Source organism: Paenibacillus sp. JCM 10914 (assembly GCF_001315105.1).
GTDB lineage: Bacteria > Bacillota > Bacilli > Paenibacillales > Paenibacillaceae > Paenibacillus_AQ.
In genome coordinates, this window is the sequence record NZ_BAZR01000008.1 from 1 (window position 1) to 57671 (window position 57671).

Here is a 57671-nt window from a genome sequence, read left to right on the forward strand (position 1 = left end):
GGATCATCCGGATGAATCGCCATCCGAATGCCGTTCTTCTCGGCGGCAGGAATGACTTTGCTCAGGAAATATTCGAGATTGTCCCACAGATCCTCCTCGGATACGTTGCGGTATGCGTCGAACAAGGAGGTCAGATGAGCCAGACGCTCGGGCTCCCAGCCAGGCATGGTCAACGCGCTGTTCTGGTTGATCGTTCTGACCAGCTCCAGCGGATCAATGCCGTGAATCTTCGATTTCTCGAAGAACAGTGCCGTGGAACCGTCGGGACCCAACTTGTGCAGATCGGTTCGTGCCCAATCGAATACCGGCATGAAATTGTAGCAGATGACTTTCACGCCAACCTTGCCCAATTTCTCAATCGTCCGGATGTAATTATCTATGTATCGATCGCGTGAGGGAAGACCGAGTTTAATATCCTCATGTACATTCACGCTCTCAACCACATCGATGTGAAGCCCGTACGCGCTGGCCTGATCGCGGATTTGTTCGATCCGTTCCATCGGCCATTCCTCTCCCACGGGAAGATCATGGAGAGCCCATACGATACCTTCAACACCGGGAATTTGTCTGATATGATCCAGCGATACCGTATCATTACCCTCGCCGAACCATCTGAATACCATGCGCATGATTACACCGCCTTTGACAAGTTTAGAGTTGTTCATTGAAGCGTACTTGCTAACAAGCCATTAGGTGGACCATCCATTATTTAAAATAGTCCGGATGCCGCTCCTTCAGCACGGTCAGATTCGAGATGATTAAACTAAGGTGCTCCTGCATGATCTGCTCCGCAAGGTCTGCGCGATGCTGCCGGATGGCGTTTACAATGGCCCGGTGCTGTTCGTACAGATTGCTCCAATCGGGATCGGCCGACAACCATAACATTCGGCTTCGATTCAGATGAGCATTCATCTGCTGCAGCACATTCCAGGTTCCCACTTTACGGCAGCCTTCGAACAATATGCGGTGAAACGACTCATCCAGCTCAAACATATGCTTCCCGTCGTGCTGCTCAATGCTCTCTTGCTGCCTCGCGAGATTCTCATCCAATTCTATGAGCTTATTGTCGGGGAACTCGTCGCAAGCAAGACGGACGACGGCCCGCTCGAGTTGCTCCCGCATGAAGCGTGCTTCTTCAACCAACTCCGAATCGATCAGGGATACACGCGTTCCGCGCTGGGGGAGTACGACGACCAGGTCTTCTTGTGCCAATCGAACAAAGCTCTCCCGGACAGGCGTCCGACTTACCTCGAAAGATAACGATACTTCCTTCTCGGACAGAGTCGTTCCCGGCGGTAATTCCAGACTGACGATTTGCTGCTTAAGCTGGTTGTAAACGTAATTTCCAGCGGACCCAGGCTGTAAACGCAGAAACTCGACCATTGCATCACCTCCTAATGTATTCCATACTACCATACTTGTATGGTAGTATGGAACTGAAATATCATCGGAAATTGGAGGTAGGGGAAAATGAGCCGTTTTGATACCGATCAATTGTTGTTGAACAGCAACAGTGCCAAGAAGCTTTACCAGGACTATGCACAGGGAATGCCAATCTTTGATTATCACAATCATTTGAACCCGCAGGATATTGCAAACAATCGCCAGTTCGAGAATCTGACCGAGCTTTGGCTTGAAGGAGATCACTACAAATGGAGGGCCATGCGCTGGCTTGGCGTGAATGAAGAGTTGATCACGGGCAGCGCATCGCCGGAAGAGAAGTTCAAAGCCTGGGCAGGGTGTGTTCCGCGCCTGGTGGGGAACCCCCTCTATCACTGGACGCATCTGGAGCTTAGCCGTTATTTCGGCATTCAAGAGCGCTTGACTGCCGAGAACGCTGCAAACATATGGAATGCCTGCAATGAGCAATTGCAGGAGCCGACCCTGCGTGCCGGCGGGATTCTGGAGAAGTTCCAGGTGAAGGTAGCCTGCACGACGGATGATCCCATTGACACGCTGCAGCATCATCGTCTCATTAAGGAGAAGGGCGAGCTTACAACCATCGTCGCTCCGGCATTCCGGCCCGATCGGGTGCTCGATGCTGGCCATGCAGAGTATGTATCTTATGTGAACCAGCTTGGGCAGACGGCAGGCCATGCGGTCGATACATACCAAGACCTGCTTGCTGCGCTTAAGAAACGGGTTGAATATTTCCATGAGCATGGCTGTCGATTATCGGACCATGGATTCTCGGCATTTCCATACGCAGCGGCGAACGAGCAGGAAGTGGCTGCTATCTATCAGAAGGCTAAGAACGGCGATAGCATTACATCACGGGAAGATCAGATCTTCCGTACACATACCTTACTGAAGCTGGGTGAGATGTATCACGCCAAGGGATGGACGATGCAGCTGCATATTGGAGCCATTCGGAACAACAATGCACGTATGTTTGCCAAGCTGGGCAAGGATAGCGGCTATGATTCGATCCTGGACTTTCACTTGGCCGAAAGTCTCAACGCGTTTCTCAGCCGTCTTGACCGGAACGACCAGTTGCCCAAGACGATAGTCTATAGTCTGTATTCCTCCCACTACGAGATGATTGCTACCACGATCGGTAACTTTCAAGCTGCGGGTGTTGAAGGCAAGCTCCAACTCGGTTCGGCTTGGTGGTTCCATGATCAGAAGGAAGGCATGCTGAAGCAGCTTACTGCGTTGTCCTCCATGGGGTTAATCAGCACCTTTGTCGGTATGCTGACGGATTCGCGCAGCTTCATGTCATTTCCGAGGCATGAGTATTTCCGGCGCGTGCTGTGTAGATTGTTCGGCGACTGGATTCGAGAAGGGGAGCTACCGGCGGACTATGAATTTATCGGCTCCATCATTCAGGATATCTGCTATTTGAATGCCGAGCGCTATTTTCAAATTCATTGACAATTCGATGTGAAACATAAACAATGGATTTACTAGATGAAAGCGTTTGCCAATGTGGGGCGCGTGCGAGGGAGGCTAATACCGTGTACTTGAACCGGGCGATATTGGTGGATGACGAAGTGTTTACGCGCAAAGGGCTGCTAAAGCTGATCGATTGGGAGGCTTGCGGCTTTCAAGTCATTGAAGAGGCAGACAACGGGGAAGACGCGCTTGAACGGATTGAGCGGCTCAAGCCGGATGTCGTCATCACCGATATCCGCATGCCGGTACTGGATGGTCTTGAGTTGATCGGACAAATTATGGCCAATGGCATCGTAAATCCATACTTCATCATCGTCAGCGGTTATGACGATTTCAACTATGCAAGGCAGGCGGTCCGTTACGGGGTCCACGATTTCATTCTGAAACCCATCGATGAAGTGGAGTTTAGCGACGCACTTGTCCGGCTAAGTGAGCGGCTTCAAGCAGACCGAGAGGCACAGCTAAGGAAGAACGTCTCATGTCAGGCGCATTAATGGAGTCGCTGATTATGGGTGGAGCCGATGAGGTGCTTCTTCAGGAGTGGGAGCGGCGCCTTGAAGTTCAGCCGGACGATCGGTTGTACTATGTGTTCGTTGAACTGAACGATGCCTCGGACATTCTGAGCATGGAGGAACCGGTGCCGGTATTTAAGGACCAAGTGGAAGCCGCCTTGCTTCAGCTCACGCATGGCGAACAGCCTTTTTATCTGCATGAACATCGCAAGCGGGTCGGCATCATCGTCCCAGAACGGATACTGCTTGATTATCCGGGCCGACAGCGGGAATTTGCCGCTTTGCTTCAGCAATTGCTCGGCCACAGGAGTGAGGGCCGAGTCTTTATCTACTTTGGAGAAGCGGTAACCCGGTTAGCGGATATCCAACAAGCGTATGAAAGCGCTAAGGAATCATTGTTATTTAAATACGTATTTGATGACGTGGGCTTGATCTTTTACGAAGAGGTATCCGGTCAAGATCTGCATCTGCAATACGTTGGTTTGGAAGATAAGTTATACAAGCAATTAGTGGAGCAAATTGAAGAACTGGATTTTGGCCAGCTCGAAGCATCAATTCACACTCTGTTCCACACGTTCCGGGTGAAGCTGTATGCCCCTGAGGCGGTCAAGCTCGCGATTAACCAGTTCGTCTTGGGTGTCCTGCGGGTGTTACAGGACATGGATGGCGATCAGGATAAGCTTGCGAGCCTGACGCCCATTACGGAGTGGCAGGATCATAATGTATCGCTGCGGGCCTTACAAGGGATTTTTACCGATTTCGCCGTAGAAAGCGCCTATTATATTGCGGAACTTCGCAAAGAGCAGCACAAGGGCGGCATTCAGAAGATCAAGGCCTATATCGAGTCCAATTATCATGACAATATCAGCCTGAAGAGCATTGCGGCGAAGTTTTACATGAACCCCGTTTATTTGGGGCAGTTGTTCAAGAAAGCCTACGGGGTGTACTTTAATGACTTCTTGCTCCAATTACGCGTAGGGGAAGCGAAGCGGCTGCTGCGGCAAACGGATCTGCGCATATATGAGGTAGCAGAACGAGTCGGTTTCGGCAATCCCGATTATTTTGTCACCCAATTCGAGAAGACGGAGCAGATGACGCCGAGTGAGTATCGCGGTCGTTTGATGAAGGAGGCAGCGTCCAAAGGGACGGATCGATGATACCAAGCTTAAATAACGTCCGCTTGCGGGACAAGATGCTGCTGTTATATTTTCTTGCTGTTTTTCTGCCGATCCTGATCACGAATTTGATCTTCTACAATGTGACCTCGAATAATGTGAAGGATCAGCGAATCAGTGATATTACCGTTGCCCTCGAACAGATGAAGAACGAATTCCGCCGGGAAGTGGAAGATGCGCTGGAGATTTCCTCGGTTTTCTACACGGATCATCAACTGAACGAGATTATGGAGACCGTCTACGATCATCCGGCAGATTATGTGGAAGCATATGATTCCTATCTGCGCCGGATTCTGAATTCCGGAAGCGCCGTTTATAATGCGGTAGGGGAGATTACGGTCTATGTGGACAACCCGACCCTGTTATATTCAGGGGGAATCAACTACATTGATGAGCAAGTAAAGCAGGAGGCCTGGTACCAGCAACTGTTGAACCATGAATCGAGCCAGCCTTTTGTTATGCGGACTGGTGCGAACGGTTATGGAGATACGTTCAGCGTGATTCGAAACATGAATTATTTCAACTCCCAGAACGATTATACCCAGTACCTCAAGATTGATATGCGTATGGCCGCCATCCGCCAGATCATGAGCAACCTGAACGTGCAGGGCAAGATTTACTTGCTGAACAGCAAAGGGGAGGTCGACTTTACGACAGACCCTGGGGTTCATATCATGAAGGACATTATACCTTACAGCCGTATCGAACATGACGATAAGTCCATGGAGTTTCAGACCGATACGTTCATCACCAACAATCTGAACGCCTGGACGATCAAAGCAATCGTGCCGCAGGATGTCGTCATGCGCGATGTACAGCAATCGCTGCAGTTCGTCATCGTGCTGACTTGCTTGAACTTTCTGTTGCCGACGCTCGTCATTATCTGGATCAGCCGTTCGCTTAGCGTTAGAATCGTGCGCATCCTGAAGCATATGAAGAAGGTGAAGAATCAGAATTACGATATTATCGAGGATGCCGAGACGCGGGATGAGATCGGGCAATTATCCGGCGAGTTCAACCGAATGACCCTCCAGCTTGAGCGCCTGATCAACGATGTCTATGTAGCGGATATTCAGAAGAAGAATCTGGAGCTGCAACGAAGGCATGCCCAATTGAACGCATTGCAGAGCCAGATCAACCCGCACTTCCTGTTCAATGCCTTGGAGACGATTCGCATGCGAAGCTGATGAAGGATGAGGACGAGACGGCGAGAATCATTCACAATATGGCGAAGATCTTCCGCAACTCGCTCGTGTGGAGAAAGGATATGGTCACGCTGAAGGAAGAAGTGGAATTCATCCATTGCTTCCTGGAGATTCAGAAGTACCGGTTCGGCGACAAGATCAGTTACTCCGTGCAATCGCCGGAAGGCGGGAGCTGGCAGATTCCAAAGATGGCGATTGTCACCTTCGTCGAGAACGCGAGCATTCATGGTATTGAGCCGCTCAAACACGGTGGTCACATTCAGGTGCATATTGCTTGCGAGGACCAGCAGCAGCTGGTTTGCCGGGTCGAAGATAACGGTGTCGGTATGTCGATGGAGCAAATTGAGAAGATATACCGATATCTGGATACGGAGGATGAGATGGGAGAGCGCATCGGCATCCAAAATGTAATTTATCGGCTCAAGCTGTATTACGGCAGCCGGTTCGGCTTTGAAATCGACAGTTCCCCCGGTGAGGGGACTCGGGTCACTTTACGTATTCCAATCCAATAAACGCTTATGAACAGATCCTGCACGGCGCCCCCGAACATGGGAGATGCCGAGTAGGGTCTGTTGTTTTTTTAGGCAATATGAACGCAAGCATTTCCGGTTACATTCACCATCTATAATTTACTAAGTATCACCTAAAGATTGACGGGTGAACATTCACAAACCACTCTCTTATAATGAAAGTGCTTACAAATAAACAAGACCGAAAGGGGTAGGTCAAGAGCATGAACAAGAAATTTTGGCTGAGTTTGTTAACGGTGGTCATGGTCACATCTCTCCTGGCAGCGTGTGGTGGCGGTAAGGAGAATAATTCCGCCGGCGGTACATCAGCAGCCGGAAACGAAGGTGGCAAAGAGGATAAAGTAACCTTCACCTATTTTAATGCAGCAGCAGGTAAAGACAAAAATACAAACGAAACAACGATCGGGAAAATTTTCGAAGAGCAGACGGGTGTGAACTTTAAGATGGAGCATCTGGTCGGCGACGAGAACACGAAGGTGGGAACCTTCATTGCCAGTAACGATTACCCGGACGTTATCGTACCCGGCAGCTCGATCGACAAGCTGGTCGGCGCGGGTTCATTCATACCGCTGAACGATCTGATCGATCAGTACGGTCCGAACATCAAGCGCGTATACGAGCCTTACTTCAATCTTATGAAGGCGGATGACGGCAATATCTACTTCCTGCCGCTGAGCGCCGTAACCGGTGAATATACTTCGGCTCCGAACATTGAGCAAGGCGCATTCTGGGTACAGCGTCGCGTGCTGAAAGAAGCGGGTTATCCGAAGATCAAAACGTTTGATGAATACCTCACATTGATCCGTGAATATGTGAAGAAGTATCCAGATGAAGGTCTGACTGGATATTTGTCTCTGACGACGGAAGACAAGTTCTTCGCCTTCACGAATGCGCCGATGCACTTGGCGGGCTATCCGAACGATGGCGGAATCATCATCGATATGGAGACCCACCAAGCCAACGACTATGCGGATGACGATATCACGAAGCGTTATTTGCAGGAACTGAACCAACTGAACGCGGAAGGGTTGTTCGATAAATCCTCCTTCGTGGACAACTATGATCAATACCTGGCGAAGCTGTCCTCCGGTAAAGTACTTGGATTCTTCGATTACAGATGGCAGGCAGGCCAAGCGATGAACAACCTGCGCGAAGCCTCCAACAAGTCTGGCAACGACGATCTGGAATACATGGCACTGCCGATCGTGTACGACGAGAACACCAAAGATCAATACCTGGATCCACCATCCTTCGTCAACAACCGGGGTGTAGGGATCTCCGTTAGCGCCAAAGATCCTGAGCGGATCGTCAAATTCTTCGATAACCTCCTGACCGACGAGAACCAGATTCTCTCGAACTGGGGCATCAAGGACGAGACGTATTCTGTAGACGAGAATGGCCGTTTCTATCGTACGGAAGAGCAAATTACCCAGACAAATACCGATGCATTCCGTGAATCCTTCGGGTTCAAATATTTTGAGTACAACTGGCCGCGTTACGGCAATGGTTCCACCTTGCCAGACGGTAACTCTGTTGGTGCGGGCCGTCAGCCTGAAGTAGCGCAGATGTCTTACTCCGAAGGGGATAAGAAGCTGCTTGAAGCGTATGATATTGCTTCCTTCTCGCAATTGTTCTCTGCTCCAGACGAGCGTCCATGGTATCCGGCTTGGAGCATCCCGATTGACCAAGGATCACCATCCCAAATCTTCACGCAGAAGAAGAGCGACTTGCAGCGCAAGTACTTCCCTAAGCTGGTTCTGGCAAGCCCATCCGACTTTGAGGGCGTATGGAACGAATACATCGGCGAGTTCAACAAGCTGGACGTGAAGCAATACGAAGAGCTGATTACGGATGAAGTAGCGAAGAAGATCGCTAACGTCAAAGGACAATAAGGATAAAGAAGTTAGGGCAGATGGCCGGATCACTCGCGAATGGGTGAGAACCGGCCCTCCCCTTCTATACACACAAGCGATTCTAACGGCTTGGATAGGAAGGAGAAGAAACCGTGGATAAGGTGAACCCAATTGGACCTGCAGAGACGCCGGCGCTGCCGAAGCAACGGGACTCGAAAGGTTTCTTCAAGAGAGAGAAGAATACGAATCCGAACCCCAAACGAAGCGAAGGCGCCGCCGGCTTCTTCAAAAGGCTGATGCAGCAGAAGACGCTGGTCTTCATGTCCATTCCTTTTTTGATTTGGTTGTTTATATTTAAATACCTCCCATTATGGGGCTGGACGATAGCGTTCCAGGATTTCAAACCGGCCAAGAAGATCCTTGATCAGGAATGGGTCGGCTGGAAGCACTTCACGTTCCTCTTCCAGGACGAGCACTTCCTGCGCGTGATGCGCAATACGCTTGCAATGAGTTTTATCAACCTTGTGTTAGGGTTCGTCACTGCCATCGTGCTTGCTATCTTGCTTAATGAGCTGCGCAACGTGATGTTTAAGCGGGTCGTGCAGACGATCAGTTACCTGCCTCACTTCATCTCCTGGGTGGTCGCGGCGAGCATCATCTCCACCGTGTTATCCGCGGATGGCGGTATTATCAATGAACTGCTGATGTGGTTCGGACTTATTAAAGAACCGATCTTGTGGCTCGGTCAAGGGGAATATTTCTGGGGAATACTCGGTGTTTCGGAAGTATGGAAGAATGTCGGCTGGAACACCATTATATATTTGGCAGCGATGACGATGATCGACCCTTCCCAGTACGAAGCCGCCGAGATCGACGGCGCGGGTCGCTTTCAGCGCATCTGGAACATCACGCTGCCTGGGCTAAAGCCGGTTGTCGTTATTCTGATGATCATGAACATCGGTAACCTGCTTGAGTCTGGATTTGAACCACAATACCTGCTCGGTAACGGGATGAACGTGGACTATTCAGAGAATCTGGATATTTTCGTGTTGAAATACGGGATTCAGATGGGTAACTTCTCGCTCTCGATTGCCGCGGGCATGTTCAAGACGATCGTCAGCTTTATCCTACTGTTCTCGGCCAACCATATTGCGAAGAGACTGGGTCAAGAAAGATTGTTCTAAGGAGGATTTCGAAAATGGCAAAGACAGCAGCACCACGAGCGCATGCCCGGTTCAAATCTCCTTCGGACCGGATCTTCGATACGCTCAATATCATCTTCATGATATGTCTCATGGTTGTAACGCTATATCCGTTCTTGAATACCCTTGCGGTATCACTGAACGATGCAAACGATTCGGTAAGAGGGGGCATCTACCTCTGGCCGCGCGAACTTACGCTGGAGAATTACAAGTATGTGTTTAACGAAGCAACGATATTCCATGCGACCTTCATCTCGGTGCTTCGTACCGTGATCGGGACATTAACTTCGGTCTTCTGTTGTGCGATGGTCGCTTATACGATCAGCCGTCCGGAGTACGTGCTGCGTAAATTCGTCTCACTCGCCTTTATCTTGACGATGTATTTCAGCGGGGGGTTGATTCCCAACTTCTTGTTGATTCGTGAGCTCGGCATGATCGGATCGTTCTCGGTCTATATCATTCCGGGACTAATCGGCGTCTTCAACGTGATCGTGATCCGCTCCTTCATCGAAGGATTGCCGGAGGGGATTCTGGAGTCGGCCCGTATCGACGGCGCCGGCGAGTTTACGACCTTCCTGCGGATCGTGCTTCCGCTGTGCGTACCCGTTCTGGCAACGGTGTCCTTATTCACGGCGGTGGCGCAATGGAACTCATGGTTCGACGTATTCTTGTATAACTCCTCATACAGTGAATTAAGCACTTTGCAGTATGAGTTGATGAAGATTCTTCAGAACTCGAACTCTTCCATGAACTCGGGCAACGACTACGCCAGCCAATTCGCGGGTTCTGAAGCGGGCGGGAATCAGGTAACGCCTACGTCCATTCGGGCAACGATGACGATTGTAGCAAGCGTGCCGATTATTCTGGTGTACCCGTTCTTGCAAAAATATTTCGTGCAAGGCATGACGCTCGGAGGCGTGAAGGGTTAATTCCCTTCGCCTCCTTTCGCGTTATCTTCAGATATGTAGAAGATTCAGCATTCTTTATATTAGGAGGAATTAGATATGTCTATGAACCGTCGAAGTGAACCTAGATTAAAGGATATGTTTGCACAGGATTTCTTGATCGGAGCGGCTGTTAATCCGCGCACGATCGTGACGCAGGAGGAATTGCTGTCCTATCACTTTAACAGTATCACCGCCGAGAACGAGATGAAGTTCGTTAGTGTCCACCCGTTAGAGGATACATACGCATTCGCCGAAGCGGACGCGTTGGCTGCGTTTGCGCGCAAGCATGGCATGAAGATGCGTGGACATACGCTCGTCTGGCACAACCAGACGACAGACTGGCTGTTTGAGGACAAGAACGGCCAGCTCGTGGATAAAGCTACTTTGTATGCCAGATTGAAATCGCATATCGACACCGTGGTCACGCGGTATCAAGACGACATCTACGCCTGGGACGTCGTGAACGAGGTCATTGCCGATGAAGGCGAAGAGCTGCTGCGTCCATCGAAGTGGCTGGAGATTGCAGGAACGGAGTTTATCTCGAAGGCATTTGAGTATGCGCATGAGGCGGACCCGAAGGCTCAATTATTCTATAACGACTATAATGAATCCCACCCGAATAAGCGCGATAAGATCTACAAGCTCGTTAAGTCGCTGCTGGAGCAAGGCACACCGATTCACGGCGTGGGCCTGCAAGCGCACTGGAACTTATATGATCCGCATTTGGATGATATCCGGGCTGCCATTGAGAAATATGCTTCCCTTGGCTTGCAACTGCAATTGACGGAGCTTGATGTCTCGATGTTTGCCTTCGACGACAAGCGCAAAGATCTAACGCAGCCTCCTGCGGAGCTGCTGGAGCAGCAGGCTGAGAGATATGAGAAGATGTTCGCCATTCTGAAGGAGTACCGCGAGCATATCACGGCGGTTACGTTCTGGGGCGCGGCCGACGATTATACATGGCTGGACCATTTCCCGGTGCGAGGACGGAAGAACTGGCCGTTCCTGTTCGATGAGTTGCATCAGCCGAAGCCTGCTTTCGAGCGCTTGGTGCAACGCAGCGCGAAGGCCTAAGCGAAACGGAGGGAACTGAGAGATGAAGAGCGCATTATATAAAGCCTGGCTTCAGTATGAACCTGTACAAGATCAGAAGCTTGCCGCCGCCTACAGCAGGCTGCTTCGTACGGTCGTAATCGATCAAGAGCTATTACGCACGACGCCCGTGACGGCAGCGGTTCAGGAACTGCAGCAAGCCTGCGAATCGATGCTCGGGTTTATGCCGCAGTTTCAGGCGGAGATAACATTAGACGAGTCTTATTTTGATATCCGCATCGATGTGTCGGCTCCGAATATCCTTTCCGAAGAAGGTTATACACTCGTACATGATCAGCAAGGCGGGCAGGAGAAATTGATTCTGACCGGTAGATCGGGAAAAGGCGTGTTGTACGGCGTATTTCATCTGCTCCGGTTGATGGCTGCGGAGTCGTCCCTGACCGGTCTGGATGTACGGGATGAGCCTGCGAACAGCTTGCGAATGATCAATCAATGGGATAATGCCGATGGCTCGGTGGAACGCGGATACTCAGGCCAATCGATTTTCTATGCGAATGGGGCGTTTACCAAGGACTTGGAACGCGTGAAGGATTACGCGCGTTTGCTGGCTTCTACCGGCGTGAACGCCATCTCGATCAATAACGTGAACGTGCACGAGATCGAAACGAAGTTCATCACGGCCGAGTATTTGCCAACGGTTGCCGGGTTGGCTGACATATTCCGTACCTATGGCATCACTTTGTATCTGAGCATTAATTTTGCGGCTCCACTTCATATAGGGGGAGTCCCTACTTCCGATCCGCTGGATAACGAGGTCAGGGCATGGTGGAGACAGACGGCGGACGAGATCTACCGCCACATCCCCGACTTTGGCGGATTCCTGGTGAAGGCGGATTCCGAGCATCGTCCAGGGCCGTTCGCTTACGGACGCGACCATGCGGATGGTGCCAATATGCTGGCTGAAGCACTGGAACCGTACGGCGGTCTGGTGATATGGCGCTGCTTCGTGTATAACTGCATGCAGGATTGGCGTGATCGCAGCACGGACCGGGCGCGGGCCGCTTATGATCATTTTACGCCGCTCGATGGGCGCTTCAAGGACAATGTGTTGCTGCAGATTAAGAACGGACCGATGGATTTCCAGGTACGCGAACCGGTATCGCCGCTGTTCGGCAGCATGAATGAGACGAATCAGGTGCTGGAATTCCAGGTGGCGCAGGAGTACACGGGTCAACAGCGGCATGTCTGCTATCTGGTTCCGCAATGGAAGGAAGTTTTGAACTTCGATACCCATGCCCAAGGGATGGGATCCGAGGTGAAGAAGATTGTGAACGGCTCCTTGCACGGTATGACACACAGTGGCATTGCAGCGGTATCGAATATCGGGAACGATGACAATTGGACCGGGCATACGCTGGCTCAGGCCAATCTGTACGGGTTCGGGCGCCTGATCTGGAATCCGGAACTATCTGCCGAGACGATCGCGGAAGAGTGGACGCGGCTTACCTTCGGCAATGACACGCGCGTGGTGAAGACGGTATGCGGCATATTGATGCAGTCCTGGCCGATTTATGAGAGCTACACCTCACCCCTCGGGGTGGGCTGGATGATTACGCCGCATACGCATTATGGACCGGATGTGGACGGGTATGAATATTCGCGGTGGGGCACGTACCATTTTGCCGATCGGGACGGCATGGGGGTAGACCGCACGGTGGCTACGGGTACCGGCTACAGCGCACAGTATTTCGAACCGAACGCTAGCCGATATGATTCGCGGGAAGCTTGCCCGGATGAGCTGCTGCTGTTCTTCCATCACGTGCCGTACGCGCACGTATTGCAGTCGGGCAAGCCGGTCATTCAGCACATCTATGATACTCATTTTGAAGGTGCCGATGCAGCGGCGGGACTGCTGGAGGCCTGGACCTCGCTTGAGGGCATGGTCGATCTGGGACGCTTCGCCCAGGTGACCGAGCGATTGGCTGATCAGGCCGAGCACGCCAAGCACTGGCGCGACGTCATCAATACGTACTTCTACCGCAAATCCGGCGTGCCGGATGAGCTGGGACGTACCATATATTGAAGTCAGATGAAAGAGGTCAACCCATCGTATTGGGTTGACCTCTTTATTTTATGAGGAATGAATTCTTATACGTAGTAGGGGATACCCCGGTGTATTCTTTAAACTTTACTGAGAAGTGAGTGCTGTCGTTATATCCTACCTCTAAGGCAATTTCGGTGATCGAAAGCTCTTCGTGCCGGAGTAAATGCTTAGCTTCATCTATTCGTAGTCTGTGCAGATAATGTAATGGTGATAGTCCTTGAATGGCTTTGAAACTGCGTTGTATATAGTAAGGGTTCTTTTGAAGAGCCTCTCCCAACAATGTTAAGGTTATTTTTTCTTTATAATGTTCCTGAATATAGTGCATCGTATCTTTCGCAATCTCTTCTTTATATCCTCTCCAATCCATCTGATTGGATTTGCATCTTGTACAAGGTCTGTAGCCTTCTTTGATCGCCGACTCTACATCGTTAAAAATAAGAACATGCTTCGGGTTTGGCGTTCTGGATGTGCAAGAAGGGCGACATACTGTTCTGGTTGTGGTGAGAGCATAATAGAAAAGACCGTCATAATGTTTATTGTTTTGGCTGATCGCATCCCATTGTTCCTTGTTCATGTTCATTCAACTCCCTCTTTCTAAATTCGGAGTCAATAATCCTAATGCTGCATTCCTTAACTTCAGGTACAGTTATAACTACAGGTACGTTGTGCACACCTGCCTCGATCAACATGAAGGGGTATAGTATGAATCTAATTGAAAAATCTCAATCCATCATTGTATTAATCTCTATAGGTATTGGACTGCTTTTAGGTCAGTTTCATTTTTTTGAGCAACATGCAGAGTCCTTTATTATTCCGTTTTTATTGCTGATGTTGTATGGCTTGTTTTTAACCATCCCATTAAAAAACCTAAAAGACGCTTTCAAGAACGTAAAATTCTTTAGTACAAGTACGGTGATTAACTTTATATGGACGCCACTTGTAGCATGGGGGTTGGGAGCGGTTTTCCTGTCCGAACATCCCGCTCTATGGCTCGGATTTATTCTGTTGCTCGTGACGCCGTGCACCGATTGGTATTTGATCTTCACCTCTATCGCAAAAGGGAATATACCGCTTTCGACGTCGGTACTCCCGGTAAACTTAATTCTGCAAGTTATATTATTACCTGTCTATTTGTTTATATTTGCAGGAACAATGGAGACGGTGGGATTACCGACGATTATAGAAAGCGTCGTATTGGTTCTATTCGTTCCTTTTTTGCTGGCTAGCGGTACACGATATTTATTTAAGAAGAAAGATTTTTTACAGAAAAAAGTCATTCCTTTTTTTGCATCGACGCAGATCGTATTCTTATGTTTAGCGATTATGGCCATGTTCGCATCGCAAGGTTCTTACCTATTGCATAACTTGGAAGTCATTGTACTTCTGCTAATTCCACTTCTGCTATTCTTTATTATAACTTTGTTGTCGCGCAAACGTTAGGTAAGGTTTTGAAGTTCAGTTATGAGGACACCGTGAGCCTCAACCTGACCATCATCGCAAGGAACTCACCCGTGGCGCTTGCCATAGTCGTAACCGCGTTTCCAGACCAGCCCTTGATCGCCCTCGCTCTCATTATTGGTCCTTTAATAGAATTGCCAGTATTGGCTATTGTGGCGCAAGCTTTATTGAGAATTGGAAAAAGACGGAGCAAGGAACTTTAACAAGTTCTTTGTTCCGTCTTTTGGTCACTTCGCTTTAAATAATAGTGATTTCAGTCATTGGTCATCACTAATTTGGTATGCAAGTCCATCGGGGGTCTAGATTAAGACGAGTATTTGGTCGGAGGTACCTTTCACCCTAATCAAAATAAATCAAGAATTTCGTTGACAATCCCTTCCTTTTTATATGCAAAGTTATTAATACTTGAGTAAAATAGCTTGTTCGTACTCTTAGGCAATATCATATCAGGCTGTTTGAACAGCAAGATGACATAAAGAGAACTACTTTCATCAAGCTTAATATTCTTTTCGTAGAGTCCCTTCCAAATCTGCTCAGCAAGTTCCGGCATAAATAGATCAGTGTATCTCTCCATGTAGGTTTTAATACCGTAATCAGACCACCACCATAAAGAGAAGGCGTTCCACACTTTGTCAGCCGTTTGCAATACTGGATCCCTTCTAAACAAGTCTCTGTAACAATCTTTAAACTGAGTAGTATTAAAAAGAATGCCCATGTTTTGTTGCTGTTCCATTTCTTTTACAATTGTGTCCCAACATGTAGGAAGGACTTCATGAAAGCTCTCAGCTTCAAGTAATTCTTGATCACTTGATATTAGATACGTACCCGGAAAAACCTCTTTTCCTCGATAATAGCACTCATAGATGTTTTCGATAAATAATAAAAAATTCAAATCCATCGGAAAGTGGTTACTAACGCGCAACTGTTTATGCTCTCGAGAAAGTGTCATGTTACGGTATAGTTATTCCTATTTCGTATGGCGGTAAAATTCAGCATCCCTATGGTGCCTCTCACCATTTTCATAAGCGCGCCCTCCATTCAGCTCGAATAGCCACCTGGCTTTACTATAATTAACACTTGGATTCAGGTAAGGTTACGCAATATAAGCAAAAAGAAATATCCAGCATCTGTCCTTTATAGGGTGGGGGGCTATGTGATATACTAAGAGCATAAGAATACGAAGTCGGTGATGGATTCCATCACGAACGAGGAGGAATGGAGATGTCAACGGAGAATCACGTACACGTTCATGAGCATGAGAACTGTGCAGTGCCTGGTGAGCGCAAGAGCCATCATTCCGATAAAACAAAGAGCAATCTGGTCAGCAGGCTGAACCGGATTGAGGGTCAGATTCGCGGCGTGAAGGGCTTGATTGAGAAGGATACCTACTGTGATGATGTGTTGAATCAGATCTCCTCCATTCAGTCGGCGTTGAACGGGGTCAGCAAGCTGCTGCTTGAACACCATATGAAGAGTTGCGTTATTGAACGTCTGCAAGAAGGTGACGAGGACGTCATTACCGAATTGCTGACAACGGTAAATAAGTTGATGAAATAATCATGATACATCGGTCTGCCATCCTTCAGGATGGCAGCATTTTTGTTTAAGAGAGCTTTGGGGCGGGGATTAATGAACATAATAAAGCGGGCACGGAGATGTTTTTTCAAAAAATATAGATGAATACTGTTGACTATATATAGGGTAGGGGGGTATACTAAGTTCAACGAAAGCATGAATGACCTGGTCAGAACGATGACCGGGATAAGAGATATTTTAGACAACACAACTAAAGGAGGAATTCGGTATGGAACAAGTAACGATCAAGGTAGAGGGCATGTCCTGCATGCATTGCGTAAATTCCATCGAGGGCGCTTTGAAGGAGCGGAACCTGAAAGGAAGCGTCGATCTGCAGGCAGGAACGGTAACGGTACAATATGCTGCTGACAAGACGAGTCTTGCGCAGATTAAAGAGATCATTGAAGAGCAAGGATATGATGTAGTAGCGTAACAACCTCGGTATCAGTATGCAAAGGAGTGATGGAAGATGAGCGCGGATACAACCATGGAGCATAAGAAGACCTCGCTGCAGTTAACCGGGATGACATGCGCAGCCTGTGCCAACCGGATCGAGAAGGGCCTGAATAAGATGGAGGGCGTTCAGGAGGCGAATGTGAACTTTGCATTGGAGAAAGCCTCAGTGACGTTTGATCCAAAGGTCGTTACCGTGGCGCAGATGGAGGAGAGGATCGAAAAGCTCGGTTATGGCACCGCTAAAGAGACGGCTGACTTACAACTTATCGGCATGTACTGCGCGGCCTGTGCCACGAAGATCGAGAAGGTTGTGAGCCGGATGCCAGGGGTCGATAAAGCGAATATCAACTTTGCGATGGAAACGGCACGGGTGGAATACAATCCGGCCGAGGTGAGCATCGCCGACATTCAACAGCGCGTGGAGAAGCTGGGGTATCAAGCAGTTTCTAAACGGGAAACGCTGGACCAGGAAGGTCACCGCAAAGAGGTTATCACTAAGCAAAAGCGGAAGCTGCTCATCTCGGCGGTGCTGTCACTGCCGCTGCTCTGGGCGATGGTCACTCATTTCTCGTTCACCTCTTGGATTTGGATGCCAGAGCTATTCATGAATCCGTGGTTCCAACTCGCTCTGGCCACACCGGTTCAGTTCTATATTGGCAAGCAATTCTATGTAGGGGCTTATAAAGCGCTTCGGAACAAAAGTGCCAACATGGACGTGCTGATCGCGCTCGGAACATCGGCGGCCTATTTTTACAGCCTCTATTTGACGATCGATTGGGCCATGGCTGGCGCTAGCGCGCACCACGGGCCAGACATGTATTATGAGACGAGTGCGGTTCTGATTACGCTTGTCATCCTCGGGAAATTGTTCGAGTCATTAGCGAAAGGCAGAACATCGGAGGCGATCAAGACGCTGATGGGCCTTCAGGCCAAGACGGCGCTGGTGATCCGTGACGGTCAGGAGCAGTCGATACCGGTGGAACAAGTCGTGGTTGGCGATCTGGTACTGGTGAAACCCGGCGAGAAGGTTCCGGTAGACGGCAAAGTGAACGAGGGCACCTCGGCAGTGGATGAGTCGATGTTGACAGGTGAGAGTATTCCGGTTTCGAAGAATCCCGGTGACACGGTAATCGGCGCTACGGTGAATAAGAACGGGCGCTTGATCGTTGAGGCGACCAAGGTAGGCAGGGAAACGGCGCTTGCCAGATCATTAAAGTGGTTGAAGAAGCGCAAGGCTCCAAAGCGCCGATCCAGCGTGTTGCCGATGTGATTTCGGGCATTTTCGTACCGATCGTGGTCGGTATTGCGATAGTGGCTTTCCTGATCTGGTTCTTCTGGGTAACGCCTGGAGACTTTGCCCATGCGCTTGAGATTGCCATTGCGATTCTGGTCATTGCTTGTCCTTGTGCGCTTGGCTTGGCTACACCTACTTCGATCATGGCCGGTTCCGGACGTGCAGCCGAACTGGGGGTCTTGTTCAAGGGTGGAGAGCATCTGGAGACGACGCATAAGATCGATACCATTATTTTGGATAAGACAGGAACGGTAACCAAGGGCAAGCCGGAGCTTACGGATGTCTTGGTGGAAACGATGAATCAGGAACAGCTGCTGCGTCTGGTTGGGTCAGCTGAGAAGAGCTCGGAGCATCCATTGGCCGAGGCGATTGTGGCAGGCATCGAAGCCAAGGGAGTGCAGCTTCCGGCAGCGCAGGAATTCGAGGCGATTCCAGGGTACGGCATCCGTGCCGTTGTTGAAGGACATGAAGTGTTGGTCGGTACGCGCAAGCTTATGATGAAGCATCAAATCTCTGCCGAGCATGTGCTGGAGACGATGTCGAAGCTTGAAACCGCCGGTAAAACAGCCATGTTGGCTGCCGTTGACGGTCAATATGCCGGCATGGTAGCCGTGGCCGATACGATTAAGGAGACTTCTCCAACAGCTATCGCCAGATTGAAGCAGATGGGGATCGAGGTCATTATGATTACCGGTGATAATCAGCGTACGGCCGAAGCGATTGCGAAGCAGGTCGGCATCGATCATGTGCTGGCTGAAGTGTTGCCGGAAGGCAAAGCCGATGAAGTGAAGAAGCTGCAGCAGCAGGGCAAAAAAGTCGCGATGGTGGGTGACGGTATTAACGATGCTCCTGCATTGGCCGTCGCCGATATCGGCATGGCGATCGGTACTGGAACGGATGTGGCAATGGAGGCAGCGGATGTTACCTTGATGAAGGGGGATCTGGGCAGTATTCCCGATGCCATCTACATGAGCCGAAAAACGATGCGAAATATACGCCAGAACCTGTTCTGGGCGCTTGGTTATAACTCGCTCGGCATTCCGATTGCAGCCATCGGACTGCTGGCACCGTGGGTGGCCGGAGCGGCCATGGCACTGAGCTCGGTATCCGTGGTGTTGAATGCGCTGCGTCTGCAGCGCATGAAGGTTTAATGTTCCGAGCCGATACACATACGATATAATAGGAGTGAAGATATGGCTTCACAGAAATTCGCGGTAACCCCTGGATTCGAAGTCGGCGGCACGCTGTTCAGACCTGATCAGCTTGCGCTTCTGGGCACGATTGTGGGCGAGGGTGCTTTGATTGAGATGACCACGTTCAAGCAGCTGTACGTGGAGATGGACGAGGCGCACATTCCTGAAGTTCAAGAAAGGCTGCGAGCAGCCGGACTTCAGGTCCATCCTGCCGGCTTTGTCTCCAAAAGCCTCATCACCTGCAACTTCTGCCGCGGTGCAGAAGATTCAGGCTTGGATGTCGCCGCACTGCTGGATGAGGCCGTAGCCGATCATCCTGTACCGAATCCGCTCAAGATCGGTTATGCCGGCTGCGCGCTTGGGACGAGCGAGCCGCTCCTCAAGGACATTGCCGTCATCAAAATGAGGGACACCTTTGATATATACGTGGGCGGAGAACCAAGGGGGCTGAAGGCAGCTTTGGCGAAGCCGCTGCACACAGCGCTGGCACCGGCACAACTAGCCCCGATTATCCTGAGATTGATTGGCATCTATCAGGAGCAGGGAAAGAAGAAGGAGAAGTTCTCTCGATTCGTGGAGCGCATTTCCCTGGATCAGTTGAGAGAGCTAACGGGCGAGCGCGCGATGGATACGGCAGGGTGATAATAGCTGTTTCAGCATGGGAAGGCAGGACACATTCATGATTCAAAAATATATCGATTCCCCCAACCTGCAAGAAAAACTGTACAAGAAAACGCTCCTTGTTGTGGTGTTCTCGCAGTTATTCGGCGGTGCAGGTCTGGCAGCAGGATTAACAGTAGGTGCGCTGCTGGCGCAGGATATGTTAAAGATGGACAGCTTCGCAGGTGTTCCGGTTGCTCTAATCACAGCCGGTTCTGCGCTGGGCGCTTGGTTTGTCGGGCGTCTTACCCAGCGCTGGGGGAGAGGACCGGCGCTGGCAAGCGGTTTTCTGGCGGGCGGGATCGCTGCCGTGGGAATTATCGCGGCGGCCGTTTATCACAATATTTATTTATTACTCATTTCGCTACTGATCTACGGGGCCGGTACGGCTACCAATATGCAGGCTCGCTATGCAGGCACGGATTTAGCGAAGCCTTCACAGCGTGCCGGGGCGGTTAGCATGGCAATGGTCGCTACGACATTCGGTGCCGTTGCTGGTCCGAATATGGTTGGCGTGATGGGGAACGTTGCCGAATCCATGGGGATACCGGCACTTGCCGGGCCGTTTATCCTGGCAGCGGCGGCGTTTACGTTGGCCGGCCTGATTCTGCTGCTGTTCTTGCGTCCGGACCCTTATGCGATTGCGCAAGGCATTGAACAAGCGAGAAGCCTTAGCGCAGGCCATGCCTCGCATATGGCGGGCAGCCCGGATAGACAACATCAACGGGGTGTGTGGGTCGGCGCTTCGGTCATGATCCTTACGCAAGTGGTGATGGTCTCTATAATGACGATGACCCCGATCCATATGAAACACCATGGTCATGATTTAAGTGCAGTGGGCCTGGTCATTGGCATTCATATCGGGGCGATGTACCTGCCCTCTCTTGTTACAGGTTACCTAGTGGATAAAATCGGCCGCACCACGATGTCAATCGTTGCGGGTATCGTACTGCTAGGTTCAGGAATCCTCGCTGCGGTGGCTCCTGCCGAATCCATGACGCTGATGATCATCGCCCTCGCCTTGCTTGGCATCGGCTGGAATCTCGGTTTTATCAGCGGGACGGCGATGATCATCGATGCAACACCACCAGCAACGCGAGCCAAGACGCAAGGGACAGTGGATGTTCTGATTGCGTTGGCAGGGGCATCGGGCGGCGTATTGTCCGGGATGGTCGTTGCTGGAACGAGTTATGCGACCCTCTCTCTGGCGGGCGGTTTGTTGGCATTGATCATGATTCCGTTATGCTTAAGCTCGGCGCAATCACGGAAATCTTCATCATCGAATGATGCACCTTATAGGGCGGCAGCCGAATCAAAGTTTTACCGGTGGATACTTCCGAGGTAGGCAGGACACACTTTTCAGAGCACTTATTGTGCTCTTTTTTACGTTGTCCGCATTGATGAACGATTTGGAAAAAAGATGAAAATCGGGTATTTAATCGCGGTTGACGCTGCGTATGAAAGGGATTACAATCTAATTGTTAAGATCTTTTAACTACTTTATATTATGATAAAAATCACAGTCATATTTCGTATGAAACGAATCGAGGTGATGAGAAGCTGGACAAGAGGGAACAACTATCTTATATGGTATCGAGGCAGATGATGACGCTAGTGGCCGGATATGCGCAGCTGCTGGAAAGTGATCTATCAGGTCCACAATATTACGTTCTGCGAACGCTTGCCTACGAGGGCCAGAAGACAAGTTCGTATTTTGCCCAGTTGCTTCATGTGACGCTCTCCGCTGTTACGAATCTAAGCAATAAGCTGGTGAATAAGGGCTATGTGGAGCGTGTTGTGTCCGAAGTCGACAGACGCCAAGTGTATTTGCAGATTACCGAGCAGGGCCGTGAGGTAGAAAGTCGAATGCTAGCGAAGTATCGTGAACTGAATGAAGGCATCTGGTCCGACTTTACGGAGCAAGAGTTGGATATCCTGATCAGGTCTTACGGGAAGATGATCGATCATCTGCAGCATAAAATTCATAAGTCCGAGGACCAAGATCGTACTGAATAATCATGAAATGTAGGAGGGTACTTCCATGGGAAGATTAGATAACAAGGTAGCGATTATTACGGGTGCAGCCGGCGGCATGGGCAAAGCCGACGCTTTGCTGTTTGTACAAGAAGGCGCCAAGGTGGCCCTTACGGATTTGCAGGAAGACAAGATCAAGGACGTCGTGGCCGAGATAGAGGCGATGGGTGGACAGGCAATCGGATTCAAACATAATGTAGCTTCCGAAGAGGATTGGGTTCGTGTCGTAGACGAGACCGTTCAGAGATTCGGCAAGATTGATATTTTGGTGAACAATGCAGGCATCTCGGATGCTACTCCGTTTATGGATCAGACGGTTGAGCGTTGGGAGCGCACGATGACCATTAACGTGACGAGCATTTTTCTCGGACAAAAATATGTCATCCCGCACATGATCGAAGCGGGTGGCGGTTCGATCGTCAATATCTCTTCCATTGCCGGTCTTACCGGCGGCAGCGGCTCAGGACCATACACGGCCAGTAAAGGTGCGGTCAGAATGTTGACGAAGGCAACGGCAGTCGATTTCGCGCAGCACAATATTCGTTGCAACTCGATCCATCCGGGATATATCGAGACGCCGATGACGGTCGACCTGTTCAAGAACGAGCAGATGACGCAATGGTTCCAGTCGCAGACGCCATTGCCGCGGCTGGGCAAGCCTGAGGATATCGCACGCGGAGTCTTGTTCCTGGCTTCCGACGAATCTTCCTACATTACGGGCGTAGAGCTTCCGATCGACGGTGGATATTACGCGAAGTAAACAGGTTCACTGATTACGATTGACGGTGGATTGACGCAAAAACTTAGAGAAGAGCACATGAATAAAGACCAGTTAAGCCATTCAGCTTAACTGGTCTTGCGCGTTACAGCGACATTGTTATCTTGATGAGATACCGACCGCTTCAGCCAGCAGCTCATACGAGCGAAGACGCGCTTGATGATCGTAGATCGCCGCGGCGACGATGATCTCATCGGCATTCGTCATCTGCTGGAACTGTTCTAGCTGTGCACGAACGGTGGCTGGGCTGCCGATGGCGGAGAAGCTCAGCTGACGCTTCACGATGGCCTGTTCTTGCAGATTCCACAGATCATCCATACTGTCGACCGGTGGGCTGAGCTGCCCGGTGCGACCGCGGATAATATTCAGAAACTGCTGATACGGTGAAGTGGCAAGCCGCTGCGCTTCCTCGTCTGTATCGGCGCAGATGACGTTTACGCCGATCATGGCGTACGGGTCGCTCAGTTCGGATGACGCACGGAAGGTGGTACGGTACAAGTCCAGTGCGGGCATCAAGTAATCGGGAGCAAAATGGCTGGCGAAAGAAAACGGCAGTCCGAGCTGTCCTGCCAGCTGTGCACTGAACCCGCTGGAGCCGAGGAGCCAGATCGGGACATGCAACCCCTCGCCGGGAATCGCGCGAATTCGCATTGATGAGCCGGACGTCGGCTGGAAATACGTGCGCAGCTCGCCGAGCCGGTCCGGGAAATCCTGTCCGTCACTGCCCGGTCCGCGTCGCAGAGCACGAGACGTCAGCTGGTCGGAACCCGGCGCCCGGCCAAGCCCGAGATCAATTCGTCCCGGATAGAGGGACTCAAGCGTGCCGAATTGCTCGGCGATGACAAGCGGCGCATGGTTCGGCAGCATAATCCCGCCGGATCCTACGCGAATCTTCCGAGTACCGCCGGCGACATGGCCGATGACCACGGAGGTAGCGGAACTGGCAATGCCGGGCATATTATGGTGTTCGGCGAGCCAATATCGGTTATAACCCCATTTCTCGGCATGTTGGGCCAGCTCAAGCGTATTGCGCAGCGAGTGTGCAGCGGTGCTGCCAGCCGTTATGGGTGCAAGATCTAGGATCGAGATGGGAATATCGCGAAGTGACTTTGGTGCTGTATGATCATGGTGCGATTCGGTCATATCACATTACCTCCTTATTCGTGCAGACAGAGCACGTATAACGAACATTATATACCTAGTTAATCCATAAGAAAAATCAGTATGTAATGGCTCTTTATCATTATATGCAGAACCGGGCTTATCCAAGTAAAAATGGTTTATCGTTACTTGTCCCTAAAGGGAGCTTACGGACATCGCCACTGGCAAGATACCCGTAAGCATAGCGGGGTTATTGAACTTATTCTGCGTGATCCGCCGTTTCTGCTGCATCCCCAGGTGCCTGAATTCGCTCAAGTCCGTTCATATAAGGTCGCAGCGCTACCGGTATGTGGATCGATCCATCCGCTAGCTGGTGGTTCTCCAGCAACGGAATCAGGATACGGGGCGAGGCGACTGCCGTATTGTTCAAGGTATGACAGTAGCGCAGCTTGCCTTCCGCATCGCGATAGCGAATATTCGAGCGGCGTGCCTGGAAATCGAGCAGGTTCGACGACGAATGCGTCTCGCCGTAGGCATTCCGGCTCGGCATCCATGTCTCGATATCGTATTGCTTATACGTTTTCTGCGACATATCGCCCACGCAGACTGCGACGACCCGATACGGTAGCTCGAGCTTCTGCAGCAGTTCCTCGGCATTCCATGTAATCTCCTGCAGAAGACGCTCCGAAGTGTCCTGATCTCCCTCACATACAATAACCTGCTCTACCTTCGCGAATTGATGCACACGATATAGGCCGTGCACGTCCCTTCCACCCGATCCTACCTCGCTGCGGAAGCAGAGCGATGCCGCAGCCATGCGGATTGGTGTCGTTACTTCCACAATCTCGCCGCTATAGTACGATACGAGCGGGACCTCCGACGTGCCGGCCAACCATTTGTCTTCTTCGGCTAAGCGGAAAGCCTGATCCTGGCCGAGCGGGAAGAAAGCCGTATTCTCCATCGCTTCGGTTCGAACGGTTAACGGTACATCCATTAAGGTAAACCCCTTAGCTACCAGCATATCGACTGCCAACTGCTGTACGGCGCGGTGCAGCCATGCTCCGATTCCCGTTAAGTAATAGCTGCGAGTACCAGCGGTTCTAACGCCGCGCGGGATATCCATCAACCGGTGCAGCTCGCCGAGTTGAACGTGATCTTTCTGTTCAAATGCAAATACCGGGGGCTCCCCGACGCGCCGGATCTCGACATTGTCCTGATCCGATGTGCCTGGGGGTGTGTCCGGCGATACGATATTCGGTACAAGGATGAGCCGTTGGTTATACTCATTCTCTAGACCGCGAAGCTCCGCTTCAAGCTCATTTAGCTGAGCGTTAATATGTTGAACCTGTTGCTTCGTAACTTCAGCCTCAGCGGGCTTGTTCATTCTTATGAATCCGCTGATTTCCTGTGTGAAGGCATTACGCTGCTGCCTCAGACCCTCAACGGTCTGGAGCAACATCCGGCGCTGATCATCAAGCTCCATAAGTTCTGCAACCGATAGCTTAATTCCCTTCTGGTCGGCTACCCGCTGGATCTCAGCTTGCACCTCTTGGTGTTCCTGCATCCATTTCATGTCTAACATCGTTATCGCGCTCCTTTTCTTGTGGAAAAATAAAAAAGCGTCCTGGTCCGTATGGGACGAGGGACGCTTAAGCGCTCGCGGTGCCACCCAAATTGATTTAACATGTAGGTTAAATCCTCTTAGATTCCGCGGTAACGTGCGGATCACGGTTAACTTAGGGGGATGATGAATCACTTCGATCAAGTCCCCTTGACGAAAACGCCTCGGAGTTGGATGCTCTTCATTGGCCTGATGTTGATATTGTTGTACAGTATACCGCATGCAGCGCAATATATACAAGGGGTAACGAGGAAAGAATGTTGCACCGAGCTACCGTTAACCGCGTTCTGTTTGGCTCGTAACCTGCCGTCTCGAAGATGGATGCCACCATACAGGCTGTTCTCCATCCCAGCGGAAGGTCCATGCGGCCGCTCCGATACTAAGCACGGTGAATCCAAGCAGGATGAGCAGCGGCATCCAGATGCCGTGGTAATGACCCTGCGACTGGGTAGCGATGGACATCGCCTCAACGAGATAGTAGAACGGTTGTAACTGGCCGAGCGTGACGATCCAATTCGGAGCAGAGCTCAGGGAGTAGAACGCCTCACTGGTCAACAGCATCGGAAAGCTCATCAGATTGGAGATCATATTGACGTTGTTCTCGTCTTTGGACAGATTGGCTGCTAGGAACCCGATGGCCGTGAAGCAGACCGTGCCAACTAACAAGACCAGTAGGATCAGGGCCAGACTGACGAAGCTTAGCCGTACACCGAGGATCATAACGCCCATGGCGATAACGCAGAGGCTAACGAACAAGGCAAGGATCGTTCGTCCCCCGGTCATGGCGGCGATGAAATGGGTCGTGCGAAACGGCGTGGCGCGCAGCAACTTATAGACTCCCCGGTTGCGCTGAGCCATGACTTGAAACGCGGTCACCATGGTTGCGCCGAACAAAATATTGGTGGTCAAAACGCCGCTGAGCAGACGCGGGGAATAATCGGGGTCATTGAAATAGAGTCCAAGCCCAAGCAGCATCGCTACCGGAAAGGCGATGTTCCATACAAGCGTATGGCTATCTCGCAATAAACTTCGCAGCATCGTTGTCATAATGGTCCACATAAACATACCTCCTTGAAATTTTATATAGAATGTTGATAGAGTTAATACTCTTCAGTGAGCTGAAGATACAGGTCCTCCAGCTGTCGCCTCCATATTGATCCAGTAGTTGCTCCGGTGTGCCAGAGGCCTGAACTTGGCCGTCACCGATGAGTACAATGCGCTGGGCGAGTTTATGCACTTCCTCCATATCGTGCGAAGTGAACACGATGGAGGTTCCGTCGGCGGCCAGCGCCTGGATCAGCTCACGGATATCCCGCCGTGCTCTAGGGTCAAGCGCCGCCGTCGGTTCATCCAGAAATAGCAGCTTGGGATTATGGACTAAGGCGATTGCGATCGCGAGCCGTTTCTGCTGGCCGCCCGATAAGCGCAAGGCATCGGTGCGGGCGGTGTCCGCAAGGCCGCATCGCGCAAGATGCTGCATGAGTTCGGGGTCTTTCAGTTTCATGCCGTAGAAGGCAGCGAACATGCGCAGATTCTCCAGCGCCGTGAAGCCCGGGAAGAAGGGGGTGGACTGCAGCTGCAGTCCGATATGCTGCGACGGCGTTGCTGTCCAGTAGCGCACATGCCCGGCGTCAGGCTTGCGCAAGCCCAGCAGCAAATCAAGCGTAGTGGATTTACCCGCACCGTTTGGGCCGATAATGGCCAGAACTTCGCCTTCCTGTATGGTGAGGTCAACATGGTGTATTACCGTTCTCGGACCATAGGCTTTCTTCAATCCTTCTGCTTGAATGAGGGGTTGGTGTGTCATGTTTAATTCACGCTCCTATAACCAATATTATATATCCAATGTTGGATATATGTCTGAAATAAAAGCCGCAGCATGGAGACTGTGGCTTACTCCTGAATTAGGGTCTTGATGTTATTCAGGAAGGAGATGTCTTGTTCCAGTAAAGCGATGGCATTGTCGAACGTAGCGAGAGCAATCTTCGAGAGCCCGTATTGCGACTTGATTTCTTTGCCCGACTGCCATTCTTCAAGCGAGACTTGCACTTGCTGCAAATTCTGCTCCAGCAGCTCGAGTGCTTCCTGCTTCGGCAGGCTTTCGATCCAGAGCAGCCCGAGAGCGAAATCGGATTTAACGGTGTGCGGAGGCTGCAACAGGGTCTGGCGAACCAACTGTTGGAATAATTGTTCGCCGGCTTCCGTGATGCTGTAAATCTTGCGAAGCCGTGCTCCTGTGCGCTCCTCGGCGGTTGCGATGATGAGACCGTCGGTTTCCATTTTGTTCAAGGCGTAGTAGATCGATCCTGACAGGATATTAGTCCATAAATCCATCCGGCTGCCTTGAATGAGCTGCTGAATCTCATACCCGTGCATCGGGCGTTGGCGGAGGAACGAGAGCAGGATGAGATTGGTCATGAGATCACCGCTTCCTATCTGAAATAAATTGTTCATAATTCATACTACATTGTATATCCAACGTTGGATATGTGTGACGATAATTTGATTATATGGATCATCCGCCCACCTGTCAATCTAAACATTGAAAGAAACCCCCGAACCGGGTAGTCTATTAGTATGTTAGATCGATAAGGAGGCTTAAGACGTTCATGAATTACAGGCAACTGGGAAACACAGAACTTCATATAAGTGAGGTCAGCTTCGGGACGTGGGCCATTGGCGGTTCCTGGGGTCAGACTCATGATGAAAATGCGTTACAAGGACTGGAACGCGCCATCGGCGAAGGCGTGAATTTTTTTGATACAGCGGATGTGTATGGTGATGGGCATGCCGAGGAATTGCTGGCGCGCGCAACCAAAGGTAAAGCAGATTCGGTATATGTAGCAACTAAGTTTTGCCGTGCCGGCGATATCCATGATCTTCAGACCTACTCGGAGGAATCGATCCGTCGTTACTGCGAGAACAGTTTGAAGCGCTTACAGCGGGAGCGGATCGATCTGTACCAGGTTCACTGTCCGCCGCTTGAGGTCTTGAAGGACGGTCGCGTATTCGAAACACTGGACAAGCTCCAGGCTGAGGGTAAAATCAGACACTATGGCGTAAGCGTGGAATCCGTTGAGGAAGGGTTGTTCTGCCTGCAGGTGCCGGGCGTACGGGCGCTGCAGGTCATCTTCAATCTCTTCCGGCAGAAACCACTCGCAGAACTGCTGCCGCAGGCAAAGGCAGCGGGTGTCGGCATCCTGGTGCGGCTTCCACTCGCAAGCGGACTGTTAACCGGTAAGTTTACGGAGACCACTACCTTTCATAGCGACGATCACCGCACCTTTAATGCAAACGGCGAGCAATTCAATGTCGGGGAGACATTTGCCGGACTTCCGTTCGACAAAGGGGTTGAACTGGCAAGGGTACTTGGTTGGATTGCAGAGGGCAGAGGCGACATGGCCCGCGCTTCGATGCGTTGGATTCTCGATTGCCCCGAAGTGACGGCCGTCATTCCAGGCTTCCGCAATGTGAGCCAAGTGGATAACAACCTGGGTACACTGGACGTACCTTCCTTCACGATGGAGGAGAAAGAGCGACTGTCCCGGTTCTATCGGGAGCAGGTGGAGTCGTTTATTCGCGGATCGTATTGATCCAAATCGTAAGGTGAGCCTTCCGAAGGCGATGCAGCGCTTTCGGGGGCTTTTTATTATGTGTCGATCATAGACGAATAATCGCATCGCTGCGTTAAAGCGTATCCTATGCTTTATCGTGGCAATGATACTATAATATAGGCAATTGACGGTGCAACGTACAAGCAATGGAGGCAGGAGGATATCGGTTTTGAACGATTCAATAAAGCAAGAGCATGACATTATGAAAGTATGTTTGCTTGCGGGCAAAATCATGCTTCAGAGCGGTGCGGAGACGTATCGCGTTGAGGACACGATGACGCGGATGGCCGCGTCTTTTGGCGTGGAGAATAGCCATAGTTACATGACCCCGACAGGGATCATCTTTTCGGTCGAGGAGCCGCAGCATATTACGAGACTCATTCGGATATCGGACCGCACCACCAATCTATATAAAATAGATCAAGTCAACAACGTCTCCCGCAGCGTGAGTCTTGGTGAGATAACGCTGGAGGAGGCCTACCGCAATCTGGAGCGAATTGAGCATGAGAAGCCGCTATATCCGACCTGGATGCTGATTCTTCTGGCCGCGCTGGCCAGTGGCTGCTTCCTGATCATGTTCCGCGGCATTTGGCCGGACTTCCTTCCGGCAGCGGTTGCGGGCGGGCTTGGATTTACTTGTTTTGTGTTCATGCATCGCGTGATTCCGGTACGGTTCTTTGCCGAATTCTCCGGCGCCCTTCTGATCGGCATTACTTCCTTATTGATGGTGAGATATGGGCTGGGCCAGCATTTAGATACGATTATTATTAGTTCGGTCATGCCGCTTGTGCCGGGTCTGCTGATTACGAATGCGATTCGCGATTTGATGGCGGGGCATCTGGTATCGGGATTGTCCAAGGGAGCGGAGGCGTTTGTTACATCGTTCGCCATCGGGGCAGGTATTGCATTTACACTGTCATTCTAATAGTGAAATATTGAAGGGGGGAGCATGATGACCGTCTTTTACATACAACAGCTGGTTACGAGCTTTATCGCCTCGGCCGCGTTCGGCATGATGTTCAACGCACCGAGAAAAGCGCTGCTGCAATGCGGCTTTGCCGGCATGGTCGGCTGGCTGCTCTACATTATGCTGCAGGATATGAAGGTTGAACCGGTGACGGCCACGGTGGTAGCGGCTTTTTGCGTGACGATGATCAGTCAATTTTTTGCCAAGAAATACAAGACGCCGATCATCGTATATAGTGTATCGGGCATCATCCCGCTCGTACCGGGCGGTATTGCTTATAATGCTCTTCGCCATGTGGCGCAGAATCAATACGATCAAGCGGTGCAGCTCGGAGCGCAGGCTTTCATGATCTCGGGCGCAATCGCACTCGGGCTGCTGCTCTCGGAAGTGACCAATCAAATCATTCGCAAAATCTCGATTACGCGGTAGTGTCATAAACCGTATTTTAGGTTATACACATCGTTATTCCGTACATGTTGGGGGCCGCTTCTATTTTACTTACACAGCCGGCCACCTCTTCCAGCCAATCTTGTGAGCCCGGCTCCCCGGCAGGTGGTGAAAGGTTAACAGAGAAACGGGGCGCGACATGGTCTTCAGACCTTGAGGCACCCCGTTGTTTTATTTAATCCCAAGACGCATGCGGTAGCTGAACATCAGCGGCAAGGTGCGCCCCTGGAAATGTTCCTCAACCAGAGCATGGAATTGCCTAATGCTCTGGTTAAACTCCGATTGCTGCAGTTTAAATACGGTCTGAATGCCGCCTTGGCTGACGGTAAGGCCCGTATACCGCTCGGCGGTGAAAGGTTCGATATGATGAAATACGATTTCTTTGGAGAATCGAAATACGCCGCTCTCCCGAATGTGCTTCAGATGTTCATTCTTATTCCCTTTATATGCCTGCTCCTGCGCCTCCACGTGGCGGTCGATGATGGTTTCGGCCTCTTCGATCAGCTCATGGTAAGCTTGTTCGACTCTCCAGGTTAAGCTAGGCGGCCAATCGCAATCATAGACGGCAAACACGCCTTCGTCACGCAGTACTCTGGCGACCTCTTTCAATGTGGTAGCCGGGTCCATCCAATGAAAGGACTGGGAGCAGGTAATAATATCGGCTGCTTGATCAGGAAGCGACAATTGATTGGAATACCCGGAGACGAAGCTGATGTCCGCGCCTTGAGTCTGTTCAAGGGAGTGAAGGTTCAGTTTGGCGACAGCTTTGCCCCGCATATCATCATTCGGTTCAACGCCGATAACCCGGTCCGCGGCATCCTTCCATGCGAATGACGATAGGCCCGTCCCGCAGCCCAAGTCGACGACCAGCCTAGGTCTTCGCTCCAGATAACCCGTCAGAAGGGTTATAACTTCCGGAGGGGCTTCCGGCCGATGCTGATCGTAGGTATCCTGAAAACCGGTAAACCGATCTACATTGCTCGCCCGATTTCCTTCGGGAACGAAATCCGTGCCCCACACTTCGCTCATATCCTTGTTCATCCGTATTTCATCTCCTTGTCAAATACTTCTAGTGTCATCATATCACAGGAGTAATCTGTGCTATACTGCAACTTAGGACAATGATAGAGGAGATTTCACCTATGACACTGGATCATCAAGCACCGCGCAAAGGGATCTTTTTTGACGTAGACGATACTTTATATGACCACTTAACCCCGTTCCGGGACGCGGTCCGCAGCAAGATTCATCCGGCAGAGCCGTTTCCTTATGAGGCGGCATATCACCGAATGCGTTATTATAGCGACATGTTATCGATAGATCTGGGAGGCGCAGGAACCCGGGCATATGCAGCGGCTGTGGATGACATGCGCAGAGAGCGCTTCCGCATGGCGCTGGCGGAGTTTGGAATACAACTACAACCTGAGGAAGCACAAGAAGTCCAGCAGGTCTATCTGGCCAGGCAATTTGATATCAAGCTGTTCGAAGGCGCACCGGAATTGTTAACACGACTAAGCGCCGCCGGGTATGTGGTAGGAGTTATTACGAATGGACCTGCAGACCATCAGACGAATAAGATCAAGGCGTTGAAGCTGGGGGATCTGGTACCGCAAGAGCGGATATTCATTTCCGGCGCGCTGGGGTGGGACAAGCCGGACCCTCGTATATTCCAGCACGTGAATCAGATAACTGGAACAGAGCCATGCCACAGTTATTTTATCGGCGACTCATGGCGCAACGACGTGGTGGGCGCTTTGGCGGCGGGATGGAATTCGATTTGGTTCAATCACCGCGGAGCAGCGCCTGAATCAGAGCATAAGCCCGGTCATATGGTGTCAGGCTATAGTGAGTTGGCGCGTTGGCTCGAGTCAGAGTTAGCGACTAACGTGTTGTGGAAGTCACCCTGCAGTGAAGGGTGGCTCTTCTATTTCTTATTACTCAACCGAATGGTTGACTTTTGGAGGGGAATGTCTTATATTTAACCATATGGTTGAACATAATAAAGATGAACAATTGGATCACATCTTTCATGCATTGGCAGATACTACTCGCAGGGAGATGGTGCGCATGATCGCTTCGCATGACCGAACGGTTTCGGAATTGGCAGAGCCGTTTCATATGTCGCTTGCCGCCGCATCCAAGCACATTAAAGTGTTGGAACGTTCAGGCTTGCTGGAACGATCGATTCAAGGACGGACACATATGTGCCGTCTTAACCCACGCACGATGTCGCGCGCGATGGAGTGGCTGCAATTCTATGAACGTTTATGGAATGTGCAGTTTGATGCGCTGGAACGGGAACTGAATAAAGCGAAGAAGGAGGAGCATTAGAGGAATAGGAATGAAACGGATTACCCACCATGATAAAGGGGTCCTAGAGTTGAATTCAATACAAATTACGGAGGGCGATTTTAATTATGGATACTTCAACCACGACGCTCGTGATGAAGCGGCAATTCGATGTTCCTCCGGAGCGGGTATTCGATGCCTGGCTGAATCCGGAGATGATGCGCAAATGGTTGTTTACGATGGAGATGACGAATAAGGTTGCACATAGTGACCCTCGCGTCGGCGGGGCTTGGGAGATTGTAGACGAGCGCGAAGGGAAGGAATACCGCGCGATCGGGGAATACCTGGAATTGGACCCGCCGAACAAGCTGGTATTTACGTTTAAGATGCCACAGTTTAATGATCTGGAGGATCGAATAACGGTCGAGTTCAGATCCGTGGATGATGGATGCGAGATGACCTTCACGCAAGAAATTACCGTACCGCATGAAGAGGAATGGACAACGGAAGACATCCAGAAAGCCATGACCGAATATCACGATCAGACGGAGCACGGTTGGCACTACATGTTTATGGGACTGAAGCAGTTGGTTGAGACGGGGAAAATCGATTACCCATCCCCATCATGAGGGTGGAATTTGAGAAGAGGAGCGATACGATGAGGGATGTCACACCGTTCCTGATGTTTCAAGGCAACGCGGAGGAGGCGATGAACTACTACGTTTCCCTGATTGAGGATTCTGCCATTACAAGCATCACCCGGGTGGGGTCAGAGCAGCAAGGTGAGGAAGAAAGCGTACTGAGGGCTACGTTCACCTTGAAGGGACAATCGTTTATGTGTATCGACAGTAATGTGAAGCATGAATTCACCTTTACACCATCCTTCTCGATCTATCTGACCTGTGATTCAGAAGAAGAGATCGAACGTTTATACCATGCGCTACTGGATGGCGGGGGGGCCATGATGCCACTGGGCGATTACGGGTTCAGTCGGAAGTTTGGCTGGCTGGCGGACAAGTTCGGCGTATCCTGGCAGCTGAATCTGCCAGGTGAAGCATAGTTGCTAATCAGCAAACGTAGTAGAGAAGGCCATGACGGTACTTAGGATGCAATCCTTGTACCGTCATGGCCTTTTTGTATCGTATGGATCTTTTGGAACCCAGAGGGTATCCCCCCAAGTCTTAATTAGCGGGCTCCATCCGGGTGTTCAGTTGAACTGCTTCCGGTATTGCAGTGGCGACATCCCGAAGCGGGCTGAGAAGCGTCTCGTGAAGTAGGGCGGGTAGGTGAAGCCAACATGCTCGGCTATGCTGGATATAGACCAGGGGGTGGTGAGCAAGAGCCGTTTTGCCTGATCAAGCCGATATTGCAGCAAGTATTCGGTAGGTGTCACGCCGTACGATTCTTTCATGCATCTGGTGAGATAGTTGAAATGGTAATGGAGATGCTCCGATAAAGAGGTATTGTTGATAGGCTCCCGATAATGTGTCTTGATATACGACTCCACTTGTTCTGCTACGGTGCGGACTCTGGCGTGGCTCTGCTCGGTTCTGGACGGATCAAGCTGCTGAAGCAGCTCGATAAACACGGATTGTTCTCCCCAGAATGCAGAGGAGCGAGGTTCTATGGTCAACATTTGAAGAGATTCAAACAGGGCGTAGGCTTGTTCGGGAACAGGGATGGTCGTCTGCCTTGGCAGCTGTATTTTGTGTGAAATTAAGTCATATGACTGTATGAAATTCTTCGCTGTATCGAAGTGAAGCCAATAGAAAATCGTCTCCTCAGAGCATTCCTGCACAGCATAATGATAGGCATCCGGCAGCAGAATGAGCATGTCACCCTCAGCTAACGCCCACGTGGACTCTTCTTCCCCTATAAACAAGCAGCCTTTCTTGACTACGATCAAGTCATATACTCCGAGGTTTCTGCGGGCAGGGTGGTACTCGCCGGGCTTATAGATGGTCATGCCGGACTCCAGGTAATAGGGCAGCGGCAGCGATGGAAAGGTAAGGATTGATTCATTTCCCATGAAGGCACCTCAACAAGTGTGAAATAATATAAATAATTGGGTCGATTCGGATATCACTTTCTTCCTATCATAGAGTCTAGAATGGGAAGTGTCGAGGGCGAGAACCATCAATCGTGATCGATATTTCGATACGAAGGAGTGTATATCCAAGTGATGACGCAAACTGTTCGTTCGCATGCTATTCCGCTCCAGCAGGTGAAGCTGGATGATCCTTTCTGGTCCCGTTACATAGTACTGATCCGGGACGTGGTAATACCGTACCAATATGAAGCTCTACATGACCGGATTGCCGGGGTTGAACCAAGTCATAGCGTGGCCAATTTCCGGATAGCGGCAGGACTGGAGGAAGGTGAATTTCATGGGTTTGTATTTCAGGACAGCGATGTGGCGAAATGGCTAGAGGCCGCTGCGTATTCTTTGACTATTGCTTATGATCGGAAGCTGGATGAACAAGTCGATGCGATGATTGATCTCGTAGCTGCGGCACAGCAACCAGACGGATATTTAAATACGTATTTTACGATCAAGGAACCGGATAAACGGTGGACGAACCTGACCGACTGCCATGAATTATATTGCGCCGGTCATATGATCGAGGCAGCGGTCGCTCATTTCCGAGCGACAGGCAAGCGGAAACTGCTGGGCGTGGCTTGCCGTTTTGCCGATTACATCGATACGGTGTTTGGTCCCGAGGATGGCCAGATTCACGGCTATGACGGTCATCAGGAGATTGAACTGGCCCTGATCAAATTATATGAAGTTACAAAGGAGCAGAGATATCTGAGACTCAGTCAATATTTCCTGGATGAGCGTGGACGAGAGCCTGCCTTCTTCGTCATGGAATGGGAACGGCGCGGGAAGTCATCTTTCTATGCCTCCCCTTCACGCCGACCAGACATTGCTTATCATCAGAGTCATTTACCTGTTAGGGAGCAGCGCGTGGGTGTTGGTCATTCTGTCCGGGCGGTTTATATGTATACGGCTATGGCGGATATGGCTGCACGTACGCAAGATGAGGCTTTGCTAGAGGCGTGCCGGCATCTTTGGAATAATACGGTTCACAAGCAAATGTACATTACCGGGGGAATTGGCTCGACACACCATGGCGAGGCCTTTACGACGGATTATGATCTGCCTAATGATACGGTGTACGCGGAGACCTGTGCTTCCATCGGGCTGATCTTCTTCGCGCAGCGGATGCTCCAGCTCTCACCGCGATCCGAATATGCGGATGTGATGGAAAGGGCCTTGTACAACAACGTTCTTGGCAGTATGGCCCAGGACGGGCAGCACTTTTTTTTATGTAAACCCGCTCGAGGTTTGGCCGACGGCATGCCATCATAATCCGGGCAAACATCATGTGAAGCCGGTGCGCCAAGGATGGTTTGCGTGCGCTTGCTGCCCGCCGAATGTGGCAAGGCTGCTGACTTCGCTCGGGGAGTACGTATATACCATGAGTCACGATACACTTTACACCCACCTGTATATTGGTGGAGAAGCTGAGGTAACGTTGGATGGTATTCCGGTGAAGCTGGTTCAGAGCAGCGAGATGCCTTGGCACGGTCGGGTTTCCCTGACGTTGCAGCCGGAACAAGCGGTGAAGTGGACCGTGGCCGTACGCATTCCAGGGTGGGCACAAGGTCAAGCTGCGGTACAAGTGAACGGGCAGTCATGTCATATCGAAGACAGCATAAAGGATGGCTATGCTTATATTACAAGGACGTGGGCAGCGGGTGATACGCTGGAGCTTGAGTTCCCAATGGAGATTCAGCAAGTCCGGGCCAACCCGCGGATTCGCGCGAATGCCGGCAAGTCTGCAATCCAGCGTGGGCCGCTCGTATACTGTCTGGAGGGCGTGGACCACAATGCATTGTTGTCCTCCATTAGCCTGGCAACCGATCCGATACTTCAAGCCAGATTCGATCCTAAACTGGTCAGCGGAGCGGTTGTCATTGAGGGTCAGGGCTTTCGTGAGAAGCTGGAAGAGTGGGACGACGAGGCCTTGTATCGTGCGACAACCAATGAGTATGCGCCTGTCTCTATCAAGGCTATTCCATATTATTTATGGGGTAACCGTGGCGAGAACGAGATGATGGTCTGGATAAGAGCGAAATATTGACGGATATCGTTATGGTTTTTGCATTTATAAATAGGCTTCGTGTATGAATCGTTCCATTGTGCGAAGTGAATACCCGGTAGAGCACTAGTGAAAAAAATTCCTGCAAATATGCAGGAATGAGTGGGTTGAAAATACGATATGTACCAAAAGCCTGCAAATGTGCAGGCTTTTTAATTCATGTTAGGGCTAATTGGACGAATGTGGGATAAAAACCTGCACATTTGCATCTTTTTCTACTGAAAAGCTCGATTTCTATGAAAATGCCTGCACATCCGCATCCTTTACATAACATGAACAAGCATGTGGACATAGCCGATGATACCAAGTTGTTATTCGCTTAACAGCTTTTTGATGTCGGCTTCCATCTTCTCAGGCGTATCGGCTGGAGCGTAACGCTTCACAACCTTCCCGTCTCGATTGACCAGAAACTTGGTGAAATTCCATTTTATCGATTTGGTGCCGAGTGCACCAGGAGCTTCGCTCGCCAGGTATTTATACAAGGGATGCGCATTTGTACCATTGACGTCAATCTTGGAGAACAACGGAAAGGTGACGCCGTGATTAACCTTGCATGCTTGTTCAATCGCCGAATCCTCCGGCAGCTCTTGGTTCATGAATTGGCTGCTGGGGAACCCAAGCACGCGCAGTCCTCGTTCGCCGTACGTCTGATGCAACTTCTCCAAACCGTCGAATTGCGGGGCGAAGCCGCACTTGGTTGCCGTGTTGACGATGAGCAGAACGTCCCCTTTATAAGCCGCTAACGATTCTTCCTCACCGCGAATGTTCTTGACGTTATATTGATAAATCGACATCGTTGTCACATCCTTTTCCAACTGTATGGTCATGATTCTAAATTATAAACGAAATGATGTGTGAATGAACAATTTCCATCGATAGGACTGGACGAAATTAGGAGATTTGTGGGATATTAAATTCATAACGCTTATAATATGGGCTATTTTTCCAGATCAGGAGGGGGAAGATGAAGTATCAAACACAAATGTTCAGGACGACCATCATCAGTGTGCTGGCCTTTGTATTTATTGTGCTCATTGTTTTGATTCCAAGAGACATTCAGCTGGCTTTAGAAGGTAATTTATGGGTGAGCAACTATTCGTTCGATATGCAGGAGTATCTGACTTATGTTGTAGACTATATCGGCAGTGCCTTTCGGAATGGAACACTCGGCCTATCGAGTTATGTTGATCATTCTTCGGAAGCCGCCGCTTTCACGGCTGTAGGCATGAGTCTGTTGGTCATTGTCTCGGCGCTGCTGATCGGTTTTATATTCGGTATTCTGAAGGGCATTGTCGATTACAAGCTATCCAAGACGCGATTTAATGTGCTGGGGCACTGGACCACCTGGTTGTTCCAGTCGATCCCGGATTTTTTTCTCATGCTGTTCATCCAGTGGCTGCTCATTAAGCATATACCGGCTATTCGATACTTTGCGGTGGAAGGATGGCAGTCGTTTATGATCCCGGCGCTGCTCGTTTCGATATATCCTATCTTTTATATTGCCAGAATCACGTCCGCCTCGCTGCTGAATCAAGAAGGAAAGCTATACATATTGATGGCTAAAGCCAAGGGCTTGAGTGATCACCGAATCATCTATAAACATATGCTGCGCAACGGAATCGCTAACATTTTGACTCATTTGCCGGGCTTGCTCGTATTCATTCTCTCCAATCTGCTGATTGTTGAATATTATCGTAACTATCCGGGTGCAGCCTGGCGCCTGTTCCAGGCTATAGATTATAACACCTTCTCAGGCACTGGTGCTTCTTACGAACCTGGTGTAATCATTTGGATCGCCTTTTCCTTCATGGTGTTATTTCTGCTCGTACAATGGATAAGTCAATGGGCACGTACCTACTTTGATCCGCGATAGGAGGTTTGGCAAGTTATGAAGAAGAACACCCCGTTGTGGCTTGGCGGTATCCTGTTAACCTTTATATTTTTGGTTATGTTCGCCGGCCCGTATCTGCCCTTCATTGATAAAGATTTAAATCAGGAGCGCTCCCGCTGGATGATGATCGACGGTGAAGAGAAGCTGAGACTACCCATATTCAAGCCATCCAGTAAAAACTGGATCGGAACGGATAAGCAGGGTGTCGATAATCTCAGCAAAATCGTGGTGGCGACGAAGGAAACGATCCTGCTCGTCATTATCATTGCGTTGACCCGTTACATGATTGCCATTCCCCTGGGTCTTATGGCGAGGAAAATGAAAGGCGTCTCCCACCAGATCATAACCGTGCTTAATCAGATGTTCTCCTATCTGCCGCCCGTATTCTCGTCCGCGCTCCTTCTGGCTATTCCTTACTTCCTGTTCTCGCAACATCGCATCGCATGGGCTATCTTCATTCTGGCGGTTGTTGAAGTGGGTCGTGTCGCGTATACAACGCAGCATCAGGTCAACAAGATGGGGCAGGAGCTCTATATGGAGGCGAGTACGGCATTGGGGCTGCGGACAAGAACACTGACAAAGCATTACTTCATCCCGAACCTGTTCCCGGAAGTCGTGGTTAATTTCTTCATTGATATGGGAAAGGTGATGCTGCTGATAGGACAATTGGCGATTATGAACATTTTCCTCGGTCATGAATGGAAAGAAGTCAATTACTACACGATGGAATTCGTGGAGACGGGTTACAATTGGGCGACGATCCTCGCTAAACATCGCCATGAAATCTTTCTTGGCAAATTCGAATTTATTTTCTACCCTGCATCGGCGATGATGTTCGCGATTATCGCGTTTAACCTGTTTGGCGAAGGTCTGCGCAGACGGTTTCAATTGAAGGGTTAACGACGCCGCATGCATTATGAAAAAAGCCGGAAGCAAGGGCTGCACTATCTCCCACCATTAAGGGAGAGGAGGCGCAGCCTGCTTCCGGCTTTGTTGTTATCTTCAGAGTCCGTCAGGCTTCCACCGGAACATCGGGATGAGCCCAGACGGATACGCTGCCGCCATTAACGGGAAAAACGGCATAACCATCCCCCCCAATCGTCACTCGTTCTTGGCGTGTCTTCGTTAGATCGACCCATACTTCTCCTGCCCGTTCTTTGCCGACAAACATCCGTTTCTTCCCTGCATCACCATTCGAGATCAGGACGGCACAACCGGAGTGTTCGATGTCGGCAATGCCTCTACGCACCCAGCCGATCGTGTTCGGATGATCAAAATAATCATCCTGGTCGCCATAGGCACGCTCCGTTCTGGCATACAGCAATGGGTCAATGGCTTCTTTTTTGCCGGGAATGGGATTGTTCCCACCAATCCCATAGTAATCCCCATAAAAAACGGCGGGATAACCATCCTTCCGCAGCAGAATCAATGCATACGCACTCTGTTTGAACCAATCTTCAATCCAGGACTCCAGCGCTTCATGCGGCTGCGAATCGTGATTATCAACGAAGGTGACGGCGTTCATCGGATGCGATTGCACCAGGGTATCGTCGAAAATGGTGCGAAGATCAAAGGAGCGGCCTGCCTTGGAAGCGGCATGCAGCTTATAGTGCAAAGAGACGTCAAACAGATCGATCTTGTAATCGATCGTATCTAGAAAGTGGCGGCATGCCTGAAGCTCCGGATTCCAGAACTCGCCCACCATATAGAAGTCATCTCCGCGCTTTTTTTTCATGGCTGACGCGAATTCTTTAATGAAATGATGATTGATATGCTTAATGGCATCCAAGCGGAAGCCCCCGCATTGCAGTGTATCAATCAGCCATTGGCCCCAATGGATCATTTCGCTGCGAACCTCGGGGTGGCCGTAGTCAATATTCGCGAACATTAGATAGTCATAGTTACCGAATTCACGATCAACGTGCTCACTCCAGGATTTATTCTCGCCCAAGATCCGGTAGATGCCGGATTGCTTGCCAGCGGCATCATAGTCGGTACCGTTAAAGTGATTGAAGTTCCATTGAAACGAAGAATGCTGCTTTCCCCGTCCAGGGAACGTGAACTTAGTCCAACCTTCGATTTCGAACGGCTTTGAAATGTCCTTTGTCCGGTCCATCTCATCCACTTGCACCACTTGAAATCGCTCGGTCTCATCGGCCCCGGCCTTATGGTTCATGACAAGATCAACATAGACAGCAATGCCATGCTTGCTGCAGGCGGCCATAGCGTCCGTCAACTGCTGTTTCGTTCCATACTTCGTTCGAACCGTGCCCTTCTGGTCAAACTCGCCCAGATCATACAGATCGTATACCCCGTATCCATTATCTTCTGCTGACAAGGCTTTCGTTACCGGTGGTATCCAGACGGCATCGATTCCTGCTTGACTAAGTTCAGGTGCCGCGTGCTTAAGCCGGTCCCAATGTAAGCCATCGGCTGCTATATGCCATTCGAAAAATTGCATGATCGTATGATTTCGCTGCATTATTCCATCTCCTCTTTCATGACAGCTCCCCGTTCAGCATCTACGGTGCTATAACTCCAATACCCAAGATGGCAGGGAAGCTAAACCTTCCGTATGATGAGCGGATCCCAGTATATTAGTTCTACCCTAAAAAAGAAGGAATAAGACGGTGTCACGAGGATAGTTTGATGAATCACACGATGGCATACGTAAGCAGGATCAGCAAGAGGGTTGTGATTGACATAGCTAACAAAGGGCGCCAAACTCCTCGAAGGGCTTGCAAATGAATATTCAGCCCTAATCCAACCATGGCCATGGTCAGTAGGAATGAAGCTCCATGGGACAGCGCGTCCTGAAGCAATAGGGGAATGATCGGTTGTCCGGTCCATTCCCAGCTCCCCAGTAGACTCGCTGCAATGAAGCCGATCAGGAACCAGGGAAATTCCATTCGTGTACGTTGCTGGATGCGGCCCGTGCGTTTCATCCATGACATGAGCAAGATGGAGAGTGGTATGAGCAGAGATACACGTCCGAGCTTTGCCAGCAAGCCGAGGGCAAGTGCATCCTCACCTGCCGGCGCTGCAGCGAGCGCAACATGGGCAATTTCATGCAGGCTGACTCCTGACCATACGCCATACTGCGCAGGTGTCAGAGGCAGCAGCGGTTGGACGAGTGTATATCCGATGGCGACGATGGTTCCGAGAAAAGCAATAAGTCCCGCTCCGATGGCCGTGTCGCTCTCTTTGGCATTCACGATTGGAGAAACGGCGGCAATCGCGCTGCGCCGCACACCCCGGTTCCAATTCCGAGCAGAAGCGACAGGGACATGTCGGCTTTAAGCCATCTGGCAATCAATAGGGTCAGACTGATCGCAAATACGACGCTAAGCATATCTTTCAGCATTAGCCCTAGCCCCTGCTGAAAGATGATGAACATATTCAGTTTTAAGCCATACAGGACGATAGCCAGGCGAAGCAGTCGTTTGGCGGTAAATTGAATGCCGATACGGATTCTCTCTGGGTATCCGAACAGTTGCCGATATAAAGCGGCGATAAGAATAGCCCATGCGAGTTGGCCGAGGGATCCAAGTCCCGGTAAACCGGCTAAAGCATATCCTATCAGGGCAATAACCAAGGTGAAGCCGATCCCACCTGCTGTGGGTGGTAAGGTCCGTCGGAGCCACCCGGTTGGTCGTTTGGCCGTATGATGTAGTGTCGATGGTGCGGGTTCAGTCATCGGGCATAACCTCCGATTCGTTCGGTTGGTATGAACCCATCTTATCTTATGAGAATAGATAAGAGAAATAAATCATTATAATGGTCATCATAAGTAAATGGTTATGATAATATGAAGCTATTAACATTCATAACGTCTAAATGTAAGGGGTTATCAAGTGGATCAAACACTAGAGGTATTCGTTACGGTCGTAGAAAAGGGGAATTTCACGCGTGCGGCCGAAGAGCTACTTATGACGCAACCGGCCGTTAGTCAGTATATACAGTCACTCGAAAGAGCTGTCGGCACGAAGTTGTTGGAGAGAACGAATAAATACGTCAGACTCAATAAGGCCGGAGAGATCGTATATCACCATGCGAAGGAGATCCTTGGGATGTATACTCGGATGCATTCGCTTGTGGACGATCTGATGCACCGGACTAGCGGCAGTCTTTCCATTGCCTCCAGTTATACCTTCGGCGAATATATGCTTCCGCATCTTATAGCTTATATGAGAGAACACTATCCGTTAATTCGTCCTGCCATTACGATCGGGAATACGAAGGAAGTGGCGGAGATGATTCTAAAGCACGAAGCTGATATTGGCATCGTGGAGGGAGATTATCACGACGATAAACTGCAAATCGAAGCTTTCGCCGAGGATGAGATGCTGGTTATGGTTCCTCGTGATGGGCGCTATGATCATCTGCAGGAGATGCCGCTTGCCGAGCTTGCGGATGAGACCTGGATCGTAAGGGAAGCGGGGTCTGGTACGAGGGAGGCGACGGAGCGAATGTTTGCCAGCTGCGCTGTCCGTCCTAGGCACATCGTGGAATTTGGCAGCACACAGCTAATCAAAGAATCGGTTGAAGCAGGGCTTGGCGTGACACTCCTGTCGCGATGGGTCGTTCGGAAGGAAGTTCAGCTTGGCACGCTGCATATGATTATACCGAACGATAAGCCGATAACCCGCCAATTCTCATGGATCACGCAGAAGACGCCTTATCACACCAAAGTGGTTGAAGTTTTTCTTGATCTGCTTCATCACAAGCGTGGTTTTCCGAGGATCCCCTGAGTTTTGGAATTTTTTTATCAGGATATGATTACAAACGTTATAAATGGTCAAAAATAATTATTAAAATCCATAGTTTAATAAACACATCATGAACTGATAAGAAAATCGGGCGATGTAAGGAGGGTTATCGATGAGAACATTTAATACAATTACGCTGTTGTTACTGATTGTTGGGGGCATTAACTGGCTGCTCGTAGGATTGTTTCAGTACGACCTTGTAGCTGCGCTGTTTGGTGGTCAAAGCGCTGCTGGTTCGCGTATCATCTATACGATCGTTGGTTTGTGCGCATTGTATTGCATCCGTTTCTTTGGAGATGTAACGAATGATGATCGCTCTGCTGCTAGATAAGTTAGTTTAATTAACGTATTAAGTAATGTGAGTGTAATGTATAATCAAAAATTGTACGATGTAAAGCCGTCCTTCCATGGTGTGGGACGGCTTTGTTTTGTTTCCTTTTCACGGATTCATGATCAGATCTGACACGCGATGTCTTAAGCAAATATGACATATATAACGAGGAATCCTAATCATATCAAGGGTTCTCCTATCTTGATACATGAGGTGAATTCTACATATTTACGCTTCGGGATGGATGGCTCTAGAATAAGCACAAGTGGTTAAGCAATGCCGATAGCATCACATTCACCAAGTTATGAAATGTGACATGAAGGAGTGCGTGCTACGGTAGTGTGTTCGATAAAGGCGAAGGGAGAGTGATGGCTTACTTCGATGTTTCAGGGAAGCAACAGCTTAAGCGGATCCATGAGGAGCGATAAAGTGATGTACGCAAATGGATTTTTAGAATGTGTAACATTTGATTTGTCGTGAATTATTCAGACGAATTTATACGAGCCTTTGTTTTACCAACCTAACGGAGTGGGCACTGATTGACGGTTTGGAAGCCCGCCATAGTCAAATTCAACATATGGTCGTGTTCAAAATGACAATGTCAAGCAACTGTGACAAGGTAAAAATCCCTGTGGTAACAGCGTTGTGCACGTTTGACAGCCCGGATTAAAAACGACATATTTACGGATTGCCAGGCAGTCCATACACTCGTAATGAAAGCGTTAACAATTTCACGGTGAGATTAGCTGGTCCACTGGGATGTTGCAATTGAAAGCCCACTCTCCTTGTATTTTCGAATAGGAGTGTTGTATTTATGGGGCTGGATTTCATTAGAAAAGGAGGGAGCAATCGATGCAGCAAGACGGCAAATCCGCCTTATCGCGCAATGTATCGGTACACACGGTTCCAAACAACAAGAAAAATACGTTATGGAGGAGGATGATTCGCAACTGGGAGTTGTATCTGTTCATTGCCCCGGCCTTTCTATATTTTCTTATTTTCCATTATGGGCCTATGTATGGCATACAGATTGCGTTTAAGAACTTTATTCCGACGCTTGGGATTACGGGTAGCCCCTGGATTGGATTTGATCATTTTGTACGCTTCTTCAATTCCTATTATTTCTGGGACCTGCTCTGGAACACGCTTAGCATTAGCCTGTACGAGCTTGCAGTCGGGTTCCCCCTTCCGATCATTCTGGCACTGGCCTTCAATGAGGTGAAGGATTCCTTCTTCAAACGAACCGTACAGACAGTTACTTATGCGCCGCACTTCATTTCCGTTGTGGTCATGTCCGGCATGATCATCACGTTCTTGTCACCATCGTCCGGTATGATTGTGAACTTCGTGGAGATGCTGGGCATTCAACCGCCTCAATTTCTCACGGACCCTGCCTGGTTTAAGTCGGTCTACGTTTTGTCCGGTGTCTGGCAGAGTACGGGCTGGGGGACGATTATCTACCTGGCGGCTTTGTCCGGTGTAGATCCGCAGCTGCATGAAGCCGCTGTGGTAGACGGTGCAAGCCGCTTCAAACGGATTCTGCACATCAACCTTCCGGCGATCATACCAACGATCACGATTCTGTTAATTCTGAACATGGGCAGCATTTTGGGGGTCGGCTTCGAGAAGATCCTGCTTCTGCAGAATCCACTGAACATGAGCTCATCCGATGTCATCTCAACCTTTGTTTATCGATCCGGTTTGGTTGATGCACAGTACAGCTTCTCGACCGCCATCGGGTTGTTCAATTCGGTCATCAACGCGATCCTGCTCATCGTAGTGAATCAAATTGCACGCCGCACCAGCGAGAACAGCCTGTGGTAGAAGGAGGGATAACACATGTCAGCTTTTGTTAAGGAAAGCAAAGGGGATAAAATCTTCCTGATTTGCAACTACATTTATTTGACGGTCGCACTCATTATCGTGCTGTATCCGCTGCTGTACATCGTCAGTGCCTCCATCAGTGATCCGAAATACGTCAGTTCGGGAGAGATGTGGCTGATACCAAAAGGGATTACGTTTGACGGTTATGCGCGGGTATTCGAGAACACCAATATTTGGATTGGTTACAAAAATACGATTATCTATACTGTTGTCGGTACGATCGTGAACCTGCTGGTTACCTTGCCTGCGGCTTATGCACTAAGCCGTACCGACTTTGTAGGACGAGGTTTCTTCATGGCCATGTTTCTGGTCACGATGTTCTTCGGCGGCGGTCTTGTCCCGAGCTACTTACTGGTGAAGGATCTTGGCATGGTGAACAGTATGTGGGCACTGATCTTACCGGGAGCCGCATCGATCTGGAATATCATCGTCTCGCGTACTTTCTTTCAATCCACGATTCCAAAGGAATTGCAGGAAGCGGCTCATATTGACGGATGCACGAACTTTCGCTTATTCGTCAAGATCGTACTCCCGCTCTCCATGCCGATCATCGCTGTCATGGCGCTGTTCTATGGGGTGGGTCACTGGAACAGCTACTTTAGTGCCATGATTTATCTGAACGATGCTGCGAAATATCCGTTGCAGCTCTTCTTAAGGCAGATCCTGGTTCTTCAGGAGATGTCGGCACAAGGCGGCGGCGCCATCGATGCATCTTCTGCCGCTGCAATGAACAGTAAAGCCGAGATTGCAGCATTGGTACGATATGCCGTTATTATCGTAGCCACGATACCGGTTATTGCCGTGTATCCGTTTCTGCAGCGCTACTTCGTGCAGGGTGTTATGATTGGTTCCGTCAAGGGCTGATCTTAATCCATAAACCACATCAAATAAAGGGGAGTTGTTGTCATGAAAAAGCTTCGCAAGGCATCATCGGTCTTATTATGCCTCACCTTATCGGCGGCACTGCTTGCAGCCTGCGGTTCGCCAAAAGGCGATGGAGGCTCGTCAACGCCTGACACCGCTACGAGTGAAGGCGTGAAGAAGGAAGGATTCCCGATCGTTGATACCCCGCTCACGTTGAAAGTGATGTCCCAGGATGCAGGTGTAGCGGATTGGAACACAATGCCGGTGCTTCAGGAGATGGAGAAATTGACCGGCATTAAGCTGGAGTATCAACTTTCGCCAATTGACAGCTATGACACGAAGAAGAACCTCGTGTTCGCCAGCGGTGATCTGCCGGATATGTTCTATGCAGCCGATCTCAGACCGGCAGAGCAGGTCACGTACGGCAGCCAAGGCATACTCATCCCGCTTGAGAAATACATTGATGAAGGTTATGCCCCTAACATTAAGAGAGTACTGGATGAGAATCCGGACGTACGCAAATCATTTACGACGCCAGACGGACATATGTATGCCCTGCCGTTCATCGATACTGCGGCTGTTTGGTATCGCGGCCCGATGTGGTATAACGGGGAGTTCCTAAAAGCGCTTGATATGGAAGAGCCCAAGACAACTGAGGAATTATACACGTACTTGAAGCGAGTGAAGGAAGAGGACCCTAACGGTAACGGGCAGCAGGATGAAATTCCGCTGACTTCGGTTAAGCTGGATGACCTGCGAATGTATTTCTTCGGCTTCTGGGGGATGTACAACGAAGGCATCTATGCCGATCTGGACGGGAAAGTGCACTATCCTTTCCAAGAGGAAGGTTACAAGGGTTATCTGACCTTTATGAACCGTTTGTGGAAGGAAGAATTGCTGGATCATGAGACGTTCTCACAGACTGGAGACCAGAAAAAAGCCAAGGGCGAGAGTAATCGACTGGCACTGTTTAATGACTATCATCCATACTTCACGCTGGGCGGTGAGCCAAGCGGGGATCATCCGCTGATGACGCCGGTACAGAGTGAGATCGCGGGTTCTCCTGTATATGGCAAGCATCCGGGTATGTCGGCAAGGGGGACGTTCGCCATTTCCAGCAAGAATCCGGCGCCGGAAGCAACGATGCGTTGGATCGATTATCTGTACAGTTACGAGGGAGCCACGCTGTTTAACCAAGGGCCAGAAGGCGTGCTGTGGAAGTTCGCGGATGAGGAGAATCGCGTGAAGGAATGGCTGCCGGTTCCTGGAGGCGGCGACCGGGAGGAGTACCGTGGCAAGATTACGCCGAACTTCGGTATCCTGACGCCGGGTATCAATGATCCTGAGGTTACCAAAGGACTTCGTACCGAATTCGATGATTGGATTGAACAGCAGAATGAGGAGAAGCTGGTGCCGATCGGCAAAGCTCCGTTCCCTAACGTGTATTTGACTAATGAGGAGCAAAGCGAGGCGACGGCCTTGATGTCTGATCTGGACACGTATGTGAAACAGATGGAGGCCAAGTTCGTTACAGGCCAAGAACCGCTCGAGAATTGGGATAAGTATGTAGCCCAGGTGAAGCAGATGGGCGGAGATCGGATCGTCGAGTTGTATCAAGGCGCGTACGACCGCTGGGACGTTAATCAATAACATAGGTTCATACGGGAAGCCAACATGTCCCGGTCTTAATAAGGCCGGGGGTTGGCTCTTGTTTTTAATAAGGACAGGAGGGATAGCTGTGTCCGAGAATAGGTTGGCCGAGCAGGAACCGGACGTTGTAGAGCAAGGCGTGCATAATTACAGCAGCGAGGAACAGTGGGTGAAGCCGGAGGAACCGTTGCTGCTGGAGCGGTTGGAGTGGTTTAAGGACCAGAAGCTCGGTCTCATGATGCACTGGGGTCCTTATTCGCAGCTCGGACTCGTCGAATCATGGGCACTGAGCGACGTTGATGAAGAATGGTCACGCAATGAGATTGATTGGGATATCGATGCAGAAGAACTGAAACGGCAGTATTTCGACCTGAACAAGACGTTCAACCCGCTGCGGTTCCAACCGGAGGTATGGGCGGATCTCGCTGCGGATAACGGCTTTAAATATTTGAATTTCACGACGAAGCATCATGATGCTTCTGTATGTGGGACACGCATACGACCGATTACCGGATTACGGGACCGGACTGCCCGTTCCATACTCATAAGCACGCCGATATAACGAAGGCTGTATTTGATGCTTTCCGTGCACGAGGGCTCGGTATTTCCGCTTACTTCTCCAAGGCGGATTGGCATACACCTTACTACTGGGCACCGGGCATGAAGCCGGGGACAACGACTTCCCGAGGGCCAACCTACGATCCGAAGACCTACCTTGGTTGTGGGAACGGTTTGTGGAGTTTACGCATGAACAGATCATGGAGCTCATGACCCGTTATGGGCGAATTGATGTGCTGTGGCTCGATGCCGGATGGGTCAATGATTACCGGGAGCAGAATATCAGACTGGGCGAAGTTGTTGAGCGAGCGCGCAAGGTTCAGCCGTGGCTGCTATCGGCGGACCGCACGGTTGGTGGACCTTACGAGAACCTGATTACGCCAGAACAGACGCTGCCCGAACGTGCACTGAAGGTTCCTTGGGAGAGCTGCATTACCATGGGAAGCGCCTTTTCCTTCCGTTATGAGGATCGCTATAAGTCCGTGCGCCAATTGATTCACTTGTTGGCGGAGATTGTAGCCAAGGGAGGCAATCTGGCGCTGAACGTAGGGCCGCAGCCAGACGGCAGATTGTCCCAAACGGCAATAAAGCGAATCCAGGGAATGGGGGAATGGTTAAATGTATACGGTGAGGCTATCTACGGGACGCGGATTTGCGAACCTTATTCTGTCGGGCCGGTCCAGTTGACATGCAAGGGTGATATTACGTACGCGATGTATTTATACAAGAATGAACAAGAGCGCGTACCTGAGGAATTGGAGCTCCCGTTGCATACAGCATGCAGTCGCATTGACTTGGTCGGTGGTCAAGACCGTCTGGAATACAGACGCTCGGAGCAGGGCGTCGTTGTGCGTCTCCCGGACACTGAACGTCAAAGGGCAGAAGCACCCATCGCGCACGTATTTCGTATCCGATAACAAACAGGGTGAGGCGATTTCAACGGAAGAGAGGGAGCGAATTGCAGAAGTGGTTTGAGAACGCGAAGCTTGGAATCTTTATTCACTATGGCATATACGCGGTGGACGGCGTATCCGAATCCTGGTCGTTTTACAATGGCAGGCTGAGTTATGAGGAATATATGAAGCAGTTGGACGGCTTTACGGCATCGAAGTTCGATGCCGGGGCCTGGGCGGATCTCATCGTGAAGTCACGGGCTACCTATGCCGTGCTGACAACGAAGCATCATGACGGCGTTGCCCTCTGGGATACCCAGCATTCCGACTTGAATGTTGTTAAGAAAACCCCGGCTCAGCGTGATATTGTGCAGGAATATGCCGAAGCGATCTCGAGTCGCGGGATTCGGACTGGGATGTATTATTCGCTGATCGATTGGTCCCATCCTGATTATCCGAGCGTTTATGAGGGAGGCCAGGTTCCAGATGACCTGGGCAGCGTGAATCCGTATTCCAGTCCGATAGACGGTATACAGGAGCCAGAGCGCTGGCAGAAATTTCTAGAATTCAATAACCAGCAGTTGCGGGAGATCATGACCCGGTACGGCCAAGTCGATCTCTTATGGTTCGATGGTGATTGGGAGCGCAGCGCCGAGCAGTGGAATCTACCGGAATTTAAACGATATTTGCAATCTTTTAATCCGGATTTGATCATCAACTCCAGGCTTCAAGGGCATGGCGACTACAAGACGCCTGAACAAGGGATTCCGATTACCCGGCCGGAGGGGCCGTGGGAATTCTGCACAACAATGAATTCGTCATGGGGCTATGTCCCGACGGATCACAAGTATAAGACCCTGAATCAGATCATTCGGATGTTCTGCGATTGCATCTCGATGGGGGGCAATATGCTGCTGGACATCGGTCCGCGGGAAGACGGCACGATCGATCAGCGGCAGGTGGACATTTTGCTGGGGCTCGGTGCCTGGATCACGGCCCATGAAGAAGCGGTATTCGGCACGGGTGAAGGCATCATGACCCGTTATTATCTGGGTGGAAGCACGGTCTCAGAGGACAGGAAGACGCTATACCTGTTTGTCTATGATCAGCCGAAGGAGGATGTGTGCCTGAAAGGACTGTGCAATCCGATAAAAAGTATCACCGTGCTGCACTCTGGCCGAGAGCTTACGCACGAAATTCATGGCGGTGTTCCTTGGTTCAACATACCCGGAACGACATGGATCCAGATGACGCCGGAAGATACGCATGAACATGTTACCGTGTTGAGGCTTGAATTGGAAGGTGAGCTAGAGATGTACGGCGGCTCAGGAGCGGTCGTCACCCATAACTAATGGACAACGGAGGACATCATATGAATCGAAGTGGAGTGCCGGAGCCGAACATTGACTACGCACCGAGACATTACATATGCAGGCGAGCGCAAACGTCGCTAGTGCTTGACGGACGTGTCGATAAGCCTTTTTGGGATGCTGCGGAATGGACGGAGGATTTTGTGGATATTGAAGGCGATTTGCGTCCCATTCCTGCGAAGCGAACGCGGGCGAAGATGCTGTGGGATGAGGATTACTTCTATATCGCGGCAGAGCTGATCGAGGATCAGATATGGGCAACGCTCACGGAACGGGATTCGGTCATCTTCCATGATAATGATTTTGAGATCTTTATCGACCCGGACGGAGACACGCATCAGTACTACGAGTTCGAGATCAATGCCCTGAATACGGTGTGGGATCTCCTGCTCGTGAAGCCGTATCGGGATGGTGGACCGCCCGTCAACGGCTGGGATATCAGCGGCTTGAAGACCGCCGTGCATATCGATGGACAGCTGAATCGTCCGGATGCAGCCAACCGTAAGTGGAGCGTGGAGGTGGCCATGCCGTGGAGCAGTCTGCGGGAGTGCGCTAATGGCGGCAGGGTGCCTGAATCGGGGGAATTCTGGCGCGTGAACTTCTCGCGTGTGGAGTGGCGGACAGAAATTCGAGACGACAAGTACCGTAAGGTGTTGGATCCAGAGACGGGAAAGCCTTACCCTGAAGATAACTGGGTCTGGTCACCTATGGGCATTATCAACATGCATTATCCGGAGTTATGGGGCTACGTTGTGTTTACGGACCGGGAAGATCCGGTTACATTCGAGCTGCCGCGGGATGAACGCTTGAAATGGGAGCTGCGGAAGTTTTATTATCGGGAGCGCAATTATTTTGAAATTCATGGCGAGTTTACGCAGGATGTGGACCTGCTTATGGGGAATGATTCTTGGAGCATTCGTCCCGTGATCGAGACGACTCGCAGTCTGTTTCAAATCTCGGTCCCAACTTCGGACGGTACGGGTATAATTTGCATCCGCGAAGACGGAAAGCTATGGAAGGAGTGAAGCTGCCATGACAACCGGAACATCGGTTTTTTCGTTGGATCAAGAGGCAATGGATCGATTAGAGATGAAGTTTGCAGAGCGGCAGGTCTTCGCCGAAGCCCGGAAGCATGAGCTGTTCGACGTGTTACATGCCGATGTAAGCGAGGAAGAGACGTGGGCGCTGAAATATTTGTATGCTTACATGCCGGTCAACGATCTTGCTGATTACGACGGGGCCTTGTTCCTCAGCCATGTACGCAGGGCGTTGGCGATTCGCAGACGGGTGCCTTGGGGGGAGCGGGTGCCGGATCATCTGTTCCTGCACTTCGTGCTGCCGTATCGGGTGAATACGGAGAATATCGAAGATTCTCGCGGTATCCTATACCACGAGCTGGCGGAGCGGACGAAGCATTTGTCGATGGCCGATGCCATCTTGGAAGTGAACTACTGGTGTCATGAGAAGGCAACCTATATCGGCAGTGATCTGCGCACGGTCTCTCCGTTGACCATGATCCGCAATGCACGGGGGCGGTGCGGAGAGGAATCCACGTTGGCCGTAGCTGCGCTGCGTAGCATTGGCATCCCCGCCCGTCAGGTGTATACGCCCCGCTGGGCGCATTGTGACAGCAACCATGCATGGGTAGAAGCGTGGGCTGACGGAACGTGGTACTTCATTGGCGCCTGCGAGCCGGAAGCGTCGCTGAATCAAGGCTGGTTTACGCCTCCCGCGCGCCGGGCGATGTTGATCGACACGCGAATCTTCGCCGAATATCCGGGACCGGAAGAGATTACCTATGCCGATAAAGGATATACGGAGATTAATCTGCTTGATCATTACACGCGGGCACGCTCCCTGCAAGTGAAGGTACTGGATAGCATGGGAGGGCCGGTGGCTGACGCCGTGGTACGCTTTGAACTTTATAATATGGCGGAATTCTATCCGATTGCGAGTCTGAAGACGGACCTTGCAGGAAGCGTCTCCTTCAAGACGGGTTACGGAGATCTGTTAATTCGGGCTGTGGCTGGCGATATATGGAGCGAGATCAAGATTTCCGGCTCCGCGACTCAGGATGGGGAGTGCGTCGAGCTGGTTCTGAACATTTCGGAGCAGCCGCGGGGAACGGTCGATTTCGATATGGTTCCACCCCCGGAGGGGATGGGGGAGCACGGACCGATTGTAACCGAAGAGGAGCGGCAGCGGCATCAGCGCCGATTGGAGGAAGGCACGGCGATTCGGACCGGTTACGAGGGTACTTTCCTCGGAGAGGAGCAGGCGGCGAAGCTTGCACGCTTCGCGGGCCTTCCGCCCGAACGGGTGTGGCATGTTCTGCAGAAGGCACGAGGCAACAGCAGGGAGATTGCAGCCTTCCTGGAGGAGCGATCCGCGCCATACGGAGCTTGGCCGCTCCGGTTGTTGGAATCGCTGCATGATAAGGATTTGATCGACACCTTCCGTCCCGCATTGGATGATCATCTGCAGGGAGCTTTGGCATATCGCGGCGACTGGCCGGAGGAACTGTTCGTTCCCTACATTCTCTGCCCGCGGGTTCAGTTCGAGATGATTGTGCCTTACCGCAGCTTGTTTCGCGGTGCCTTTACTGCTGACGAGATCGCAAGGTATCGAAGAGATCCGGCAATGCTTGCGCGTGAGTTAGAACACGACTTTCAGATTTGGGATGACGTACCCAATTTGAGAGGGAAGGGGAATCCGGTCGGCACTTATAATTTGAAGAAAGGCGATGCTATATCGCTGAGTATCCTATTCGTTGCCGTGTGTCGCAGCCTGGGAATTCCATCGCGTCTGCATCCCGGTGAGCAGAAGCCTCAATATTGGGCTGAGGGAAGCTGGGTCAACGCCGTGTTTACGCTTGCTGATTCGGAAGTGCTTGGGATTGGTAATTACGAACCAGGACGTGGTCAGAAGCTATGGGGCAAGCTGCAGTTGGTGAAAGATTCGAATGCGCCGAGCGATACGCCGGCTGCTTCCTATGGAGAGAACTTCAGCTTTGCGAGGCTCGAGAACGGGGCCTATAAGAACTTGCATTATTCTTACGGTAGTAAGAATGTCTATGATGAACCCTATGAAGTTGAGCCCGGCGATTACCGCATGACGTCCGGTATTCGTCTGAAGGACGGCACGGTCCGGGTCCGATTTACGTACTTTACGATTCGGGAGCATGAGACGGTCGAAGTGTGTTTGACCTTCCGGGAGGCGAAGGAGGATATACCAGAACTGGGCTCTATGAGCCGCAGTCACCGTTTGACCCTGTTGGACGGAAACCCTGCCGACCTCGAGGAACTTATCGGAGCGGGCGATGCGATGGTGTCCTGGATTGAACCGGAGCGCGAGCCGACAAAGCATCTGCTGCGCGAACTGAGCGAGTTGGCAGAGCCGCTGGATCAGCTTGGGGTTCCGATTATTCTGATTATCGGCGATTCCGAGTGGGCGACTTCTTTCACGCCGGCGACCCTCTCCAAGCTGCCGGCGACAACCGTGTTTGCCCGTGATTCGGACTATTCGGGTTTGTCAGAACTGCGATCCATCTCCGATGAAGCCGGCGCGGGATTTCCTTACCTGATGGTGCTGGATCGCACCAATCAAATACGTTATCAGTCCTCCGGCTATAAGCTCGGTACCGGGAAGGAAGCGGTGCAGATCTTGACGGGGATATCCAAAGAGTGAAATGAGGTGCAGACAAGGATGAAGCAACATTTGGTAATCGGGTATGCCGTGGATTCGGTGCTGCCCGAGATGACCCGGGATAATTTAATGAAGCTGACGCATCTGAACGTGGCTTTCGGACATGTGAAAGATGATCAGATTACGACGGAACGGGTAAAGAACGGCGAGGCTGTACAGCGTATCAAGCGTGAGCATCCGCATCTGACGATACTGTTATCAGTCGGTGGCTGGGGAGCCGGTGGCTTCTCGGAAGCGGCTTCTACCGAAGCGGGAAGAAGCGCGATGGCTGCTTCGGCGATACGTGTATTGGAGGAGTTCCCGTTTGACGGCATCGATTTGGATTGGGAATATCCGTCTTATGGCGAGGCAGGCATTGCTTCGAGTGCGGATGATAAGCGCAATTTCACGTTGCTATTGCAAGCGATGCGCGAGGCGTTAAATGCCAAGGGTGCACGCGATGGACGTCATTACCTGCTCACGATTGCCGCTGGAGCTGACCAATATTATGTGGATGGTACCGATATGGCTGAAGCCGTACAGTATCTGGATTACGTTCAGCTCATGACATACGATATGCGCGGCGGGTTTCAAGTGCTGACAGGGCATCATACAAACTTGTACACGCCAACGGGAGATCTGTTTCGAATCAGTACCGACGCCTCCGTGCGGATCTTTGTGGCGGCGGGAGTGCCAAGAGAGAAGATCGTGATTGGTGCGGCATTCTACTCCCGCAAGTGGAACGAGGTGCCGGATCGAAATCACGGACTCCATCAGATGGCAGGCACGACCGGCGGCTATGGCCCATCCTATGCCGTCCTGGCGGCTGAGTATATCAATAAGAATGGATATACCCGTTATTGGGATGCGGAGGCGTGCGCTCCGTATCTGTTTAACGGTTCGAGCCTGATCTCCTACGATGATGAAGAATCCATTCTTCATAAGTGTCGATATGTGATGGATGAGGAGCTCGCTGGCATCATGTTCTGGGAATACAGCAACGATAAGGCGGGACAGTTGTTAGATGTGATGGATCGAACTTTGAAAGGGAGATAATCCAAGACATAATAAGAAAAACCAAGCCGGGCGATACTAGCGTCCGGCTTGGCTTTGTTAAATTGCTATCCCGTCTCTTCATCATCCTCATCGTCCTGCGAATCGCCGTTCTGAGCGTACTGCTTACGGTATTGTCCAGGCGTCATTCCGGTCTCCTTCTTGAATTTACGGATGAAGTTCGGGGTATCCAGATAACCGACGCGCGTGATGATGTCCTTCAATGGATCAGACGTATTCAGCAGCTGCCGGATAATTTCGTCCATTCTTTTCTGCCAGATATATTGCGTGAAATTCATGCCCACTTTTTCTTTGAAGGAGCGGCTGAAATAAGATGAAGAGATGGAGAATTTCGAAGAGATGGTGCCAAGACTAAGATCGTAATCCGTGAAATGCTCATCCATATAGGTGACGATCTCATCCATCAGAGAACTTTCCTCGGTCTCGCTCTTGGTTTCGACATGTGCGCATATATCGGCGGCCAGCGACACCAGCTTCTTTTCCAGCTCCTCCAGGGAGTCATAGGAAGTGATTTTCGGCAACTGATCCACAACATGATACATCCCGATCTCCGCGGCCGTCTTCAGCATCGTGTTCAGAATATCGAAGCAAATACAGCGGAGCAGTGGAACCGGCGGAGTCTCTGCCTTAAGACTGCTGAGTGCCGAATTCACCATCTGCACAGCTACGTCGTAGCTGCCTTGCTTCAGACTCTGCACGAGCTTAAGCAAGATATCCTTCTGCACCCAGAAGGAAGCGTTTCCATCTTGAGCTCCAGACAGCGCGTTGAAGTAGGTGGTCCCGCCTTGACCGTGCAACATGGAAGCTTCAAAAGCGGTGGATGCTTCGATATAAGATTGATTGAGCTGCTCCGGATAGCTGTATCGATTGCCGATGCCGATCGCCGGATACGCGCCGGTATGGTTAGCGGCGGTTAATTTTAAGGAATCTACGATGGGCTCCATCAGGGCTTGCAGACTGGCTTCATGGCCCGTTTCGGTATGGAAGCCGACGATTAGGGCGAAGTGATCAGGCTGTGGCAGCTCCACGCCGTAGGCATACGCATCATGCTCAGGCAAATCCACTTCGTGCAGCTGTTGAATGGCAGACCAGCGTTCCTGACGCTCGTCTTCTGGAAAAGCGTCTGCTTCCCAGCCCATATACATCACAAAATAATGGGAGTAGTTGAAGCGAATGCCGAGCTGCTCCTTAAACTCTGCGGGCAATTCCCCGGTATGGCCGTGCTTGAGCAGCATAAGCAGAACGTGATTTCGGGCGTAGGGCTCCTGATAATCGACGCGCTGACTGTAATCGTGCAGCGTCTTCTTGATCCATTCGAGCTCGTTGGCAGTAGAGAACGACTCAGGTTCATTTTTGAGACGGATGAAATCCATTAAATCGGATATGGGATGGTACTGTCTTCGGGCCAGCATGATGGCAAGAATGGTTCCGGTTACGACCACCAGGGAGAACACTAGCACAATGAAAGTACGAATATGAACGATTCTGCCGAAGAACTGACTGCTTGGCATCGCCGCAACATATGTCCAACCCGAATCGGATTTGACTGATACAACCGAATGGGCCTCGTGATT

At 50.7% G+C, this 57671-nt stretch carries 46 protein-coding genes and 6 pseudogenes (1 of these 52 running past the window's edge); 37 read left to right on the plus strand and 15 right to left on the minus strand.

Going from position 1 to position 57671, the window contains the following annotated elements; all coding sequences use genetic code 11:
• Both uxuA and JCM10914_RS11705 read right to left on the minus strand, forming a co-directional pair.
• Positions 1–629, minus strand: a 629-nt coding sequence (gene uxuA, locus JCM10914_RS11700) for a mannonate dehydratase (protein WP_036717912.1), incomplete at its 3' end; no start/stop codon positions are given.
• A gap of 76 nt (positions 630–705) precedes the next feature.
• Positions 706–1383, minus strand: coding sequence for a GntR family transcriptional regulator (locus tag JCM10914_RS11705; RefSeq protein ID WP_023961050.1), 678 nt, complete (start codon positions 1381–1383; stop codon positions 706–708).
• An 87-nt stretch (positions 1384–1470) separates the two neighbouring features.
• Here JCM10914_RS11705 and uxaC point away from each other — a divergent pair, with 87 nt between their 5' ends.
• The 9 genes and pseudogenes from uxaC to JCM10914_RS11745 all read left to right on the plus strand — a co-directional run bounded on the left by uxaC (position 1471) and on the right by JCM10914_RS11745 (position 13455).
• Positions 1471–2874 carry a glucuronate isomerase gene (gene uxaC, locus JCM10914_RS11710; protein ID WP_023961052.1) on the plus strand — a complete coding sequence of 468 codons (1404 nt, stop codon included), beginning with the start codon at positions 1471–1473 and terminating at the stop codon, positions 2872–2874.
• Positions 2875–2957: 83 nt separating this feature from the next.
• A pseudogene (locus JCM10914_RS11715) lies at positions 2958–4564 on the plus strand (response regulator).
• A 950-nt stretch (positions 4565–5514) separates the two neighbouring features.
• Positions 5515–5769, plus strand: coding sequence for a sensor histidine kinase (locus JCM10914_RS31780; protein WP_370570239.1), 255 nt, complete (start codon positions 5515–5517; stop codon positions 5767–5769).
• Positions 5769–6299, plus strand: coding sequence for a sensor histidine kinase (locus tag JCM10914_RS31785; RefSeq protein WP_023961063.1), 531 nt, complete (start codon positions 5769–5771; stop codon positions 6297–6299). Before JCM10914_RS31780 ends, JCM10914_RS31785 begins: the two co-directional genes overlap by 1 nt.
• A gap of 221 nt (positions 6300–6520) precedes the next feature.
• Positions 6521–8209 carry an ABC transporter substrate-binding protein gene (locus tag JCM10914_RS11725; RefSeq protein ID WP_023961065.1) on the plus strand — a complete coding sequence of 563 codons (1689 nt, stop codon included), beginning with the start codon at positions 6521–6523 and terminating at the stop codon, positions 8207–8209.
• A gap of 257 nt (positions 8210–8466) precedes the next feature.
• A complete protein-coding gene (locus JCM10914_RS11730) occupies positions 8467–9354 on the plus strand; it encodes a sugar ABC transporter permease (protein WP_231638628.1) in 888 nt (295 codons plus the stop codon).
• A gap of 14 nt (positions 9355–9368) precedes the next feature.
• A complete protein-coding gene (locus JCM10914_RS11735; protein ID WP_023961069.1) occupies positions 9369–10301 on the plus strand; it encodes a carbohydrate ABC transporter permease in 933 nt (310 codons plus the stop codon).
• Positions 10302–10376: 75 nt separating this feature from the next.
• Positions 10377–11393: an endo-1,4-beta-xylanase gene (locus JCM10914_RS11740; RefSeq protein ID WP_023961071.1), complete on the plus strand. Its 1017-nt coding sequence runs from the start codon at positions 10377–10379 to the stop codon at positions 11391–11393.
• Between the two features lie 22 nt (positions 11394–11415).
• Positions 11416–13455, plus strand: coding sequence for an alpha-glucuronidase family glycosyl hydrolase (locus JCM10914_RS11745; RefSeq protein ID WP_023961073.1), 2040 nt, complete (start codon positions 11416–11418; stop codon positions 13453–13455).
• 43 nt (positions 13456–13498) lie between these two features.
• Here JCM10914_RS11745 and JCM10914_RS11750 read toward each other — a convergent pair whose 3' ends face one another.
• Positions 13499–14050 carry an Ada metal-binding domain-containing protein gene (locus tag JCM10914_RS11750; protein ID WP_036717953.1) on the minus strand — a complete coding sequence of 184 codons (552 nt, stop codon included), beginning with the start codon at positions 14048–14050 and terminating at the stop codon, positions 13499–13501.
• A gap of 128 nt (positions 14051–14178) precedes the next feature.
• Between JCM10914_RS11750 and JCM10914_RS11755 the strand changes: the two are divergent.
• Positions 14179–15137 (plus strand): annotated as a pseudogene (locus JCM10914_RS11755) (arsenic resistance protein).
• Between the two features lie 140 nt (positions 15138–15277).
• On the opposite strand, the gene JCM10914_RS11760 reads toward JCM10914_RS11755, so the two are convergent.
• Entirely contained in the window at positions 15278–15856 is a 579-nt protein-coding gene (locus JCM10914_RS11760; protein ID WP_148300200.1) for a hypothetical protein, read from the minus strand.
• A 299-nt stretch (positions 15857–16155) separates the two neighbouring features.
• Here JCM10914_RS11760 and JCM10914_RS11765 point away from each other — a divergent pair, with 299 nt between their 5' ends.
• The 7 genes and pseudogenes from JCM10914_RS11765 to JCM10914_RS11795 all read left to right on the plus strand — a co-directional run bounded on the left by JCM10914_RS11765 (position 16156) and on the right by JCM10914_RS11795 (position 22906).
• Positions 16156–16491: a metal-sensitive transcriptional regulator gene (locus tag JCM10914_RS11765; protein WP_023961083.1), complete on the plus strand. Its 336-nt coding sequence runs from the start codon at positions 16156–16158 to the stop codon at positions 16489–16491.
• A gap of 247 nt (positions 16492–16738) precedes the next feature.
• Positions 16739–16942, plus strand: a complete 204-nt coding sequence (locus JCM10914_RS11770; protein WP_023961085.1) for a cation transporter — start codon at positions 16739–16741, stop codon at positions 16940–16942.
• Positions 16943–16978: 36 nt separating this feature from the next.
• A pseudogene (locus JCM10914_RS11775) lies at positions 16979–19410 on the plus strand (heavy metal translocating P-type ATPase).
• Between the two features lie 42 nt (positions 19411–19452).
• Complete coding sequence (locus JCM10914_RS11780; protein WP_023961091.1) at positions 19453–20094, plus strand: cobalt-precorrin-3B C(17)-methyltransferase; 642 nt, start codon at positions 19453–19455, stop codon at positions 20092–20094.
• A 37-nt stretch (positions 20095–20131) separates the two neighbouring features.
• Complete coding sequence (locus tag JCM10914_RS11785) at positions 20132–21457, plus strand: MFS transporter (protein ID WP_023961092.1); 1326 nt, start codon at positions 20132–20134, stop codon at positions 21455–21457.
• Between the two features lie 242 nt (positions 21458–21699).
• Positions 21700–22128, plus strand: coding sequence for a MarR family winged helix-turn-helix transcriptional regulator (locus tag JCM10914_RS11790; RefSeq protein ID WP_023961093.1), 429 nt, complete (start codon positions 21700–21702; stop codon positions 22126–22128).
• 25 nt (positions 22129–22153) lie between these two features.
• Entirely contained in the window at positions 22154–22906 is a 753-nt protein-coding gene (locus tag JCM10914_RS11795; RefSeq protein WP_023961094.1) for an SDR family NAD(P)-dependent oxidoreductase, read from the plus strand.
• Positions 22907–23023: 117 nt separating this feature from the next.
• On the opposite strand, the gene JCM10914_RS11800 is transcribed toward JCM10914_RS11795, so the two are convergent.
• From JCM10914_RS11800 to JCM10914_RS11820, 5 genes are all read right to left on the minus strand, one after another.
• On the minus strand, positions 23024–24067 hold the full coding sequence (locus tag JCM10914_RS11800; RefSeq protein ID WP_023961095.1) for an LLM class flavin-dependent oxidoreductase: 1044 nt from the start codon (positions 24065–24067) through the stop codon (positions 23024–23026).
• Positions 24068–24284: 217 nt separating this feature from the next.
• Complete coding sequence (gene serS / locus JCM10914_RS11805; protein WP_023961096.1) at positions 24285–25607, minus strand: serine--tRNA ligase; 1323 nt, start codon at positions 25605–25607, stop codon at positions 24285–24287.
• 315 nt (positions 25608–25922) lie between these two features.
• Positions 25923–26705 (minus strand): ABC transporter permease, encoded by a 783-nt coding sequence (locus JCM10914_RS11810; protein WP_023961097.1) that lies wholly within the window; start codon positions 26703–26705, stop codon positions 25923–25925.
• Positions 26659–27453 (minus strand): ABC transporter ATP-binding protein, encoded by a 795-nt coding sequence (locus JCM10914_RS11815; RefSeq protein WP_023961098.1) that lies wholly within the window; start codon positions 27451–27453, stop codon positions 26659–26661. Before JCM10914_RS11815 ends, JCM10914_RS11810 begins: the two co-directional genes overlap by 47 nt.
• Positions 27454–27539: 86 nt before the next feature.
• Positions 27540–28064 (minus strand): PadR family transcriptional regulator, encoded by a 525-nt coding sequence (locus JCM10914_RS11820; RefSeq protein ID WP_023961099.1) that lies wholly within the window; start codon positions 28062–28064, stop codon positions 27540–27542.
• 191 nt (positions 28065–28255) lie between these two features.
• On the opposite strand from JCM10914_RS11820, the gene JCM10914_RS11825 reads away from it, so the two are divergent.
• From JCM10914_RS11825 to JCM10914_RS11835, 3 genes are all read left to right on the plus strand, one after another.
• Positions 28256–29239 carry an aldo/keto reductase gene (locus JCM10914_RS11825; RefSeq protein WP_023961100.1) on the plus strand — a complete coding sequence of 328 codons (984 nt, stop codon included), beginning with the start codon at positions 28256–28258 and terminating at the stop codon, positions 29237–29239.
• Between the two features lie 190 nt (positions 29240–29429).
• Positions 29430–30185, plus strand: coding sequence for a threonine/serine exporter family protein (locus JCM10914_RS11830; protein ID WP_023961101.1), 756 nt, complete (start codon positions 29430–29432; stop codon positions 30183–30185).
• Between the two features lie 24 nt (positions 30186–30209).
• Positions 30210–30656 carry a threonine/serine exporter family protein gene (locus JCM10914_RS11835; RefSeq protein ID WP_023961102.1) on the plus strand — a complete coding sequence of 149 codons (447 nt, stop codon included), beginning with the start codon at positions 30210–30212 and terminating at the stop codon, positions 30654–30656.
• Positions 30657–30845: 189 nt separating this feature from the next.
• Here the strand turns inward: JCM10914_RS11835 and JCM10914_RS11840 are convergent, their stop codons facing one another.
• The gene (locus JCM10914_RS11840) at positions 30846–31715 is read right to left on the minus strand and encodes a class I SAM-dependent methyltransferase (RefSeq protein ID WP_023961103.1); all 870 of its coding nucleotides are present in this window, start codon (positions 31713–31715) and stop codon (positions 30846–30848) included.
• 101 nt (positions 31716–31816) lie between these two features.
• Between JCM10914_RS11840 and JCM10914_RS11845 the strand changes: the two genes are divergently transcribed.
• The 4 genes from JCM10914_RS11845 (at position 31817) to JCM10914_RS11860 (ending at position 34023) form a co-directional block, all read left to right on the plus strand.
• Complete coding sequence (locus tag JCM10914_RS11845) at positions 31817–32656, plus strand: HAD family hydrolase (RefSeq protein WP_023961104.1); 840 nt, start codon at positions 31817–31819, stop codon at positions 32654–32656.
• Between the two features lie 4 nt (positions 32657–32660).
• A complete protein-coding gene (locus tag JCM10914_RS11850; RefSeq protein WP_036717919.1) occupies positions 32661–33005 on the plus strand; it encodes a helix-turn-helix transcriptional regulator in 345 nt (114 codons plus the stop codon).
• Positions 33006–33091: 86 nt separating this feature from the next.
• On the plus strand, positions 33092–33592 hold the full coding sequence (locus JCM10914_RS11855; protein ID WP_023961106.1) for an SRPBCC domain-containing protein: 501 nt from the start codon (positions 33092–33094) through the stop codon (positions 33590–33592).
• A gap of 29 nt (positions 33593–33621) precedes the next feature.
• Positions 33622–34023 carry a VOC family protein gene (locus JCM10914_RS11860; RefSeq protein ID WP_023961107.1) on the plus strand — a complete coding sequence of 134 codons (402 nt, stop codon included), beginning with the start codon at positions 33622–33624 and terminating at the stop codon, positions 34021–34023.
• 147 nt (positions 34024–34170) lie between these two features.
• Here the strand turns inward: JCM10914_RS11860 and JCM10914_RS11865 are convergent, their stop codons facing one another.
• A complete protein-coding gene (locus tag JCM10914_RS11865; protein WP_023961108.1) occupies positions 34171–34992 on the minus strand; it encodes an AraC family transcriptional regulator in 822 nt (273 codons plus the stop codon).
• A 153-nt stretch (positions 34993–35145) separates the two neighbouring features.
• On the opposite strand from JCM10914_RS11865, the pseudogene JCM10914_RS11870 reads away from it, so the two are divergent.
• A pseudogene (locus JCM10914_RS11870) lies at positions 35146–37111 on the plus strand (glycoside hydrolase family 127 protein).
• 329 nt (positions 37112–37440) lie between these two features.
• On the opposite strand, the gene JCM10914_RS11875 reads toward JCM10914_RS11870, so the two are convergent.
• Positions 37441–37923: a glutathione peroxidase gene (locus JCM10914_RS11875; RefSeq protein ID WP_023961111.1), complete on the minus strand. Its 483-nt coding sequence runs from the start codon at positions 37921–37923 to the stop codon at positions 37441–37443.
• 170 nt (positions 37924–38093) lie between these two features.
• Here JCM10914_RS11875 and JCM10914_RS11880 point away from each other — a divergent pair, with 170 nt between their 5' ends.
• Together JCM10914_RS11880 and JCM10914_RS11885 are read left to right on the plus strand one after the other, a co-directional pair.
• Complete coding sequence (locus JCM10914_RS11880) at positions 38094–39002, plus strand: ABC transporter permease subunit (RefSeq protein WP_023961112.1); 909 nt, start codon at positions 38094–38096, stop codon at positions 39000–39002.
• Positions 39003–39017: 15 nt separating this feature from the next.
• Positions 39018–39920 (plus strand): ABC transporter permease subunit, encoded by a 903-nt coding sequence (locus JCM10914_RS11885; RefSeq protein ID WP_023961113.1) that lies wholly within the window; start codon positions 39018–39020, stop codon positions 39918–39920.
• A 112-nt stretch (positions 39921–40032) separates the two neighbouring features.
• Here JCM10914_RS11885 and JCM10914_RS11890 read toward each other — a convergent pair whose 3' ends face one another.
• Both JCM10914_RS11890 and JCM10914_RS11895 read right to left on the minus strand, forming a co-directional pair.
• On the minus strand, positions 40033–41502 hold the full coding sequence (locus JCM10914_RS11890) for an alpha-amylase (RefSeq protein ID WP_023961114.1): 1470 nt from the start codon (positions 41500–41502) through the stop codon (positions 40033–40035).
• 172 nt (positions 41503–41674) lie between these two features.
• A pseudogene (locus JCM10914_RS11895) lies at positions 41675–42717 on the minus strand (YeiH family protein).
• 157 nt (positions 42718–42874) lie between these two features.
• On the opposite strand from JCM10914_RS11895, the gene JCM10914_RS11900 reads away from it, so the two are divergent.
• The 10 genes and pseudogenes from JCM10914_RS11900 to JCM10914_RS11945 all read left to right on the plus strand — a co-directional run bounded on the left by JCM10914_RS11900 (position 42875) and on the right by JCM10914_RS11945 (position 56079).
• On the plus strand, positions 42875–43771 hold the full coding sequence (locus tag JCM10914_RS11900; RefSeq protein WP_023961117.1) for a LysR family transcriptional regulator: 897 nt from the start codon (positions 42875–42877) through the stop codon (positions 43769–43771).
• 130 nt (positions 43772–43901) lie between these two features.
• Positions 43902–44120, plus strand: coding sequence for a DUF378 domain-containing protein (locus tag JCM10914_RS11905; protein ID WP_023961118.1), 219 nt, complete (start codon positions 43902–43904; stop codon positions 44118–44120).
• 852 nt (positions 44121–44972) lie between these two features.
• Complete coding sequence (locus JCM10914_RS11910; RefSeq protein WP_023961119.1) at positions 44973–45944, plus strand: sugar ABC transporter permease; 972 nt, start codon at positions 44973–44975, stop codon at positions 45942–45944.
• A gap of 15 nt (positions 45945–45959) precedes the next feature.
• Positions 45960–46868 carry a carbohydrate ABC transporter permease gene (locus JCM10914_RS11915; RefSeq protein WP_023961120.1) on the plus strand — a complete coding sequence of 303 codons (909 nt, stop codon included), beginning with the start codon at positions 45960–45962 and terminating at the stop codon, positions 46866–46868.
• 42 nt (positions 46869–46910) lie between these two features.
• Entirely contained in the window at positions 46911–48518 is a 1608-nt protein-coding gene (locus tag JCM10914_RS11920; RefSeq protein WP_023961121.1) for an extracellular solute-binding protein, read from the plus strand.
• Positions 48519–48606: 88 nt separating this feature from the next.
• Positions 48607–49993, plus strand: a pseudogene (locus JCM10914_RS11925) (alpha-L-fucosidase).
• A gap of 41 nt (positions 49994–50034) precedes the next feature.
• Entirely contained in the window at positions 50035–51321 is a 1287-nt protein-coding gene (locus tag JCM10914_RS11930) for an alpha-L-fucosidase (RefSeq protein ID WP_023961124.1), read from the plus strand.
• A 20-nt stretch (positions 51322–51341) separates the two neighbouring features.
• Positions 51342–52364 carry a carbohydrate-binding family 9-like protein gene (locus JCM10914_RS11935; RefSeq protein ID WP_023961125.1) on the plus strand — a complete coding sequence of 341 codons (1023 nt, stop codon included), beginning with the start codon at positions 51342–51344 and terminating at the stop codon, positions 52362–52364.
• 7 nt (positions 52365–52371) lie between these two features.
• Positions 52372–55026, plus strand: coding sequence for a transglutaminase-like domain-containing protein (locus tag JCM10914_RS11940; RefSeq protein ID WP_023961126.1), 2655 nt, complete (start codon positions 52372–52374; stop codon positions 55024–55026).
• Positions 55027–55044: 18 nt separating this feature from the next.
• The gene (locus tag JCM10914_RS11945) at positions 55045–56079 is read left to right on the plus strand and encodes a glycoside hydrolase family 18 protein (protein WP_023961127.1); all 1035 of its coding nucleotides are present in this window, start codon (positions 55045–55047) and stop codon (positions 56077–56079) included.
• Positions 56080–56144: 65 nt separating this feature from the next.
• On the opposite strand, the gene JCM10914_RS11950 is transcribed toward JCM10914_RS11945, so the two are convergent.
• Positions 56145–57671, minus strand: partial view of a helix-turn-helix domain-containing protein gene (locus JCM10914_RS11950; protein WP_023961128.1) — the 3' portion only. 768 nt of this gene lie beyond the right edge of the window; the window shows 1527 of its 2295 coding nt (coding positions 769–2295); its start codon lies off the right edge, out of view — the gene reads right to left on this strand; the stop codon is at positions 56145–56147.

Coding starts and splice junctions, on each gene's coding strand:
- JCM10914_RS11825 (WP_023961100.1), top strand. CDS start 28,256: ATGAATTACAGGCAACTGGGAAACACAGAACTTCATATAAGTGAGGTC.
- JCM10914_RS11765 (WP_023961083.1), top strand. CDS start 16,156: ATGTCAACGGAGAATCACGTACACGTTCATGAGCATGAGAACTGTGCA.
- JCM10914_RS31780 (WP_370570239.1), top strand. CDS start 5,515: ATGAAGAAGGTGAAGAATCAGAATTACGATATTATCGAGGATGCCGAG.
- JCM10914_RS11815 (WP_023961098.1), bottom strand. CDS start 27,453: ATGACACACCAACCCCTCATTCAAGCAGAAGGATTGAAGAAAGCCTAT.
- JCM10914_RS11835 (WP_023961102.1), top strand. CDS start 30,210: ATGATGACCGTCTTTTACATACAACAGCTGGTTACGAGCTTTATCGCC.
- JCM10914_RS11935 (WP_023961125.1), top strand. CDS start 51,342: ATGAATCGAAGTGGAGTGCCGGAGCCGAACATTGACTACGCACCGAGA.
- JCM10914_RS11865 (WP_023961108.1), bottom strand. CDS start 34,992: ATGGGAAATGAATCAATCCTTACCTTTCCATCGCTGCCGCTGCCCTAT.
- JCM10914_RS11920 (WP_023961121.1), top strand. CDS start 46,911: ATGAAAAAGCTTCGCAAGGCATCATCGGTCTTATTATGCCTCACCTTA.
- JCM10914_RS11750 (WP_036717953.1), bottom strand. CDS start 14,050: ATGAACAAGGAACAATGGGATGCGATCAGCCAAAACAATAAACATTAT.
- JCM10914_RS11940 (WP_023961126.1), top strand. CDS start 52,372: ATGACAACCGGAACATCGGTTTTTTCGTTGGATCAAGAGGCAATGGAT.
- JCM10914_RS11910 (WP_023961119.1), top strand. CDS start 44,973: ATGCAGCAAGACGGCAAATCCGCCTTATCGCGCAATGTATCGGTACAC.
- JCM10914_RS11890 (WP_023961114.1), bottom strand. CDS start 41,502: ATGCAGCGAAATCATACGATCATGCAATTTTTCGAATGGCATATAGCA.
- JCM10914_RS11725 (WP_023961065.1), top strand. CDS start 6,521: ATGAACAAGAAATTTTGGCTGAGTTTGTTAACGGTGGTCATGGTCACA.
- JCM10914_RS11745 (WP_023961073.1), top strand. CDS start 11,416: ATGAAGAGCGCATTATATAAAGCCTGGCTTCAGTATGAACCTGTACAA.
- JCM10914_RS11795 (WP_023961094.1), top strand. CDS start 22,154: ATGGGAAGATTAGATAACAAGGTAGCGATTATTACGGGTGCAGCCGGC.
- JCM10914_RS11945 (WP_023961127.1), top strand. CDS start 55,045: ATGAAGCAACATTTGGTAATCGGGTATGCCGTGGATTCGGTGCTGCCC.
- JCM10914_RS11855 (WP_023961106.1), top strand. CDS start 33,092: ATGGATACTTCAACCACGACGCTCGTGATGAAGCGGCAATTCGATGTT.
- uxaC (WP_023961052.1), top strand. CDS start 1,471: ATGAGCCGTTTTGATACCGATCAATTGTTGTTGAACAGCAACAGTGCC.
- JCM10914_RS11780 (WP_023961091.1), top strand. CDS start 19,453: ATGGCTTCACAGAAATTCGCGGTAACCCCTGGATTCGAAGTCGGCGGC.
- JCM10914_RS11770 (WP_023961085.1), top strand. CDS start 16,739: ATGGAACAAGTAACGATCAAGGTAGAGGGCATGTCCTGCATGCATTGC.
- JCM10914_RS11740 (WP_023961071.1), top strand. CDS start 10,377: ATGTCTATGAACCGTCGAAGTGAACCTAGATTAAAGGATATGTTTGCA.
- JCM10914_RS11860 (WP_023961107.1), top strand. CDS start 33,622: ATGAGGGATGTCACACCGTTCCTGATGTTTCAAGGCAACGCGGAGGAG.
- JCM10914_RS31785 (WP_023961063.1), top strand. CDS start 5,769: ATGAAGGATGAGGACGAGACGGCGAGAATCATTCACAATATGGCGAAG.
- JCM10914_RS11820 (WP_023961099.1), bottom strand. CDS start 28,064: ATGACCAATCTCATCCTGCTCTCGTTCCTCCGCCAACGCCCGATGCAC.
- JCM10914_RS11730 (WP_231638628.1), top strand. CDS start 8,467: ATGCAGCAGAAGACGCTGGTCTTCATGTCCATTCCTTTTTTGATTTGG.
- serS (WP_023961096.1), bottom strand. CDS start 25,607: ATGTTAGACATGAAATGGATGCAGGAACACCAAGAGGTGCAAGCTGAG.
- JCM10914_RS11880 (WP_023961112.1), top strand. CDS start 38,094: ATGAAGTATCAAACACAAATGTTCAGGACGACCATCATCAGTGTGCTG.
- JCM10914_RS11705 (WP_023961050.1), bottom strand. CDS start 1,383: ATGGTCGAGTTTCTGCGTTTACAGCCTGGGTCCGCTGGAAATTACGTT.
- JCM10914_RS11800 (WP_023961095.1), bottom strand. CDS start 24,067: ATGACCGAATCGCACCATGATCATACAGCACCAAAGTCACTTCGCGAT.
- JCM10914_RS11785 (WP_023961092.1), top strand. CDS start 20,132: ATGATTCAAAAATATATCGATTCCCCCAACCTGCAAGAAAAACTGTAC.
- JCM10914_RS11875 (WP_023961111.1), bottom strand. CDS start 37,923: ATGTCGATTTATCAATATAACGTCAAGAACATTCGCGGTGAGGAAGAA.
- JCM10914_RS11735 (WP_023961069.1), top strand. CDS start 9,369: ATGGCAAAGACAGCAGCACCACGAGCGCATGCCCGGTTCAAATCTCCT.
- JCM10914_RS11790 (WP_023961093.1), top strand. CDS start 21,700: ATGGTATCGAGGCAGATGATGACGCTAGTGGCCGGATATGCGCAGCTG.
- JCM10914_RS11905 (WP_023961118.1), top strand. CDS start 43,902: ATGAGAACATTTAATACAATTACGCTGTTGTTACTGATTGTTGGGGGC.
- JCM10914_RS11810 (WP_023961097.1), bottom strand. CDS start 26,705: ATGTGGACCATTATGACAACGATGCTGCGAAGTTTATTGCGAGATAGC.
- JCM10914_RS11845 (WP_023961104.1), top strand. CDS start 31,817: ATGACACTGGATCATCAAGCACCGCGCAAAGGGATCTTTTTTGACGTA.
- JCM10914_RS11885 (WP_023961113.1), top strand. CDS start 39,018: ATGAAGAAGAACACCCCGTTGTGGCTTGGCGGTATCCTGTTAACCTTT.
- JCM10914_RS11850 (WP_036717919.1), top strand. CDS start 32,661: ATGGTTGAACATAATAAAGATGAACAATTGGATCACATCTTTCATGCA.
- JCM10914_RS11840 (WP_023961103.1), bottom strand. CDS start 31,715: ATGAACAAGGATATGAGCGAAGTGTGGGGCACGGATTTCGTTCCCGAA.
- JCM10914_RS11915 (WP_023961120.1), top strand. CDS start 45,960: ATGTCAGCTTTTGTTAAGGAAAGCAAAGGGGATAAAATCTTCCTGATT.